General features: G+C 38.7%; 49 protein-coding genes and 1 pseudogene (1 of these 50 running past the window's edge). 40 read left to right on the top strand and 10 right to left on the bottom strand.

Annotation, left to right across the window (positions count from 1 at the left end; all coding sequences use genetic code 11):
* The 5 genes in view from ftsI to IO68_RS29080 are tightly spaced (at most 59 nt apart) and all read left to right on the top strand, a layout consistent with a single transcriptional unit that may run on beyond the window.
* On the top strand, nucleotides 1-310 hold the final stretch of the coding sequence (gene ftsI, locus IO68_RS29100; protein ID WP_004877850.1) for a penicillin-binding protein PBP3. 1,520 nt of this gene lie to the left of the window's left edge; only the last 310 of its 1,830 coding nucleotides appear in the window; its start codon lies off the left edge, out of view; it ends in the stop codon at nucleotides 308-310.
* Nucleotides 311-317: 7 nt separating this feature from the next.
* Nucleotides 318-1,817 (top strand): UDP-N-acetylmuramoyl-L-alanyl-D-glutamate--2,6-diaminopimelate ligase, encoded by a 1,500-nt coding sequence (locus IO68_RS29095; RefSeq protein WP_023013852.1) that lies wholly within the window; start codon nucleotides 318-320, stop codon nucleotides 1,815-1,817.
* 21 nt (nucleotides 1,818-1,838) lie between these two features.
* Entirely contained in the window at nucleotides 1,839-3,236 is a 1,398-nt protein-coding gene (locus tag IO68_RS29090) for a UDP-N-acetylmuramoyl-tripeptide--D-alanyl-D-alanine ligase (RefSeq protein WP_023013851.1), read from the top strand.
* Nucleotides 3,237-4,355, top strand: a complete 1,119-nt coding sequence (gene mraY / locus IO68_RS29085; protein WP_023013850.1) for a phospho-N-acetylmuramoyl-pentapeptide-transferase — start codon at nucleotides 3,237-3,239, stop codon at nucleotides 4,353-4,355.
* 59 nt (nucleotides 4,356-4,414) lie between these two features.
* The gene (locus IO68_RS29080; RefSeq protein WP_023013849.1) at nucleotides 4,415-5,233 is read left to right on the top strand and encodes a putative RNA methyltransferase; all 819 of its coding nucleotides are present in this window, start codon (nucleotides 4,415-4,417) and stop codon (nucleotides 5,231-5,233) included.
* Nucleotides 5,234-5,245: 12 nt separating this feature from the next.
* Here IO68_RS29080 and ponA read toward each other — a convergent pair whose 3' ends face one another.
* The gene (gene ponA / locus IO68_RS29075; RefSeq protein ID WP_031234858.1) at nucleotides 5,246-7,834 is read right to left on the bottom strand and encodes a penicillin-binding protein PBP1a; all 2,589 of its coding nucleotides are present in this window, start codon (nucleotides 7,832-7,834) and stop codon (nucleotides 5,246-5,248) included.
* A gap of 162 nt (nucleotides 7,835-7,996) precedes the next feature.
* Here ponA and IO68_RS29070 point away from each other — a divergent pair, with 162 nt between their 5' ends.
* The 20 genes from IO68_RS29070 to IO68_RS28975 all read left to right on the top strand — a co-directional run bounded on the left by IO68_RS29070 (nucleotide 7,997) and on the right by IO68_RS28975 (nucleotide 34,135).
* A complete protein-coding gene (locus IO68_RS29070; protein WP_004877835.1) occupies nucleotides 7,997-9,055 on the top strand; it encodes a pilus assembly protein PilM in 1,059 nt (352 codons plus the stop codon).
* Nucleotides 9,055-9,699, top strand: coding sequence for a PilN domain-containing protein (locus tag IO68_RS29065; RefSeq protein WP_023013847.1), 645 nt, complete (start codon nucleotides 9,055-9,057; stop codon nucleotides 9,697-9,699). The genes IO68_RS29070 and IO68_RS29065 overlap by 1 nt, the downstream gene beginning before the upstream one ends.
* Nucleotides 9,696-10,430, top strand: a complete 735-nt coding sequence (locus IO68_RS29060) for a type 4a pilus biogenesis protein PilO (protein ID WP_023013846.1) — start codon at nucleotides 9,696-9,698, stop codon at nucleotides 10,428-10,430. Before IO68_RS29065 ends, IO68_RS29060 begins: the two co-directional genes overlap by 4 nt.
* 2 nt (nucleotides 10,431-10,432) lie before the next feature.
* The gene (locus tag IO68_RS29055) at nucleotides 10,433-10,960 is read left to right on the top strand and encodes a pilus assembly protein PilP (protein ID WP_023013845.1); all 528 of its coding nucleotides are present in this window, start codon (nucleotides 10,433-10,435) and stop codon (nucleotides 10,958-10,960) included.
* Between the two features lie 61 nt (nucleotides 10,961-11,021).
* Nucleotides 11,022-13,154 carry a type IV pilus secretin PilQ gene (gene pilQ, locus IO68_RS29050; protein WP_413540718.1) on the top strand — a complete coding sequence of 711 codons (2,133 nt, stop codon included), beginning with the start codon at nucleotides 11,022-11,024 and terminating at the stop codon, nucleotides 13,152-13,154.
* A gap of 19 nt (nucleotides 13,155-13,173) precedes the next feature.
* The gene (aroK, locus tag IO68_RS29045; protein WP_031234857.1) at nucleotides 13,174-13,734 is read left to right on the top strand and encodes a shikimate kinase AroK; all 561 of its coding nucleotides are present in this window, start codon (nucleotides 13,174-13,176) and stop codon (nucleotides 13,732-13,734) included.
* Between the two features lie 21 nt (nucleotides 13,735-13,755).
* Nucleotides 13,756-14,838 carry a 3-dehydroquinate synthase gene (aroB, locus tag IO68_RS29040; RefSeq protein ID WP_023013843.1) on the top strand — a complete coding sequence of 361 codons (1,083 nt, stop codon included), beginning with the start codon at nucleotides 13,756-13,758 and terminating at the stop codon, nucleotides 14,836-14,838.
* A gap of 16 nt (nucleotides 14,839-14,854) precedes the next feature.
* Complete coding sequence (locus tag IO68_RS29035) at nucleotides 14,855-15,733, top strand: hypothetical protein (protein ID WP_023013842.1); 879 nt, start codon at nucleotides 14,855-14,857, stop codon at nucleotides 15,731-15,733.
* 462 nt (nucleotides 15,734-16,195) lie between these two features.
* Nucleotides 16,196-20,674, top strand: a complete 4,479-nt coding sequence (gltB, locus tag IO68_RS29030; protein ID WP_171068579.1) for a glutamate synthase large subunit — start codon at nucleotides 16,196-16,198, stop codon at nucleotides 20,672-20,674.
* A 71-nt stretch (nucleotides 20,675-20,745) separates the two neighbouring features.
* A complete protein-coding gene (locus tag IO68_RS29025) occupies nucleotides 20,746-22,167 on the top strand; it encodes an FAD-dependent oxidoreductase (protein WP_023013840.1) in 1,422 nt (473 codons plus the stop codon).
* Nucleotides 22,168-22,340: 173 nt separating this feature from the next.
* Nucleotides 22,341-23,231 carry a metal-dependent hydrolase gene (locus IO68_RS29020; protein WP_023013839.1) on the top strand — a complete coding sequence of 297 codons (891 nt, stop codon included), beginning with the start codon at nucleotides 22,341-22,343 and terminating at the stop codon, nucleotides 23,229-23,231.
* Nucleotides 23,232-23,407: 176 nt separating this feature from the next.
* Nucleotides 23,408-23,998, top strand: a complete 591-nt coding sequence (locus IO68_RS29015; RefSeq protein ID WP_004877820.1) for a LemA family protein — start codon at nucleotides 23,408-23,410, stop codon at nucleotides 23,996-23,998.
* Nucleotides 23,999-24,035: 37 nt separating this feature from the next.
* Nucleotides 24,036-25,091 (top strand): TPM domain-containing protein, encoded by a 1,056-nt coding sequence (locus IO68_RS29010; protein ID WP_023013838.1) that lies wholly within the window; start codon nucleotides 24,036-24,038, stop codon nucleotides 25,089-25,091.
* Nucleotides 25,085-25,645 carry a TPM domain-containing protein gene (locus tag IO68_RS29005; RefSeq protein WP_023013837.1) on the top strand — a complete coding sequence of 187 codons (561 nt, stop codon included), beginning with the start codon at nucleotides 25,085-25,087 and terminating at the stop codon, nucleotides 25,643-25,645. Before IO68_RS29010 ends, IO68_RS29005 begins: the two co-directional genes overlap by 7 nt.
* 407 nt (nucleotides 25,646-26,052) lie before the next feature.
* Nucleotides 26,053-26,481: a pilin gene (locus tag IO68_RS29000; RefSeq protein ID WP_413540717.1), complete on the top strand. Its 429-nt coding sequence runs from the start codon at nucleotides 26,053-26,055 to the stop codon at nucleotides 26,479-26,481.
* A 67-nt stretch (nucleotides 26,482-26,548) separates the two neighbouring features.
* A complete protein-coding gene (locus IO68_RS28995; RefSeq protein WP_227502895.1) occupies nucleotides 26,549-28,471 on the top strand; it encodes a hypothetical protein in 1,923 nt (640 codons plus the stop codon).
* Entirely contained in the window at nucleotides 28,464-29,330 is an 867-nt protein-coding gene (locus IO68_RS28990) for a glycosyltransferase family 2 protein (protein WP_031234856.1), read from the top strand. Before IO68_RS28995 ends, IO68_RS28990 begins: the two co-directional genes overlap by 8 nt.
* Entirely contained in the window at nucleotides 29,331-31,055 is a 1,725-nt protein-coding gene (locus IO68_RS28985; protein WP_023013833.1) for an ABC transporter ATP-binding protein, read from the top strand. It begins immediately after the preceding gene.
* Nucleotides 31,056-31,296: 241 nt separating this feature from the next.
* The gene (locus IO68_RS28980; RefSeq protein ID WP_023013832.1) at nucleotides 31,297-33,747 is read left to right on the top strand and encodes a glycosyltransferase; all 2,451 of its coding nucleotides are present in this window, start codon (nucleotides 31,297-31,299) and stop codon (nucleotides 33,745-33,747) included.
* On the top strand, nucleotides 33,740-34,135 hold the full coding sequence (locus IO68_RS28975; RefSeq protein WP_023013831.1) for an adenylyltransferase/cytidyltransferase family protein: 396 nt from the start codon (nucleotides 33,740-33,742) through the stop codon (nucleotides 34,133-34,135). The genes IO68_RS28980 and IO68_RS28975 overlap by 8 nt, the downstream gene beginning before the upstream one ends.
* Here the strand turns inward: IO68_RS28975 and IO68_RS28970 are convergent.
* The 3 genes and pseudogenes from IO68_RS28970 to IO68_RS28960 form a co-directional block, all read right to left on the bottom strand.
* A complete protein-coding gene (locus IO68_RS28970; protein WP_023013830.1) occupies nucleotides 34,125-35,288 on the bottom strand; it encodes a CDP-glycerol glycerophosphotransferase family protein in 1,164 nt (387 codons plus the stop codon). The genes IO68_RS28975 and IO68_RS28970 overlap by 11 nt on opposite strands.
* Nucleotides 35,285-36,382: a glycosyltransferase family 4 protein gene (locus tag IO68_RS28965; RefSeq protein WP_227502894.1), complete on the bottom strand. Its 1,098-nt coding sequence runs from the start codon at nucleotides 36,380-36,382 to the stop codon at nucleotides 35,285-35,287. The genes IO68_RS28970 and IO68_RS28965 overlap by 4 nt, the downstream gene beginning before the upstream one ends.
* Before the next feature lie 186 nt (nucleotides 36,383-36,568).
* A pseudogene (locus tag IO68_RS28960) lies at nucleotides 36,569-37,687 on the bottom strand (IS3 family transposase).
* Between the two features lie 216 nt (nucleotides 37,688-37,903).
* Here IO68_RS28960 and IO68_RS28950 point away from each other — a divergent pair.
* On the top strand, nucleotides 37,904-39,541 hold the full coding sequence (locus IO68_RS28950) for a PglL family O-oligosaccharyltransferase (RefSeq protein ID WP_023013827.1): 1,638 nt from the start codon (nucleotides 37,904-37,906) through the stop codon (nucleotides 39,539-39,541).
* A gap of 35 nt (nucleotides 39,542-39,576) precedes the next feature.
* Here IO68_RS28950 and bfr read toward each other — a convergent pair whose 3' ends face one another.
* The 6 genes from bfr to gmk form a co-directional block, all read right to left on the bottom strand.
* A complete protein-coding gene (bfr, locus tag IO68_RS28945) occupies nucleotides 39,577-40,041 on the bottom strand; it encodes a heteropolymeric bacterioferritin subunit Bfr (protein WP_004877797.1) in 465 nt (154 codons plus the stop codon).
* Nucleotides 40,042-40,283: 242 nt separating this feature from the next.
* Nucleotides 40,284-40,478 (bottom strand): bacterioferritin-associated ferredoxin, encoded by a 195-nt coding sequence (locus IO68_RS28940; RefSeq protein ID WP_023013826.1) that lies wholly within the window; start codon nucleotides 40,476-40,478, stop codon nucleotides 40,284-40,286.
* Between the two features lie 220 nt (nucleotides 40,479-40,698).
* On the bottom strand, nucleotides 40,699-41,079 hold the full coding sequence (locus tag IO68_RS28935; RefSeq protein ID WP_004641286.1) for a RidA family protein: 381 nt from the start codon (nucleotides 41,077-41,079) through the stop codon (nucleotides 40,699-40,701).
* Nucleotides 41,080-41,242: 163 nt separating this feature from the next.
* The gene (locus IO68_RS28930; protein WP_023013825.1) at nucleotides 41,243-43,348 is read right to left on the bottom strand and encodes a RelA/SpoT family protein; all 2,106 of its coding nucleotides are present in this window, start codon (nucleotides 43,346-43,348) and stop codon (nucleotides 41,243-41,245) included.
* A gap of 208 nt (nucleotides 43,349-43,556) precedes the next feature.
* Complete coding sequence (gene rpoZ, locus IO68_RS28925) at nucleotides 43,557-43,835, bottom strand: DNA-directed RNA polymerase subunit omega (protein ID WP_004877793.1); 279 nt, start codon at nucleotides 43,833-43,835, stop codon at nucleotides 43,557-43,559.
* 69 nt (nucleotides 43,836-43,904) lie between these two features.
* Nucleotides 43,905-44,528, bottom strand: coding sequence for a guanylate kinase (gmk, locus tag IO68_RS28920; RefSeq protein WP_023013824.1), 624 nt, complete (start codon nucleotides 44,526-44,528; stop codon nucleotides 43,905-43,907).
* 102 nt (nucleotides 44,529-44,630) lie between these two features.
* Between gmk and ispH the strand changes: the two genes are divergently transcribed.
* The 14 genes from ispH to IO68_RS28850 all read left to right on the top strand — a co-directional run bounded on the left by ispH (nucleotide 44,631) and on the right by IO68_RS28850 (nucleotide 57,584).
* Nucleotides 44,631-45,581, top strand: coding sequence for a 4-hydroxy-3-methylbut-2-enyl diphosphate reductase (gene ispH / locus IO68_RS28915; protein WP_023013823.1), 951 nt, complete (start codon nucleotides 44,631-44,633; stop codon nucleotides 45,579-45,581).
* A 141-nt stretch (nucleotides 45,582-45,722) separates the two neighbouring features.
* On the top strand, nucleotides 45,723-46,199 hold the full coding sequence (locus tag IO68_RS28910) for a GspH/FimT family pseudopilin (protein WP_023013822.1): 477 nt from the start codon (nucleotides 45,723-45,725) through the stop codon (nucleotides 46,197-46,199).
* Nucleotides 46,196-46,714: a type IV pilus modification protein PilV gene (gene pilV / locus IO68_RS28905; RefSeq protein ID WP_023013821.1), complete on the top strand. Its 519-nt coding sequence runs from the start codon at nucleotides 46,196-46,198 to the stop codon at nucleotides 46,712-46,714. The genes IO68_RS28910 and pilV overlap by 4 nt, the downstream gene beginning before the upstream one ends.
* Before the next feature lies 1 nt (nucleotide 46,715).
* Complete coding sequence (locus IO68_RS28900; protein ID WP_023013820.1) at nucleotides 46,716-47,822, top strand: PilW family protein; 1,107 nt, start codon at nucleotides 46,716-46,718, stop codon at nucleotides 47,820-47,822.
* Nucleotides 47,822-48,598, top strand: coding sequence for a PilX N-terminal domain-containing pilus assembly protein (locus IO68_RS28895; RefSeq protein WP_023013819.1), 777 nt, complete (start codon nucleotides 47,822-47,824; stop codon nucleotides 48,596-48,598). Before IO68_RS28900 ends, IO68_RS28895 begins: the two co-directional genes overlap by 1 nt.
* An 18-nt stretch (nucleotides 48,599-48,616) precedes the next feature.
* Nucleotides 48,617-52,264: a hypothetical protein gene (locus IO68_RS28890; protein ID WP_023013818.1), complete on the top strand. Its 3,648-nt coding sequence runs from the start codon at nucleotides 48,617-48,619 to the stop codon at nucleotides 52,262-52,264.
* Nucleotides 52,265-52,503: 239 nt separating this feature from the next.
* Nucleotides 52,504-52,908, top strand: a complete 405-nt coding sequence (locus IO68_RS34380; RefSeq protein ID WP_023013817.1) for a type IV pilin protein — start codon at nucleotides 52,504-52,506, stop codon at nucleotides 52,906-52,908.
* A complete protein-coding gene (locus IO68_RS28880; RefSeq protein WP_023013816.1) occupies nucleotides 52,902-53,345 on the top strand; it encodes a type IV pilin protein in 444 nt (147 codons plus the stop codon). The genes IO68_RS34380 and IO68_RS28880 overlap by 7 nt, the downstream gene beginning before the upstream one ends.
* Nucleotides 53,346-53,589: 244 nt before the next feature.
* On the top strand, nucleotides 53,590-53,847 hold the full coding sequence (gene rpsP, locus IO68_RS28875) for a 30S ribosomal protein S16 (protein ID WP_004877778.1): 258 nt from the start codon (nucleotides 53,590-53,592) through the stop codon (nucleotides 53,845-53,847).
* 16 nt (nucleotides 53,848-53,863) lie between these two features.
* Complete coding sequence (rimM, locus tag IO68_RS28870; protein ID WP_007480676.1) at nucleotides 53,864-54,412, top strand: ribosome maturation factor RimM; 549 nt, start codon at nucleotides 53,864-53,866, stop codon at nucleotides 54,410-54,412.
* 52 nt (nucleotides 54,413-54,464) lie between these two features.
* Nucleotides 54,465-55,205, top strand: coding sequence for a tRNA (guanosine(37)-N1)-methyltransferase TrmD (gene trmD / locus IO68_RS28865; RefSeq protein WP_023013815.1), 741 nt, complete (start codon nucleotides 54,465-54,467; stop codon nucleotides 55,203-55,205).
* Nucleotides 55,206-55,401: 196 nt separating this feature from the next.
* Nucleotides 55,402-55,773: a 50S ribosomal protein L19 gene (gene rplS, locus IO68_RS28860; RefSeq protein ID WP_004660214.1), complete on the top strand. Its 372-nt coding sequence runs from the start codon at nucleotides 55,402-55,404 to the stop codon at nucleotides 55,771-55,773.
* 136 nt (nucleotides 55,774-55,909) lie between these two features.
* Nucleotides 55,910-56,803: a tRNA pseudouridine(55) synthase TruB gene (gene truB / locus IO68_RS28855; RefSeq protein WP_023013814.1), complete on the top strand. Its 894-nt coding sequence runs from the start codon at nucleotides 55,910-55,912 to the stop codon at nucleotides 56,801-56,803.
* Nucleotides 56,804-56,813: 10 nt separating this feature from the next.
* Nucleotides 56,814-57,584: a sulfite exporter TauE/SafE family protein gene (locus IO68_RS28850; RefSeq protein ID WP_023013813.1), complete on the top strand. Its 771-nt coding sequence runs from the start codon at nucleotides 56,814-56,816 to the stop codon at nucleotides 57,582-57,584.
* Nucleotides 57,585-57,671 lie beyond the last annotated feature (87 nt).

The following is a 57,671-nucleotide window of genomic DNA, read 5'->3' as shown; positions in this document are numbered from 1 at the left end:
GCCAGGCGGTACGGCGAAGCAAGCGGTGATCCCAGGTTATCGTGTTGGTGGTAAAACAGGTACAGCGCATAAGCTACGCGCAGACCGAAAAGGTTATTCAAATACTGAATATCGTGCACTTTTTGCTGGCGTAGCACCTGTCAGTGACCCACGTTTAGCGATGATTGTTGTCGTTGAAAATCCACAAGGTCGCTACTATGGTGGTCTTGTTGCAGCGCCTGTATTTGCAAGAATTATGCAAGAGTCGTTGCGCCTATTAAATGTGCCTTTAGATAAACCACTAGATACTTCTATTAAACCCAACCCGTAGGTAAATTATGTCGATTAGTTTTCAACAGATACATCCGATCAGCATAGATGCGGCTTGGTATACACAGCCCTTTCAAGGCTTCTGCCTTGACAGTCGTAAGGTTGAGGCAGGGCATATTTTTATCGCCTTAAATAGTTTTAGCCAACCTGAGAAAACGCGTCAATTTGCGCAAAATGCTTTGGATGCTGGTGCGTTAATTGTCATTAGCGAAGCCGCTTTAGGGATAGAGAAAGAATGGGTTTGTCCTGAAGTCCGAAATCTAATGGGGGAGTGGCAGAAGCAATATTTGCAGTCGACTGATCCTACACAGCCCTTGCGTGGTATTGCAGTCACAGGGACGAATGGTAAGACGACAATTTCTCGTTTAATTGCTGAATTAATTACTTCACAACACCACGGTTGTGCGGTGATGGGAACGACTGGTAATGGGATTTTGCCGAATTTAACACCATCAACGCATACGACACTTGATGCATTACAACTGCAAAGTGCACTACATGATTATGCAAAACAAGGCGCGAGTTTTGTTGCGTTAGAAGCCAGTTCACATGGGCTGGAACAAGGTCGCTTAAATGGCTGTGATCTGGAAATTGCGGTGTATAGTAATTTAAGCCGCGATCATTTGGATTATCACGGTACATTAGAGGCTTATGCAGAAGCGAAAGCGCGATTATTTAAATTTAAAACACTCAAAGCTGTTGTGATCAACTTGGATGATGCGCATGCAAATATAATGTTGGATGCCGCTAAAACTAATCCATCTCAACCAAAAATTCTCACCTATTCTTTAACTCAGACGTCTGCGGATTATCATATTGCTGATTTGCAATATCGTTTGAGTGGGGCGAGTTTTAGTTTAATTGCGCCAACAGATTCTTATGCCGTACAAAGTCCATTATTGGGACATTTTAATGTCGAAAACTTATTGGCGAGTTTGATTGCAGCGGAGTGTGCTGGTTTTGCTTTGGATAAGTTGGTTCAATTTGTTCCGCAATTGCAAGGCGCGCCAGGACGTATGCAAGTCATCCAAGATGATGAACGATTGTTTGTTGTTGATTATGCTCATACTCCAGATGCCTTGATTCAAGTATTAACCACATTAAAACGTCATGTAAATGGGCAGCTTTGGGCGGTCTTTGGCTGTGGTGGAGATCGAGATCGCGGTAAACGTCCATTAATGACTCAGGCGGTTTTAGATCATGCTAATCCTGTGATTTTGACCTCGGATAATCCGCGCACGGAAAATCCAGAGCAAATTTTTGCGGATATGAAGCAAGGCATTCATTTTGCGCAACATACCATGCATGAGATTCATGATCGTCGTGAAGCGATTAAGTTTGTTGTTGCTCAAGCACAGTCTGGTGATATTGTGGTGATAGCTGGGAAGGGGCATGAAAACTATCAGGAAATTGATGGGGTTCGTCATTGGTTTGATGATGTGGTTGAGGTGCAATCAGCAATTGCAGCACAGCCACATGCAGTAGATTCAGCTTATCCTGCACAATAGGATTCAAAGGTAATAACAAGTATGCATACATCAACGACGAGTACCGTTCCATTAGAACCATGGACAGCTGAACAATTACAACAAGCAACCCACGGTGAATGGCATAATGCCAAAATCCCACAAGGTGAAGTTAAACGTATTCTGACAGATTCACGTCATGCCGAAGCTGGAGATGTCTTTCTTGCTTTAAAAGGCGAGCGATTTGATGCACACAATTTTGTCGATCAAGTGGTTGTACAGGGTTGTCAAATTGCCATTGTAGAGCGTCCAGTCGATGCAGAAATTGCACAGCTCATCGTTAAAGATACACGATTAGCGCTTGGACATTTGGGCGCATATCGTCGTCAACAGAATCAGCAGTTGAAAGTGATTGCACTCACAGGTAGTAGTGGTAAAACCACGACCAAAGAAATGTTGGGCAGTATTTTATCTCGTTTGGCACCGACACTGATCACGCGTGGCAATCTAAATAATGATTTGGGTGTGCCAATGATGTTACTTGAGTTACGTCAAGACCATCAATTTGCTGTGATGGAGTTAGGTGCTAGTCATCAAGGTGAAATTGATTACACCTCAAATCTAGTTCAACCACATGTGGCTGGTATTTTAAATATTGGTACAGCGCATCTGGGTGAATTTGGTGGTCGAGAAGGGATCTGTCGTGCTAAATCAGAAATCTATGCGCATATTTTGGATCATGGAACTGCGATTGTTCCTGCATATGATGATTTTAGTGCAACCATTCGTCTCAATGCGCAAGGACATCAAATCTTAAGTTTTGGCGAAGGCGGTGATGTATTTGCTACGGATATCGTACTACATCCTCAATCAGCACAATTTAATTTGCATACGCCACAAGGTGTTCGTGCAGTGAACTTACCTTTTGCAGGGATGCATAATGTGCAAAACGCAGCTGCTGCCGCAGCATTTGCACTCGCGATCGGGGTTGAGCTTGATCAGATTGTAGAGGGCTTAGAGCAAGCGCAGGGCGCCAAAGGTCGTTTGAACTTTATCCAACATCAAAATCATCTTTTCATTGATGATACTTATAATGCGAACCCAACATCAATGCGTGCAGCAGCACAGGTTTTGCTACAACAACAAGGCCTAAAAGTCATGGTGATGGGGGATATTGGTGAACTCGGTGAAAGTAGCTGGCAAGAGCATCATGATCTTGGTCGAGATTTAGTGGGTCAACCATTAGATCATTTGGTTGTTGTTGGTGAGTTTGCTACAGCTGCACAACAAGGTGCGACAGATTCTGCAAAACTGCATGCCTTTGCATCTCAAGCAGATGCGTTACCATTCTTAATTAATTTAGTCCAAACACATCAACCCCAGTCCATGAGTTTCCTGTTTAAAGGGTCTCGTTATACCCATATGGAAACGTTGATGGCTGACTTGATGGAGAAAATTTAAATGTTGTTATGGTTATTTGAGCAATTGGCGGACTATAACAGTTCGTTTCAGGTTGTTCGTTATTTAACGTTGCGCTCTTTGTTGAGCTTGCTGACTGCTCTGGCGATCGGACTAGTTTTAGGTCCAGTCATGATTCGTAAATTACAGGCATTAAAATATGGTCAGGCTGTGAGCTCTTTTGCGCCAGAAAACCATGCCAAAAAAATGGGCACCCCAACCATGGGCGGGATTCTCATTTTGCTCTCTATCGGGATCAGCACGCTATTGTGGGCTGATTTATCCAATCCATATGTCTGGATCGTACTTGGTGTGATGGTGGTGTTTGGTGCGGTAGGCTGGGCCGATGACTGGATTAAAGTTCGTTATAAAGATAATGCCGGCTTGCCCGCACGTAAGAAGTTTTTTTGGACTTCGGTGGCATCTCTGGGAGCGGGTATTGCCTTATATGTGATTGCGAAACAGCAAGATAGTGCCGTACATACAGCGAATATGCTGGATTTGCTGATTCCTTTCTTTAAGAATTTGTCGATTCCTCTATCTGTTGTGCCGCTGGGTTTAGCATTTATTGTTTTCACTTATCTTGTGATTAATGGTGCATCAAATGCGGTTAACCTGACGGATGGCCTAGATGGTTTGGCGATTATGCCAATCGTTATGGTTGCAGCAGGCTTGGGCGTTTTTGCTTATTTATCTGGTGACATTCGTTTTGCGAATTATTTGCATATTCCATACGTTAAATACACCTCTGAGCTTGTAGTGATTTGCTCTGCAATGATCGGAGCGGGTCTTGCTTTCCTTTGGTACAATGCGCATCCTGCCCAAGTCTTTATGGGTGATGTCGGAGCTTTAGCGCTTGGCGCGATGCTTGGTACGATTGCAGTGATGGTTCGTCAAGAAATTGTCTTTGCAATTATGGGCGGTGTATTTGTCATGGAAGCTGTTTCTGTATTCTTGCAAATCGGTTCATTACGTATGCGAAATAAACGTGTATTCTTAATGGCGCCGTTACATCATCATTATGAAAAGCAAGGTTGGAAAGAAACACAAGTCGTAATCCGCTTTTGGATTATTACCATTTTCCTCGTTGTGTTAGGGTTGATGACGTTAAAATTACGTTAAGCCAAGATTCGAGAAAAGAGCTGGTGATAACCAGCTTTTTTTATGTCTGGAGAAAATAGATGAGTTTGTTGATGTGTCCTGTTTGTCGCCAATCGTTGAATTTGGCGGAGAATACATGGCGATGTGAACAAGGACATAGCTATGATGTGGCCAAACAAGGTTATGTAAATCTACATGTGGTTCAACACAAACATAGTAAAACACCAGGTGATACTGCTGAATCTGTATTAGCGCGCCGTGAGTTTTTACAAGCAGGTTATTACCAGCCATTACAGCAAGCTGTTGTTGAGATACTTCAGCAGCTTAAACCAAAAGCAATTTTAGATATTGGCTGCGGTGAGGGTTATTATACAGATGCGATGCAAACGGTTACTAACGATTGTATTGGTGTTGATATTGCCAAAACAGCGGTACAGCGTGCAGCAAAACTAAACTCCAAAGTAACGTGGATTGTTGGAACAGGTGCAACATTGCCTGTTCAAGATCATTGTGTAGATGTTTGTACGAGTTTATTTAGTCCAATTCCTCAAGCAGAAATTGCTCGAGTTTTAAATCATGGCGGACATTTAATTGTTGTAACGCCTGCACCTAAGCATTTATATGATTTAAGAGCTGCTTTATTTGAACAGGTAAATTTACATGAACCTCATAAGTTTGTTGAGCAACTTGAAGCTGAGTTTGAGTTAATACAAGAGCAAGTGATTGAAGCGCCGTTAAGTTTGGATCAAGTGGCCTTAAAGAACTTAATCGCAATGACGCCTTATGCTTATAAAGCCAATCCCGAACGACGGATGTTGTTAGAGCAAAATCCAGTATTCACGGTAAGTGCCGCTTTTCAGATTTATCTATTTCAAAAAAGAAAAAAGCCATCAATTTGATGGCTTTTTAGCTTATTGGATTTGGTTGATGAGGTTTTCTATATTATCTCTTTCTTTTTTCGGTGCCGGACTTTGAGGCTCCGCACCTAGAGCTGGTGGTTGTTTTTTTGAGGGAACAATAATTTGTTCATCAGCTGTAGGTGCTGTGCCAGGTAAGTCTGAGAAATCATTATCTATCGAACGTGTTGGGACGACTGGTGCAGGGCGATAGAGAGGACGTGCTAAAGGTGGAGATGCACGATAAACTTTTTGATCCTCGCTTTGTTGAACTTGTAATTCATCACGAGAGATTGGTGCGCTTGCATCTTTATCAAAACGGACCCATGTAGACGGTGTGCCTGCAAGTGACTTCGCCATAAAGTTCGACCAAATAGGTAGTGCAGCAACACCACCATATTCACGACGACCTAATGTGCGAGGTTGATCAAATCCAACCCAAGCAATCGCTACGAGCTTGCCATTAAAGCCTGCGAACCAAGCATCTTTCGCATCATTGGTTGTTCCTGTTTTACCACCTAAATCATCTCGTCCAATTTTGAGTGCAGCACGACCTGTACCACGCTGAATTACGTCATGTAGGATATTTGCCATATCATAAGCTGAACTGGATTTTAAAATTCGTTGAGCTTGTTTGTAATTGCTATTGGTCTTGAGTAATTGATCAGGATTTGCATCTGTCGCTTGAGTTTCTGATGATGCTAGAGCGTTCTCTAAGCTTTCATTGGTGATCTCTTGTGTTTCATTATCTTGGTTGGTGTCTTGTGCTTGGTTATAAGCATTTGAGTCGCTGATGCATGGAATACATGCATATTCAGGTTTAGCTTCATAAATTATATTGCCATTATTGTCCTCAATTCTTTTGATGAAATGAGGCTGAATACGATAGCCGCCATTTGCAAAGGTCGCATAACCTGTTGCCATTTGTACTGGGAGAACTTGAGGTGTACCGAGCGCAATTGTGTAGTTACGTGGTATTTGGTCATCCTGTAAACCAAAATCCATAAATAATTGGCGAGCTCTTTCGATTCCTACATTCTGTAATAAGCGTACAGAGACTGTATTTCGAGATAAATACAATGCACGACGTAGCGGAATCATACCGAGATAGCGACCATCAGAGTTTCGAGGAGACCATTTTCCAATCGTAATGGGACTGTCATTCACCATGCTAAATGGTGTCATACCGCGCTCTAATGCTAATGCGTAGACAAATGGTTTAATGGTTGAACCAGGTTGTCTCCAGCCTTGTAAAGCACGATTAAATTTTGTTTGATAGAAATTATATCCACCTACGATTGCTTCAATTGAACCATCATTTGGATTTAATGCAATCAATTGTCCTTGGACTTTTGGAACTTGAACTAAAGACCAAACGGTTTTATCTTCATTTGGTCGTAAGCGAATAATATCTTTAACCTTAACAATTTGAGAAGCGTTGGATGGCGCGCCGCCAACGCTATTGGCATTACGATAAGGACGCACCCATGACATCCCTGACCAATTCACGGTGACTGTTGAACCATCTTGCATCAAAGCATCAAAAGAGTTGCTCTTTACTTTTACAACTTGTGCGGGGTAGGTGTTGGCATATGCCATGAACTGATTAAGTGGTTTATCATGAGCTTCAGGGCCACGCCAGCCATGACGACGATCATAAGCTTCAAGGCCATCTTGAATTGATTGTTCTGCATAGCGCTGACGTTTGCTATCAATCGTAGTATAAACCTTATAGCCAGAGTCGATTGCTTGAGCGCCAAAATGTTCAACAAGCTCAGCACGAACCATTTCACCTACATAGGGAAATACGTTGCTGACTGAACGATCCATCATGTTTAAACTAATTGGTTCAGCAACTGCTTTTTGATATTGGGTTTGATTGATATAACCAAGCTGCAACATACGACCTAAAATCCAATTACGACGTTCAAGTGCTCGTTCAGGATTTACAACAGGATTATACTTTGATGGTGCTTTAGGCAATCCAGCGATCATTGCCATTTGTGCTGTTGTTAGTTCATTTATATTTTTGTTGTAGTAGATTCGAGCAGCTGCTGCGATACCGTAAGCATTTTTTCCTAAGAAAATTTTATTGACATAAGCTGTTAGAATTTCTTGTTTTGTTAGGTTTTGTTCAATTTTTCGTGCAAGGAAAACCTCTGTTAGTTTGCGTCTTAATGTACGGTCTGGGCTTAAATAATAGTTCTTCGCAACTTGCATGGTGATCGTTGAGCCACCAGTTTGGACATCGGATCCAGTAATTGATTCAGTGACTGCGCGACCAAGACCTTTGAAGCTAATGCCATTATGCTCAAAAAAAGAAGAGTCTTCCGCTGCTAGAAATGCATGGATAAATGTTGGGGGAATTTGCTCATACTTTACTGGTATTGATAGTTTGCCACCATATTCCGCGATTAACTTATTATCAGCTGTATATACCTGCAATGGTTTTAGTAATGGTGCTTTTTTTAGAGAACTCATATCTGGCAAAGATGGTGCAAGATAGAGATACATGCCATAAAATCCCATAGGAAGTGAGACTAAGATAATAATAAGCATCAAAAAAAATGGGCGAACAATGCCAGAACTGGATAGCTTTTTCATAATAAGTAAGTTTTAATAAGAGCGAATGGCAAACTAATTGTGGTCAGTATATCCTTTAGACATGCGGATTGTTAGATGAGTTATTGTATCCGTATAAATTAAAGACCAAAACAAATTAGTATGTTGTATTTTTGGGGATAAAAAAATAAATAGGAAAGTACTGTGCTCAGGTTATATCGTAAACCAAATAAGGGGTTAGTAGGGGTCGATATTAGTTCGACAACTGTTAAGTTATTGGAGCTCTCTGTAAAGAACGGTAGATATTGGGTTGAAAGTTATGCGTTGATGCCGCTGCCAGAAAACAGTGTCGTCGAAAAAAGCATTCTTAATCCTGAAGCAGTTGGTGATGCCCTTGAGCGTGTTGTCAATTTAGCGAACCCTCACACTACCAATGTGGCAATCGCAATTCCAACATCAATGGTGATTAATAAGATCATTGAGATGGATGCTGATATGTCAGATGAAGAGCGTGAAGTGCAAATTCGTATGGATGCTGAACAGTACATTCCGTTTCCATTAGATGAGGTGAGCCTTGATTTTGAGGTTCTGCCTGATAAATTGCCAAATCCCAATCGCGTTAACGTCCTATTAGTTGCTACCCGAACAGAAAATGTTGACACACGTGTCGAAGTTCTTGAACTTGCGAACTTAACAGCAAAAATTGCTGAAGTTGAAAGTTATGCAATGGAACGAGCTTTTAGTGTGTTTTCCGATACGCTTCCAATGGGCGCGAATACTGTCGGCATCCTAGATATTGGTCATACCATGACAACTTTATCTGTGATGCAAAAAGGTAAAATCATTTATACGCGTGAGCAAGTATTTGGTGGTCGCCAGCTTACTCAAGATGTGCAAAACCGCTACGGTTTGTCATTTGAAGAAGCGGGTCGGGCAAAAAAAGAAAGATCGCTCCCAGATGATTATGACACTGAGGTTTTGGAACCTTTCCTTGATGCGGTTGTGCAGCAAGCTGCACGCTCACTGCAATTTTTCTTCTCATCATCGCAATTCAATGAAATTGATCATATTTTATTGGCTGGCGGTAATGCCAATATTCCTGGCTTAGCGAAGCTATTGCAACAAAAACTAGGTTATCGCGTTACGATTGCTAACCCATTCCTACAAATGGGCTTTTCTCCCCAAATTGACATTAAAAAAATAGAAAATGATGCTTCCTCTTTGATGGTGGCATGTGGTCTAGCATTGAGGAGTTTTGATTAATGGCAAAGATTAACTTACTCCCTTGGCGTGATGAGCTAAGAGAACAAAGAAAGAAACAGTTTGTCGCTTTGTGTGTTGGCGTTGCTGCTTTAGGTGTGGCATCAATATTCTCAGGTTGGGTTTATTTTGATCAAAAATTGGATGATCAAGAGCAAGCGAATCAATTAATTGTAAGTACCAATCAGAATCTAGATACCCAGTTAAAGTCATTAGAAGGTTTGCAAGAACGCCGTAACGCAATTATTGAACGTATGAAGCTGATTCAAGGATTGCAAGGTCAGCGTCCTGTAACTGTGCGATTGGTAGATGAACTGGTTCGGGTTACGCCACCTACGATGTATTTAACCAAGTTCACAAGAACGGGTGATAAATTCACGATTGAAGGAAAAGCGGAAAGTCCAAATACAGTTGCTGAATTGCTGCGTAATTTGGAAGCATCCCCTTGGTATCGAAATGCATTTATGAATTCGTTCTTAGCGGCCGAAGAGAAAAAAGATAAAGCTGCTAGTTCTTTAGTTCCTCGAGTCGAGGAAAACTATGGAAGCTTTGTTGTAACAGTTGATTTAGGGGAGATTGGGGCGGTGACTGAAGTTGACCCATCAGCGGAAACAGCTGCTTCTGCAACGGCTGGAGGTGCACAATGAGTCAAGAAGAACTAAATGACCTCAATCAAGATGTTGTAGTCAAGAAAAAGAAAATGACAGTAGAGCAGTTCTTTCAACAATTTAATACGTTGGATATGAACAACTATGGTAGTTGGCCTCTGTCAGTTAAAATTACATGCTGGATTTTTGTTTTCTTGGCGGTGGTGGCGCTTGGTTATTTCGTCGTCATTAAATCTCAGCTTGAATCGATTGCAAATGCGCAAGCTAAAGAGCAAAGCTTATTAAACGAGTTTAGAGAGAAGGACTCGAAGTTAAGAAACTTGCAGCAATACCAAGCACAATTACAAGAAATGGAAGCGAATTTTAATCAACAGCTTGAACAGCTTCCAAAAGAAACAGAAATCCCAAGTTTGGTTGAAGATATTAACTTAACAGGCGTGAATTCTGGTCTGAAATTTAAAAATATCCGTTTAGAGAGTGAAGTTAAGCAAGAATTCTTTATTGAGCAGCCGATTAGTATTGCGGCTACGGGCGATTATCATGCTTTTGGTGCCTTTGTTACAGGTATTGCTGCGTTACCTCGAATCGTAACGCTACATGATTTTGTTGTAGAAGCTAAACCTGATACACAAAAGAAATCAGATATCCCTGTGATTAATTACTCAGTTAAAGCAAAAACATATCGTTATATTGGGGCAGATGATCAAGCTGGTATGGGCACTGTTTCTCCAGCAAATCAACCAACTGCTAATGCTCAAGGAGGGAAGTAATAATGAATAAAACAACATTATTACTCGGCGTATTATCGCTGCTTGCTTTGTCTGGTTGTGATTCTCGTATTGACGCTGTAAATCAACAGATGGCTGCTATTCGTAATGAGGCTCCACTACCGATTGAACCCGCACCTGTTTTTACGCCAGTGCCTTTATTTAATTATTCGGCTCACCAATTAAAAAGTCCATTTATGCCAAGTTCTTTGGCTGCGGAATTAAGAATCATGGCGGGTAAACGTGTTTATCCAAACTTTAATCGTCAACCACAACCTTTAGAGAGCTATGCACTAGAGTCTCTGAATATGAAAGGTAGTATGCGTGGGAAAAGTAATGAGACGATTGCTTTGATTCAAACACCAGATGGGCAGGTAGAGCGTGTGCAAGTTGGAAGTTACTTGGGTGTAAATCAAGGACGAATTGTTAAAATTAGCCCGACACAGATTGATTTGGTGGAAATTGTACCTGATGGGCGAGAAGGGTATGTTGAAAGACCTAGAACTCTCGTTTTAATTGGGCTAGCACCGTAAGATTAAGGGAATAAAAATGAAAAAACAGTTTAAAGATTCTTTATTTGGGGAAGCGAAGACCATGAATCGTGCATTCCGACAATTTTCTATGGCTGCTATGACTATAGCGGTAATGCAGGCTGCTTCAGCTCAGGTAGCGATGACGAATATTGTACCGATGAGTTTGGCTGATCAAGGTACAGAGATTCGAATCATGTTTAATGGTTTACCACCTCAGCCACAAGCATATCAACTTGAGCAGCCAGGTCGATTAATTCTAGATTTCGATAAAGCTCAACAAACATTGAAAAGAACGTCTATTCCAGTGTCTACGAATGAAGCAAATTCGATTGATGTGGCTTCTGATGATCAGCGTTCCCGTGTAATTGTAAATCTGAAAGATGCTGGTGCATTTACGACTCGTGTTGAAGGTAATACTTTTGTTCTGAAAATTAATTCTGTACAACCTCAGACTAGTACTGTAATGAAATCTTCGGTGAATCAGGTACAGCAAGGTGTATCAAATATTGGTTTTCAGCGCGGTAAAGATGGTGAGGGTTTAGTTGTTATTGATCTGCTGGGAAGTAATACGCCAGTTGATGTTCAACAACAAGGGAGTAAGATTGTTGTTCGGACAATGGGAAGTAAAATTCCGACTCATTTGGCGCGTCGCTTAAATACCAATGATTTTGCAACTCCAGTTGCTAGTATTGATGCTTATAATGATAAAGGTAATGGAATTATTAATATCCAGTCTGCAGGTAGCTATGAGTATATGGCATATCAAGCAGAAAATAAGCTGACGATTAGTCTTAAGCGTCCTCAAGATAATACACCGCAAAAAGCCAAAACTCAGGCGTATACAGGTAATAAAATTTCTTTGGATTTCCAAGATATTGAGGTGCGCCGAGTATTACAACTTTTAGCTGACTTCACTGGAATCAATATGGTTGCTGCGGATACGGTGCAAGGCAACATTACTTTGCGTTTAAAGGATGTCCCTTGGGATCAGGCGCTAGATATTGTGCTAAAAACTAAAAATTTAGATAAGCGTCGCAATGGTAATGTAATTTGGATTGCACCAGTAACTGAGTTAATCAAAGCCGAAGAAGATGAGGCTAAGGCGATTGCTCAAAGTATTAAGCTAGCTCCTATCCAGTCTGAATATATTCAATTAAGTTATGCGAAAGCTGCTGATATTTTAAAATTAATTGAAGACTCAAGAGATAGTAAAGGTGCTGCTTCAAACCGTACAGCCAACTCAAATTCACTTGCTTTGGAGAGCTTATTGAGTTCTAGAGGAAGTGCTGTGGCTGATACAAGAACGAATACTTTAATTGTCAATGATACGGCGGTTAATATTGACAAAATTCGTAAAATGATTGATTTGCTTGATGTCTCTGTTAAGCAGGTGATGATTGAAGCACGTATTGTTCGAGCGAGTACTGACTTTACTAAAGAGATGGGGGTCAAGTGGGGGATATTGTCTAAAGGTATTGCATCAAATAATGATTTGTTGGTTGGTGGTAGTGATACAACATTATGGAACCTACGTGAGCCTACAGCGGATAGTGAAACTGGGGGATGGAAATATGATATTGAGCGTCCAGATAACTTAAATGTAAATTTGGGTGCAGTAACGCCTGGTGCGAGTCGTATCGCTTTTGGTTTAATTAGCTTATCTGATTTTATGTTGGATCTTGAGCTTTCTGCTGTGCAAGCTGATGGTTATGGAGAAGTAATTTCAACACCTAAAGTTCTTACTGCGGATAAGCAAGCGGCTAAAATTGAATCAGGAACGCAAATTCCATATTCGTCATCAACTGGTGCTGGAGCCAATGCAGTTCCTAAAACAGAGTTTATTGATGCAACTTTAAGTTTGGATGTAACCCCTAGTATTACACCAGATGGTCGAGTAATGATGAAGCTTAATATTACGAAGGATGCTCCAGGGACACCAACACCAACAGGTCAATTAACCATTAATAAGAATACAATCGATACTAATGTCGTTGTGGATAATGGCGAAACCGTTGTTTTAGGTGGGATTTTTGAGCAAGAAAATATTAATTCACAAACAAAAGTACCTTTCCTTGGAGATATTCCTTATGTTGGTCGCTTATTCCGTCGAGATATCAAGACTGATAATAAACGTGAACTGCTAATTTTTGTGACACCGAGAATTGTTAATGACACTTTGACAAGAAATCATTAATATATTTTCAATAATTGCAATGAATATAGGTGGCGCGTTGCCAAGCAAAGCGTTTGAAACCCTACCAAATATATATTTGGTAGGGCCAATGGGGGCAGGAAAAACAACAGTCGGGCGACATCTAGCGGAATTGTTAGGTCGAGACTTTATTGATAGTGATCATGAAATCGAGCGTAAGACTGGTGCTACGATTCCATGGATTTTTGAAAAAGAGGGAGAAGTTGGCTTTCGTTTACGTGAGACCAATGTATTAAATGATTTAACTAATCGATCCTCCCTTGTCTTAGCCACTGGCGGTGGTGCAGTAACACAATTAGCAAATCGAGAATTCTTAAAACAGCGCGGCATTGTGGTTTATCTTTATACTCCTGTAGAGCTTCAATTACAGCGAACCTATCGCGATAAAAATCGCCCTCTATTACAAGTTGAAAACCCAGAACAAAAGCTACGAGATTTGTTGGCAATAAGAGATCCCTTATATCGGGAGATAGCACACCATGTTATTGAAACAAATCAAGGGGCAGCTAGGGATTTAGCACAGCGCATTCTTCAGTTAATATTATCGAAACAAGTTAAGTAATTCATTTTTGGTTTTAATGTTATGCAAACGTTACATGTTGAGTTAGGTGATCGTCGTTACCCAATTTTTATTGGGAGTCGTTTAAATCCAAAAGAGTTACTTAAGTCCTATCTGCATGGTCGGCAAGTTATGGTGGTTTCAAACACCACTGTGGCGCCGTTATATTTACAACATTATGTGCAAGCTTTAACTGAATTAGATAAGCAAGTTGCGCAATGTATATTGCCTGATGGTGAGCAATTTAAAGATATACAGCATCTGAACTTAATTTTTGATGCACTTTTAGAAGCGGGATTTAACCGCGATTGTACTGTTTTAGCTCTAGGTGGTGGTGTAATTGGGGATATGGCGGGGTTTGCATCGGCATGTTTTCAACGTGGAGTTAATTTCGTACAAGTTCCTACAACATTATTGTCGCAAGTTGATTCGAGTGTAGGTGGAAAGACGGGTATTAATCATCCTTTAGGTAAGAATATGTTGGGTGCTTTTCAGCAACCGCAAGTTGTATTGGCTGATATGGCTCAATTAGATACCTTGCCAGATCGAGAGTTATCAGCAGGTTTGGCAGAAGTGATTAAATACGCTTTACTTGGTGATGTCGATTTTTTGGTCTGGTTGGAACAAAACATAGATGCTTTAGTTGCGCGGGATGCTAATTTGCTCGCAGAAGCAGTATATCGTTCATGTGCACATAAAGCGCGTATTGTGGCAAATGATGAGAAAGAGCAGGGCGAGCGAGCATTGTTGAATCTTGGTCATACCTTTGGTCATGCAATTGAATCTTATTTAGGATATGGTGTTTGGTTACACGGTGAGGCGGTTGCAACAGGCATGGTCATGGCTGCTGATTTATCTCATCGTTTAGGGTGGATTTCTGAGGATGATGTACAGCGTACAAAAAAAATCATTCAACGTGCAAATTTACCGATATCATGTCCAAAAATTCCTTTAGATGAATTTTTAGCTTATATGTCACATGATAAAAAAGTATTAAATGGTCAACTGCGCTTGGTGCTATTGAAAAAATTAGGCCAGGCTGTAATTACCAAAGACTTTGATATTGAGCTTATGAAGCAATCTATTCTTGCAAATCAATCTGTGTAGTTAATTCTAGGAAAACATGACTGTGTCCCGATCAATTTGGCAAAACATACAACAATATAGTTGGCTTGTGCTCGCATTGGCTTGTTTAATTGCTGCATTGGTTTTTTGGGGAATCACGGGTGATAAGCAAGAAGTTGTTGCTGTTGAACATCAAGCAAAAGATGAAGTCCAAGTTCAGATTCAACCGGAAAAAGTCGCAGCCACATCTCATTTAGGGGCATTGTCCGATGAGGTGAGGCCACTGGATTTAACGACTCGCGTGGTTGTATCTAATGAGCATGCACCTGAATTTAGAGGGACTAAGTACATTAAAGAAAATCAACGTCAATGGGTGATGGAGATTTTCCGTAGTTCAGATGAAACGATTGTTAAAAACTTTTTATTAAATCGACCAGATAGAAAAAACTTCGTTTATTTTCGTTTGAATAGTGATGATCAAGTTGAACAATACGTTTTGGCTTATGGGTTATTTGCAAATGCTGAAGAAGCTAAACAGCAATTTGCGCAACTAAATTTGACTTTACCTCAATCTATTCAGCCTCAACCTCAGCCTATATCAAGCTATGCGGCATATGTAAATGATTTAGGTTCTGATGAGCTTAAGTCATCAACGAGTCAGTTGTATGCAATTAATTTAAGGCCAGCTGCACTGCCACGTGTTGATGAAACATTATTAATGAATGGTAGTTCATCACAAAGTGGGATGGGCTCTGATGTTAAAAAGTCTGTGGAGACATCGACGACGGTGAAGACTGTCGTGACTCAACGTGATGCGGATGGGAATGTGGTTAATGTTAAGCAAACTCAATCGGCACCTAAGCAAGCAATAAATACAGAAAAATTAAAGGAAAATTCAGATTCTTCTCGGAAAGAAGTAAGTGATCCATTTAATTAAAATGCACCATAATGATGCTTTTGTGGGCTATTATGTAGCGCTTGGATATATTTTGGTGCAATTTTAATCGTAAATTATAATTCTTCTATAATTATAACTACACGTTATTTTAACTTTTTTAATGATTTAGTAAATTTATAACTATATGGCATATTTTTTGCTTTCTTGTGGTGCTAATTTATCTGCTCATTGCTCTTTTTAGTGCTAAATGATTCATTATTTTGGTGAAATGGAAAGTTTTTGTGCTTTACAAAGGCTAGTTAAGGTGTAATAACTAAAAACACTTTATATGGTGAAATGCGCTGTTTCTGAAACAAGAAAGGCGTATATTTGCAAATTCGCCAGTAAAAATGTTTTCGCGAAGCATTGAACTTTATATGAGTTGATCGGCAATATCGCAGAAAATAAATTGATTGTTTGTTGCTCGAAAGAGCCATGTTGAAAGAAGGGTACGCTATGCACATGCCATCGCCAAATACTGTAGCTCCCGCTCAAGGTTTATATCAGCCTGATGAGTTTAAGGATAACTGTGGTTTCGGTTTGATTGCCCATATGAAGGGTGAATCAAGTCATCATCTGGTCGAAACAGCGATTCACAGTCTAAGTTGCATGACGCACCGTGGTGGTATTGCCGCAGATGGTAAAACTGGAGATGGATGCGGATTGTTATTGGCTATGCCTAAGCAATTTTTCCGTGACGAAGCTCAAAAACTTGGTGCGAATTTAACTGAAATCTTCGCTGCCGGTACTGTATTTTTAAATACAGATCCTGCTTTAGCGCATAATGCAAAAAATATTCTGAATAAAGAAATTGAAGCTGAAGGTTTAACGGTTGCAGCATGGCGTGTTGTACCAACAAATAATGATGCATTGGGTGAAATTGCACTACAATCTCTACCAGTGTTTGAACAAATTCTTGTGAACTGTCCGATGGGCTTAACTGAAGTTGAGTTTAATCGTAAGTTATTCTTAGCGCGTCGTCGTGCTGAACAATCGTTACACAATGATTCATTATTTTATGTAACGACATTAGCAACGACTGTGATTAGTTATAAAGGTTTGATGATGCCAGCAGCAATTGCTGACTTCTATACGGACTTAGCTGATGAGCGTTTAAAATCTCACATCGTTGTATTCCATCAGCGTTTTTCTACAAATACTTTACCGCGTTGGCCATTGGCTCAGCCGTTCCGTTATCTTGCACATAATGGTGAAATTAATACCATTACTGCGAACCGCAACTGGGCATTGGCACGTACACCAAAATTTGCAAACCCATTACTACCAGGATTAACTGAGTTAAATCCAATCGTAAACCGTACTGGTTCGGACTCTTCAAGCTTAGATAATATGCTCGAGATTCTTGTGGGTGGTGGTATGGATTTATTCCGTGCCTTGCGTATGCTTGTTCCGCCAGCATGGCAAAACGTTGAAACTCTAGATGCCGACTTACGTGCGTTCTACGAATTTAACTCTAAACATATGGAAGCTTGGGATGGCCCAGCGGGTCTTGTAATTCAAGATGGTCGTCATGCGATTTGTATGCTTGATCGTAATGGCTTGCGTCCAGCGCGTTGGGTAATTACTAAAAATGATTACATCACACTTGCTTCTGAAATTGGGGTGTGGGGTTATGAACCTGAAGACGTTGTGTCTAAAGGCCGTGTTGGTCCAGGTCAAATCTTAGTTGTAGACACTTTGACTGGTAAGGTATTAGATACCAAAGATGTCAGTAACCATCTTAAAAACATGCGTCCATACCGTGAGTGGTTACGTGACCATGCGATCCGTTTAAAAGCAAATCCGCAACTTGAAGAGCAGCTTGTTGATCAAGGTCTCACAGGTGATGCACTTAAATCAGCTCAAAAAATGTTTATGGTGACATTTGAAGAGCGTGATCAGATTCTTCGTCCTATTGCAGAAAGTGGTCAAGAAGCGGTTGGCTCGATGGGTGATGATACGCCAATGGCTGTATTGTCTCGTCAAGTACGTCACATCTCAGATTATTTCCGCCAACAGTTTGCGCAGGTGACAAACCCACCAATTGATCCATTACGTGAATCAATCGTGATGTCACTTGAAACTTGTATCGGACGTGAGCAAAACGTATTTGAGCAAGGCCCAGAACATGCGGATCGTATCATTATTGCAAGCCCTGTATTGTCGAATTCGAAAATGCAGCAGCTTCGTGATGTTGAAAAAGATCGCCAAGGCTATGGCGTAGCTGATATTGAATTGAACTACGCTGAAACAGAAGGTTTACAGGCTGCAATTACACGTATCTGTGAAGAAGCTGCTCAAGCGGTTCGTGATGGAAAAACGTTGATCGTACTCACGGATAAAAACTTCCGTGAAGGCTTCTTACCTGCAAATGCTGTTTTGGCAACAGGTGCTGTACATCATCACTTGATTAAAACGGGTTTACGTACCGATGCAAACATTCTAGTGGAAACGGGTTTTGCACGTGATCCACATCAATTTGCAGTGTTACTTGGTTTCGGTGCAACAGCGATTTATCCATACTTGGCTTATGATGTGATCAATGATTTGGTTGCTAAAGGCGAGTTATTGGGTGATCCAATTCATGCTCAAGCAAACTTCCGCAAAGGGATTGAGAAAGGTCTATTAAAAGTTCTTTCTAAAATGGGTATCTCTACCGTTGCATCATATCGTGGCGGTCAGTTGTTTGAAGCAGTTGGTTTATCTTCTGAGGTCGTTGATCAATGTTTCCTTGGTGTACCGAGTCGTATCCAAGGTGCAACGTTTGCTGATTTGGAAAATGATCAGAAAAAATTGGCAACAACTGCTTGGCAAAATCGTAAGCCGATTGATCAAGGTGGTTTGCTTAAATTCGTATTTGGCAAAGAGTACCATGCGTTCAATCCTGATGTGATCAATGCTTTACATAAGTCAGTACGCTCTGGTCAATATCAAGATTTTAAAGAGTATGCTGAGCTTGTAAATAACCGTCCAATCGCAACAATCCGTGATTTATTTAAGTTAAAAACAACGGATTCAATTGCCATTGATCAAGTTGAAAGTATTGAAGAGATTCTACCACGCTTTGACTCTGCGGGTATGTCTCTAGGTGCATTATCGCCAGAAGCACATGAAGCGATTGCAATTGCGATGAATACGATTGGTGGTCGTTCGAACTCAGGTGAGGGCGGCGAAGATCCAGCGCGTTATGGCACGATTCGTAACTCGAAAATCAAGCAAATTGCATCAGGTCGTTTCGGTGTTACGCCAGCATATTTAACATCTGCTGAAGTATTACAGATTAAAGTAGCACAAGGTGCGAAACCGGGTGAGGGTGGTCAGTTACCAGGTGGTAAAGTGAATGGCTTAATTGCGCGTTTACGTTATTCAGTACCGGGTGTCACACTCATTTCTCCGCCACCGCATCACGATATTTATTCGATTGAAGATTTATCGCAGTTGATTTTTGACTTGAAACAAGTCAACCCACAAGCGATGGTTTCAGTAAAATTGGTATCTGAGCCGGGTGTGGGGACGATCGCGGCAGGTGTTGCGAAGGCATATGCTGACTTTATTACGATTTCTGGTTATGACGGTGGTACGGCAGCATCTCCACTTTCTTCAATTCACCACGCGGGTTCTCCATGGGAACTCGGTTTGAGTGAAGCGCATCAAGCATTACGTGTAAATGACTTACGTGGCAAAGTGCGTGTTCAAACAGATGGTGGTTTGAAAACTGGTTTAGATGTGATTAAAGCAGCAATCTTAGGTGCGGAAAGTTTTGGCTTCGGTTCTACACCAATGATCGCGTTAGGTTGTAAATATCTCCGTATTTGCCATTTAAATAACTGTGCAACAGGTGTTGCAACTCAACAAGATCATTTGCGCCAAGAGCATTATATTGGTGAGCCACAAATGCTCATCAATTTCTTCAAGTTTATTGCTGAAGAAACTCGTGAATGGTTGGCTGCACTTGGTGTTGCGTCATTGAAAGATTTGATTGGTCGCGTTGATTTACTTGAAGTTTTACCAGGTGAAACTGAAAAACATGCTCATCTAGATCTTAGTGCTTTATTGACTTCACATCCATCAGCTGAAGGTAAAGCTCAGTATTGCCAAGTTCAAGGTAATGCGCCATTTGATAAAGGTGTATTGGCTGAGAAAATGGTTGCTGAAATGCTACCAGCAATTGAATCAGGTACAGGCGGTTCATTCAACTTCACAGTAGGTAACTGTGACCGTTCGATTGGTGCTCGTATCTCAGGTGAAATCGCGCGTCGCTATGGTAACTTGGGTATGGAAAGCAGCCCAGTTGTTATGAATCTTGAGGGTACTGCTGGTCAATCGCTTGGTGTTTGGAATGCAGGTGGTTTGCATATCAAACTGGAAGGTGATGCCAACGACTATGTCGGTAAAGGTATGGCGGGTGGTCGCGTATCGATTTTCCCACCAAAAGGTTCACCATTCCAGACACAAAATACCGCGATTATTGGTAACACTTGTTTATATGGTGCAACAGGCGGTAAGTTGTTTGCTGCAGGTACTGCGGGCGAGCGTTTTGCGGTTCGTAACTCAGGCGCATTTGCGGTTATTGAAGGTGCTGGCGATCATTGCTGTGAATACATGACGGGTGGTGTAGTAACCGTATTAGGTAAAGTTGGTCATAACTTCGGTGCAGGTATGACGGGTGGCTTTGCTTATGTACTTGACCTTGATAATGACTTTGTTGATTACTACAACCATGAACTGATTGATCTTAACCGTATCTCAACTGAGTCTATGGAAGATCACAAAGAATACTTACTACAAATTTTAGATGAGCACATCCAAGAGACAGGAAGTGCTTGGGCATACAAAATCCGTAATGAGTTCGACTTCTATAGTCGTAAGTTCTGGCTTGTAAAACCAAAAGCTGCTAATTTGCAAACGCTTTTGAAAACAACTCAAGCTGACCCACAATAATTCCACGACTGCAAAGACATAGGCAGGTGCAAAGATGAAAGACATCCTTGCGCCTACCCACGGAGAGAGACATGGCAGAACGCCTTAATAATGACTTTCAATTTCTGGATGTAGCACGCCAAGATCCAGAGAAAAAAGATATTACTGTCCGCAAGGCAGAGTTTGTGGAAATTTATAAACCTTTTACTGCGGATGTGGCTGCAAACCAGACCCATCGTTGTTTAGGGTGTGGTAACCCTTATTGTGAATGGAAATGTCCAGTACATAACTACATTCCAAACTGGTTAAAGTTGATTGCTGAAGGTCAAATTTTCCAAGCAGCGGAACTTTGTCATCAAACCAATACTTTGCCAGAAGTATGTGGTCGTGTATGTCCGCAAGACCGCTTGTGTGAAGGTGCATGTACACTCAATGATGGCTTTGGTGCTGTAACTATTGGTAATGCTGAGAAATATATCAACGATACGGCCTTTGCTTTAGGTTGGCGTCCAGATATGTCTGGTGTTAAGTGGACCAACAAAAAAGTTGCGATTATTGGTGCTGGTCCGGCAGGTTTAGGCTGTGCAGATATTCTAGCGCGTGGTGGTGTAAAACCAGTTGTATTCGATAAACGTCCTGAAATTGGCGGTCTACTCACCTTCGGTATTCCAGAATTTAAGATGGAAAAAGATGTGATGAAACGCCGCCGTGAAATCTTCACAGGCATGGGCATTGAATTCCGTTTAAATACCGAAATTGGTGTCGATGTTACCATTGAGCAACTACTTGCTGAATATGATGCTGTGTTTATGGGAATGGGAACTTACACCTACATGAAAGGTGGTTTCCCTGGCGAAGACCTAAATGGTGTTTATGATGCTTTAGATTTCCTCATTGCCAACGTCAATCGTTGCCAAGGTTGGGAAAAAGATCCTAGCGAATACATCAGTGTAGACGGCAAGAAAGTGATTGTTCTAGGTGGTGGCGACACTGCAATGGACTGTAACCGTACTTCATTGCGTCAAGGCGCGCACGAAGTAACTTGTGCTTATCGTCGTGACGAAAGCAACATGCCGGGTTCTGCGCGTGAAGTGAAGAATGCGTATGAAGAGGGTGTAAAATTCCTATTCAACCGTCAGCCAATTGAAATCGTGGGTGAGAATGGCAAAGTCACAGGTGTTAAAGTTGTGACAACGCAAATGGGTGAGCCAGATAGTCGTGGTCGTCGTAGCCCTGAGCCAATTCCGGGTTCTGAAGAAATCTTAGCAGCTGATGCAGTGTTGCTAGCTTTTGGTTTCCGTCCAAGCCCTGCTGATTGGTTTGCCAATGCTAAAGTAGGTTTAGATGGTTCAGGTCGAGTGATTGCTGCTGAACAACAAGAATTTAAATTCCAAACCTCGAATCCAAAAATCTTCGCTGGCGGAGATATGGTCCGTGGTTCTGATCTAGTTGTGACTGCGATTTGGGAAGGTCGTCAAGCTGCTGAAGGTATTTTAGATTACCTTGGGGTTTAATCTTCCAATCCTGTAAATCACATTGAAATAAAGCCTGCATCATGCAGGCTTTATGATTTTCATCTTGTCAGTTTGGTAGTTTTAGCAAACTTTATAAGCTTTTTTGCCCTGTCTTTGCTTATTTGCTAGCGCAATACTCGAAGACCAGTTGGGAAATTGTAAAGGCAATCAAGATGGCGCTTGTACATACGAATGCAGAAAAAAACTATTTAAATCGCCCTAAAGCACTTGGTATTACCGTACGACGTTTGCAGTTCAATCCTGAAAAAATTAAACGGCATTATTTTGCTAATTCCCCATTAATGTCGCATTTACTGACCGCACTCTCCTCAACCTTTCCGATAGGTGAGCAATATTTTGTAAATAGTGTTCGTAATGTCCGTGAAAAAGTGCAAGACCCGCAATTACAAGCCCAGATTGCAGCTTTTATCGGTCAAGAGGCGATGCATTCTAAAGCACATACAGAGTTTAATGATGCTTGGCGTAGCGATGATTATAATCTTGACCGCTTTCAAGCTTGGTTAGCAAAGCGAGATGATGTCCTTCGCAAAATTCATCCTAAATTACAACTCGCATTGACCTGTGCTTTTGAGCATTTTACTGCGATGTTAGGTGGTTATATTTTGAAGCATCCAGAAATTTTAAGCACATTAGACGATGATGCGATGAAACTTTGGGTTTGGCATGCGATTGAGGAAATCGAGCATCGATCGGTCGCTTTTGATGTATATCAAGAGGTTTATGGTGATGATCGAATTCGTCGTTTATTGATGCGAAGTGTGACTACAGGCTTTGCAAGCCTCACGTTCTATGCAACAACGCGTTTAATTTGGCAAGACAAATGGAAAAGCTTACCCAAAGTAGGTGGTAACGTATTTGGAATGTATTTACTTGGAAAAATGCTAATTCAACTCATTCCAGAATATCTTTCTTATTACCATGCAGACTTTCATCCAGCTAAACATGATTACAGCAAATTGGTTGAGTATTGGAAAGCAAGAATGGCCGATGAATATGGCATGATTAGCTTTCAAGAAGAAACAGCATCAAAAATTTATAGTTAACAATTATTAAAACATTAAATATTTGCTTAGCGTGGCATTACTTTGAGATTTCGAGTAATGCCATTTTTATTTAAACAGACATAAATCAACTTTAATAAATGTTACACAGCAAGCAAAAAATCACATTACAATGAATTATCGCAAAAATATAAAGAAAAACCTGAGGATAAATTTTGATGAAAGTAATTAAACAAACCGCAATTGCTACAGTATTGGCGAGTACACTGTTATTTACAGGGTGTGGCTATAATACTTTGCAAGTGAAAGATGAAGCAGTAAATGCATCATGGTCAGAAGTACAAAACCAATACCAGCGTCGAGCAGACCTCGTTCCGAATTTAGTCAATGTCGTAAAAGGTTATGCAAAACATGAGGAGCAGGTACTTACGGAGGTGACACAAGCACGCTCAAATGTAGCTGGCTTGAAAGTGGATAAAGAAGTATTAGAAGATCCAGCACTATTCGAAAAATACCAGCAAGCGCAAAGTCAGCTCACAGGAGCATTATCGCGCTTAATTGCCGTCTCTGAAAACTATCCAGATTTAAAAGCCAATGAACAATTCCGTGATCTTCAAGCACAGCTCGAAGGCACAGAAAATAGAATTGCTGTTGCACGTAATCGTTATATTACGACAGTGCAAGACTACAATTCTTATGTACGTCAATTCCCGCAAGCAATGACCGCAAAAGTGATTGGCATGAAAACTAAGGAAAACTTTAAGGCTGAACAATCTGCTCAGCAAGCTCCAACTGTGTCATTTAACTAATTACTGATTGTTGAGTTAAATGCGGAGGAGAAAGTTGATGTTGAATGTGTTAAAGCAAAAATGGAAATCTATTTTAATTATCATTTTTATGATGCTTTGCTTTCAACATACAGTTTTGGCTGAGGTTGCCACAGCAACTGATCAAAGTGATTTGGTGGTTGCGGGCAAAATTATTCAGGAACAACATAAAAATAAAGCAGCATCATCGAGTACATCCGATACTGAAACACCCATATTACCGAAAGTCGCCGATGATATGGCAGACGGTGAATCCATACGTGGATTACCGACATTGAACCAACCTGTCATTGATCAAGCTAAAGTATTAAGTGATGCTGAAATTCAGCAATTAGATCAGAAAATACTTGAACTATATCAACAAGGTAAAGCTCAGATTGGGGTGATTATTGTCCCAACCACAGGACAAGAAGCCATTTTTGATTTTGCTTTGCGTACAGGCGAAAAATGGCAGTTAGGTTCAGCGAAGCGAGATAATGGCTTATTGATGGCAGTTGCGATCAATGATCGGAAAATTCAAATACTCACTGGCTATGGCTTAGAGGGTGTACTGCCTGATGTGGTTTTAAGTCGTATTATCAGAAATCAAATTACGCCGTATTTCAAACAAGGACAATATGCACAGGGTATTTCAGCAGGTCTCGATGAGATTACCCGCATTGTGAATTTAGATCCTGAGATTGCTCAGCAGGCAGCTCAAGAACTCAAAGAACGTCACGATCAAGCATTACAAGCACAGCAAGCAAAAGATAATACTTTAACGATGGTATTGTTTATCTTAATTGCAGGCGTTGTTGGATCGTTTATTGTGGGTAAGCGGCTGAGTGCTTCTACTGCTGCAGTCGCCGCAACCGTTGCTGGGCTGGTCAATGGTGCAGGCTTAGTGATGAGTCTGCTGCTTGGTGTCGGTATTTTCTTTTTATTAATTACTTCTATTGCACAATTGATTTTTCAAGCATTTCTATCTGGTGGTGGGCGTGGCGGCAGTGGAGGTGGTTTTGGTGGAGGCAGCGGCGGTGGTTATAGTGGCGGCGGAGGCAGTTTTGGTGGTGGAGGAGCATCAGGCTCATGGTAACAAAGACAGATACAACTCAAATCATTACTCAACCTAAGTTGGATGATCAGGTAAAACATAGTTTCAAACGTTGGTTTAAGCATTTTCTCTATGTCTCTTCAGCACATCGATATTTCAATAAACAAGACCAAATAGAAATTGCAAATGCTGTACAGCACGCTGAAAAAGGCCATGTGGGTGAAATTCAGGTGGTGATTGAAGGACATATTCCTTGCTCGCAAGCGTACTATCAAAATACACGGCTACGTGCACAACAGCTCTTTGCTGAGCTTGGTGTATGGGATACTGAGCTGAATAGTGGTGTTTTACTCTACTTAAATCTGTGCGAGCGAAAGGTTGAAATTGTGATTGATCGGGGTCTCAAAAATGCAACTCAACCAGAGATGTGGTGCGAAATCTGTCAAAGTATTGTGGGCCAGTTAGCTCAAAAGCAGTACTTGTTCGCAGTAAGAAGTGGGATCGAAGAAATCGGAAAAGTTCTAGACCAATATTACGTCAATAATGATTCTGCTGATCAAAATGAGTTGCCAAATGCACCTATTATTCTGAATTGAGCATTTGTAGATTTGCTTAATTGCGATAGTTATGTTAAATATTGATTTTTATACATACTTGTATGTATATTTACCATTTATCTTCCGATAAATGGTATGTGAAAAACTTAAATGCAAATAAAGAAGAAATCTGTGATTCATTGCACTCTCCTGATCTAAAATTAGACGAAAAATGGATTTAAATATAAAAATGCAGAATGAAAAATGAGTTTTAGTGACATTATTTGTCATTATTTATTTTTTTTTGTCAAAAAAAGCTTGTGAACGAAACTCCTTATTATTCTTTTAAGTCTCTGTTTTTTTGAGTTAAAATTAGCTAAGCTAAGGACTGGCATGAAACATGCTGAATACAAGTAGCTAATAAAAGCTTATAAAAATTTATACATTGGAGAAATGTTATGAAATCAATGCAAAAGGGTTTTACTCTTATTGAATTAATGATCGTAGTTGCAATCATCGGTATTTTGGCTGCGATTGCGATTCCTGCTTATCAAGATTATATTGCACGTTCACAAGCATCTGAAGGGGTATCTTTGGCAGGTGGCTTGAAGTCTGAAGTGGCTGATAATATGCAGGATGGTGTATGTGGTACTAGTAGTTTGAGTGGGAAATACGCTGCATCTGTAGTTGTAAGTGGCGGTAATGTGACAAGTACAGCAACTGATACAACTCCAACAGGTTGTATTATTACAGCAACTTATCAATCAACTGGTGTATCTAAACAAATTCAAAGCAAGATTTTACAGCTAGATGTGCTTGGTAATGGTTCTTTAAAAGTTAGAGCTGGTGGTACTACTAATTTAGATACTAAATACATTCCTAAAGCAGTTCAATAATACTGTTTAATATAAAAAAGAGGCTAAGCAGCCTCTTTTTTATTCATAATTAAACCTTGTTGATTTTATGATGAATGAGCATAAAAATAATTTAGCGTATTGGTCTTTTTTCGCCATTATATTCCTAACATTTTTAGTCTACTTACCTGGTATGTTTGGAGGTTTTTTGTTTGATGACTATCCAAACTTGGGGGCTATGACAAAATATGGTGATTTACATGATTGGGAAAATGCGAAACGTTTTATTTTAAGTGGATTTTCTGGGCCTACAGGTAGACCGATTGCATTAGCAAGCTTTTGGTTAACAGCTGATAGTTGGCCGTCAAATCCTATGATATTTAAATGTATTAACATCATTTTACACTTAATTTGTGGAACCTTACTTTTTATCGTAATGAGGATGATATTAGTTGCATATGGGTATAGAAGAAATCAAGCAGTTTGGGTTAGTCTTTTAGCGGCAAGTTTTTGGTTGTTGCACCCATTCTTTGTCTCAACTACATTGTACGTTGTACAGCGTATGACGCAGTTGGCAATGTTGTTTAGCTTATTAGGAATGATCGGATACTTTTACAGTAGAGAGTATATTAACTCTAAACCCTTGAAAGCCTATATATTTATGACACTGTCTTTGGGGATTTCAACACTTTTAGCAACTTTTAGTAAAGAAAATGGAGCATTATTGCCATTGTTGATTTTGGTGGTAGAGTTTTGTAATCCTAATAATAAAAATAAACCGATATGGCAGTGGAGAGCACTATGCTTAGGTGTTCCATCGATTATTCTTGTAGGAATTATACTCAAGCACATTGATTTTTCCGGTCAAATTTTAGATAGAAGAAATTTTACCCAGTTGGAGCGATTATTAAGTGAAAGTCGAATTCTGTGTGATTATTTGATTCAGATATTTATACCTCGGATAGAGGGATATGGGTTGTATCAAGATGGTTTTTTAATATCAAAGGATTTATTTAGTCCAGTTGCGACTTTTATTTCATTTTTTATTATTACTTTATTAATTGTATTGGCAATTGTTATTAGAAGAAAACAACCGTTAGTGTCATTAGCTATTTTATTTTTCTTTGCTGGTCATTTAATAGAGTCAACGATTATTAATCTAGAATTATATTTTGAGCATAGAAACTACTTTCCAGCTTCATTTTTATTTCTGCCGTGTGCATTAGGTATATATAACCTTAAATCATTTATCAAAGTTAAGATCGTCATTTTTCTTTCAATCTCAATTTTGACTGTCTTAGCTGTGATGACCTTACAGCGTAGTAACCTTTGGGCTGATTCAGAAAAATTAAAATATTATTGGGCAGAAAAAAGCCCAAATTCGCCTAGAGCACAGAGTTTTATGGCGCAGCAGTACATGGCACAAAAGTCTTATGGGCAGGCTAATCAGGTACTAATAAATGCAATTAACCTTCGACCAGATAGCGGTTTGTTAGCCTTTCAGTTATTGTTGCAAAAAATAGCAATTGGTAGTGTTTCTCATCAAGACTTTACAAATTTAAAAAATGCAATTCCTGGTCATCATGCTGATATACAAGCGATGGCAATGATGCAGCATGTAGTATTAAGTGTCTTGGATCAACCAACATTGCTTAATTTGTATGGAAATGATGTAGTTTCAATTTTGGATTCTTTAATAGAGCCAGATTCATCATATTTAAAAGTTCGTAATTTAAAAGGGTTGGTATATTTTTCTAAAGCTCAAATTTTTGCAGCGCAACAAAAGCCCAAAGAAGCATATGAAAATTATGAAAAAGCATTTCATATAGCCAATGATGTAGCTGACGGAATTGTTATGGTAACTTTGTTAGCGAATGCTGGCTATCAACGTTTAGCTTTAGAATTGTTGGATCAAGTAGAAGTAGCGTATCGCAAGCAATCTGATAAAGATTTGAAAAGAGAGCGAAGCTATTACGACAAAGAAATTTTTGCACTGAGAAATACAATTAGGGCAGATGTTCCAAATGAATAAGTTGATGATAAGTATTGTATTACCTGCTAAAAATGAATCTGTTGCAATTGGAAAAACCATTGAGAAAATAAAGCAGTTAAATCTAGCTTTTGAGATTATTGTTATCAATGATGGTTCATTAGATGATACAAAAACTGTTGCTGAACAGGCTGGTGCAAAAGTTATTTCTCATCCTTATTCAAAAGGAAATGGTGCGGCAATTAAAACAGGTGCTAGAACGGCTATTGGTGATGTGATTGTTTTTATGGATGCTGATGGTCAACATGATCCACAAGATATTCCTCGTTTAATAGAAAAAATTGAACAGGGTTATGACCTTGTTGTGGGAGCAAGACAAAAAGGTTCACAAGCCAGTGTTGGGCGCGGTGTTGCCAATGCTTTATATAATAACCTTGCAACTTATATGACAGAACACCAAGTTGAAGATTTAACTTCGGGGTTTCGAGCAGTAAGAGCAGCAAAGTTTAGAGAGTTTTTATATCTATTGCCGAATGGCTTTTCTTATCCAACCACCAGTACCATGGCTTTTTTTCGTGCAGGTTATTCTGTTACCTATATTCCCATTCATGCGGCTAAACGGATTGGAAAAAGTCATATCCATCCAATAAAAGATGGGATACGTTTTTTCTTAATAATCTTTAAAATAGCAACTCTATTTTCCCCTTTAAAGATGTTCTTGCCAATAGCAGTAATTCTATTCCTGATGGCAACAGGTTGGTATAGTTATACACTTTATGAATTTCATAGATTTACTAACATGAGTGCTTTACTATATACAGGAAGTATAATGATTTTCTTAATGGGATTAATCTCAGAGCAGGTCACAGCACTAATGTATAAAGATGATCAATCGAGATAGATGGTGTTTAATAACTTTAATCAGCTTTGGCAAATTTTATCTTCATTAGATAAGCGTAAATTTCTTATTGTGCTTGTTTTTACGATTGTTATGGCTTGCATTGAAAGTGCAGGCGTACTTTCAATTATGCCTTTTCTTGCTGTCTTAGCAAATCCTGATATTGTAAATACCAATAAGGCTATTCATAGCATATATGTTTTATTTTCTGTTAGTGATTATAAAGACTTTATCATCCGGTTAGGCCTAGTTTCTATGGGAATAGTCCTATTCTCTGCAGGATTTAAGATAGTTAATCAGTATGTATTAAGCCGATTTTCTAGCTTGCAAAGACATTATCTTGCGACAAGACTATTAGCAATTTATCTGAAACAAGATTATGAATTTTTTATACAGAAAAATAGTTCAGAGCTCTCAAAAAATATTTTATCTGAAGTTGACCAATTAATTAATAGTATTATTCAGCCAGTCTTACAGATTATTTCTTATGGTCTTGTCTTATTAGCAATGGTTATTATTGTCTTTATATATCATCCTATTATGGCAGTAGTCGTAATTTGTGCTCTTGGGGGAGTGTATTTTTTAATTTTTTCAATAGTAAAAAAACTTTTAGAAAAAATTGGTCAGGAATTCCAATTGGCAAATAAAGAGCGATATAAAGCATGCCAAGAAGTTTTTAGTGGTATTAAGGATGTAAAAATTAATAATGCAGGTTCACATTATTTAGAATCCTTTAGTTGTCAATCACGTTTATATGCACGACATTTAGCAACAAATAATACAGTGAGTCAGGTTCCTCTACATATAGTTGAAGCTGTGGGCTATTGTAGTCTAATTATTCTTTCTATGAGTTTGGTTGTATTGTCGAATAGTATTGAAACGATCTTACCTATTTTAGGTTTGTATGGTTTTGCTGCCTATAGAATGTTGCCTGCGGCACAAAATATCTATCGAGCTGTTGCAAAGATGAAATTTGCTTCAAAAACTTTTGAGAAAATTCGTTTAGATTTACAATTAGATGATTACTCTAACAGAAATTTAGTGAGTGAAAAAATAATAACATTTGAGCATAGTATCGAGCTTAAAAATGTGAGTTATGCTTATCCATCATGTTTGGATCAACCTGTATTGCATGAATTTAACTTAAATATTCAAAAGAATACGAGTTTAGGAATCATTGGTCGTAGTGGTTCAGGTAAAAGTACCTTAATGGATATTTTATTAGGATTATTACATCCTCAACAGGGACAATTGTTAGTAGATGGTATTGCAATCACAGCAGCTAATGCCAATCAGTGGCAGCGATACATTGGTTATGTACCTCAGTTTATTTATCTAGCTGATTCAACAGTAACAGAGAATATTGCTTTTGGTATTGAAAAAAGCAAGATAGATATGAATGCTGTTTTTGCTGCTGCAAAGGCGGCACAAATACATGATTTTATTATTGATGTTTTAAAGAATGGATACGAGACAAAAATTGGGGAAAGAGGTATTATGCTTTCTGGGGGGCAGCGACAACGGATCGGAATTGCACGCGCATTGTATAAAAATCCTGAAATTATTTTTATGGATGAAGCAACAAGTGCACTGGATAATGAGACAGAGCAAGCTGTGACTGAAGCAATCCAAAGTTTAGATGGAAAAAAAACAATGGTGATTATTGCTCATAGGGAAAGTGTAGTTGCAAGATGTGATCTTTTATTAAATTTAGAGAATATAAATTGATGAGCTTATTAAAAAATATTGAAAGTTTTCATATTTTTGAGATGGCATACATAGATAATACAATGATCTAAATATATTGTTTATTTTGTACTAGTAAAAATTTTGAACAGTAGGCTGATACTTTTGAACTAGGGGGTATTCAATTCATGGAAAATTAAACAAGGATATAAAATTAATAACTGGTTTTCTATAGAAATTCCAATTTTTTATCCAAACTCTATGAATATAGTTTGAAAAGAGAATGAATATGTTCAAGTTTTTTAGTCGTATCTATAGGATTTTTAAATCTATATTAACTCGCCGTTTTATTTATGGTTATTTCTATAATCTGATGTGCGATATTTTTTCTGTAAAAGATAAGTATATATTTTTGGAGTCACACCATGGAAAAGACTTTGGTGGAAACCCTTTTTATATTGCTAAATATTTAGCCAATAATCCAAATTTTAAAGATTTTCACTTGGTCATGGTGGGGCCATTTCATCGAAAAAAATGGTTATTAAAGCAATTAAATACAAAAAAAATTACGATTATTAAGCCATATAGTTTTTCTTATGCATTCCATTTAGCTACATGTAAGTGGTTAATTAATGATACAAGTTTTCCATTATATTTTAATCGTCGATCTGAACAAAAATATTTAAATACTTGGCATGGTACACCACTAAAAGCATTAGGACGTGATGTAGCTAATGAGACTTTTTCGCATATTTCAAATATTCAGAGAAATTTTTTTCATAGTAATCATTTGCTTGCCCCAAATTCATATACAGAAAAGATTATCTTGGATTCTTATATGCTTCGTAATATTTGGGAAGGAGAGGTTATTCGAAGTGGGTATCCGAGAAATGATATACTGTTTGCATCACGTCATCAAACACTAAGTCAAAATCAAATTAATATTGCATTTATGCCAACATGGCGTGGGAATTTCGCAGATCAAAAAGAAGCATCACTTAAACTCATTGAAGAGCTAAAATTACTATTCACGTATCTTGATGCTCAACTCCCAGAACATATTACATTTTGGGTGCGTCTTCATCCTATGGTACAAGGATACATAGAATTATCTAGTTATAGTCGTATAAAGTGTTTTCCTGATACATGTGAAGCATATTCGCATTTAGCCGTTTGTCACGCATTAGTAACAGATTATTCTTCAGTGATGTTTGATTTTGCAACGACGTTGCGCCCTATTTACTTGTATACACCTGATGAAGAAGCTTACCGTTCTGATCGCAATATGTATATGAAGTTAGACGAGCTACCTTTTCAACGAGCAGAAAATCAACAGTCATTATTAAAGCTTTTAATAAATATTAATAGTATAGTTAATTTTTCATTAACTAAAAAATATTCAGATTTTGTTGATAAATTTTGTGCTTGGGATAAAGGGGATAATACACGTAGCTTATGTAATGTATTTTTTAATAAGGAGCATGAGGTAGATGTATACCAATGTAAAGGAGAAAAAAATAAAAAGAGAGTGTTTATCTATACTGGGGCACTTCAGAATAATGGGATTACTCGTTCATTTAAAACACTACTCTCAATGATTAATCTCGAAAGATATGACGTTACTATATTAGCTGATATTGGATATAATTTAGATCAATCGGATATTTATTTTAGATCTTTACCTAAAGATATTAAATATATTCCCTATAAGTCAAGTGTTTATATTGGTCCTATTCAAGCAGTAAAAGCAGCACTAGTGTATTTATTTAAAAAAGATTGGGGAAATGATTGTAAAATATTGAGTAAAGTTTGGAAAAATGAATACCGGAGGGTTGTGGGGGATGCTAAATTTGATGTTTTTATAAATTTTAATGGTTATTCATGGAAAGTTGCTCTTCTTTCGCTTGGGATAGATTATAAAAAAGTTATTTATGTTCATAGTGATATGTTGGGAGAAATAGCTTCGAATAAAATTGCAGATACAAGATTGTTAAAGTTATCCTATCAGTCAGCAGACACAGTTGCTGTAGTTAGAGAAGGGTTGGAGACCACATTTTGTGGGGCAATTTATGATTATAGTAGTAAAGTAGTTTATGTCCCTAATCCTCTTCTTCTTGATGTGAAGGAAAAAAGTTTGGCACTTATTGAAACTGCATTCCTTGAAGGTAACACTGCGCCGGATTATGCTAATGTTGAAAATGCTTTAGTAAGTAAGAAAAGTTTTAGATTTGTTAATGTTGGTCGATTTGCTCCAGAAAAAGGTCAGATAAGACTAATCAAAGCTTTTGAAAAAGTTTGGATAGATAATCAGGATATGCAACTGTTTTTAATAGGTGGTTATGGTCCTATTCTTAATCAAATTCGAGATGTTATAAAAAAATCTAGGGCACAAAATTCAATCTTTATTATTGTTGGGTCAGAGAACCCTTTTCCATTAATTCAACAAATGGATACTTTTGTGTTTTCTTCTTTTTATGAAGCTATTGGATTGGTACTATATGAAGCTATGCAATTAGAATTACCAATTATATCTACAGATATTCCAGGACCAAGTGAGTTGCTTCAAGAAGGATATGGGCTTGTTGTTGAAAATAGTACGGATGGTTTGGTTCACGGTATGCTGGCGGCTCTTGCGAACAAAATACCTCAAAAGCGATATGATTTTGTACAGCATAATATGTATGCATTAAATCAATTTTATAAGTGTATAGAGACAAGTAATATAAATGAATAACTTACGAGTAATAACCTTTGGTACTTTTGATGTTTTTCATGTGGGGCATTTACGTATTTTGCAGAGAGCAAAAGAACTAGGTAGCCATTTAATTGTAGGAGTATCAAGTGATCAGCTTAATTTTTCAAAAAAAGCTAGATTTCCTGTATATAGTCAAGATGAGCGCATTGAAATTATTAAGAATTTGCGCTGTGTAGATGAAATTTTTCTGGAAGAATCTTTGGAATTAAAAGCAGAATACATTCAGCAATACCATGCAGATATTTTGGTGATGGGAGATGATTGGGAGGGGAAATTTGATCATTTACAGCAGTTGTGTCGAATTATGTATCTACCCAGAACGCCAGCTATATCTACGACTGCAATTATTGAAAAAATTAGAGATTAAGTAGTTTTTGGATTTGTATATTTGCTCTTTCAACAACCTGACCATCTGCTAGGTCATCATAAAGAGCTTCTTTAATTTTTAGAGATGTTTCCGTATATTTTTCTATATATAGCTCTGGATTTAATAAGTATTTTTCTAAGCTAAGAAATAAATCATCTACAGAAGATACAATATGTCCAAATCTATAATTTTTATCTAGAGAAAATCCTTTTGAAAAGGGTGCTGGAACATCTAAAAAAATAGTAGGTCGATCTAACAATAAATAATCAAATGCAATAGAAGACCAGTCACAGACAAGAATATCACTGATTAGTAGAATAGATTCTGCATCTGGGAATTTGGCATATGAGCAATCAAATATAAACTCAGGATATTTTTGTTGTGCTATAGGTGTGTTTAGATGTTTCCTTAGTAGACAGATACTATTCGTATGCAGACAAAGTTGGTTTAGGCGTTGTAAAAAAATAGTTTCATCTTGTTGAAATGGGAAAATATTACGATGTTTGTCATCTTGTACCCATGTTGGTGCAAATAAAATAATTTTTCTATCTAAAAGATGAACCGGAATGCCTATTGACTTCTTTATTTCTAATGTATTTATATTTTTATGGACTAAAATGTCAGTTCTCGTATAACCTATTAGTTTAACTTTATTTATACTAAATCCAAATTTTTTCACATATATTTCTTTGAGCAATTTAGATGTAACCCAAACTTCATCATATTGATGTTGTACCTTGAAATCATTCTTATCAAACCCTTTAAATGGAATGCCATGCCAAACATCTATAAATTTAATATCAGTAAATTTTAGGAAGAAGATGAGGCTATGTAATCCATGATCACTGATGATGAGAGGAGATTGTGCTACAGTAAATATATCTTTAAGTTTCATTCCACTTAATACATTTATATTTTGTTTTTTTAACTCTTTATAATAGGTAGGGTCTATTGTTAAAAAATAGAAATTACAAACATCTTTGTTTTTGTTATCATATAAAGCTTTTAAATTTCCATTTAATTTATGCCCATATAAAACAATTGTATTGTTGTTTTTTTTAGAGATAAATTTATATATAATGCATAGTACAATGTTTATGCTAAATATAAATAATATAAACCAATGAATAGGGTCTTTTTTGTTAATTTTCATGTGTGATTATCTATGAAACTTGTAAGACTATTAAATTTCTCTGACAAATGATACCATGCAAATTGTTCAGCGGCATTGCTACATAGCATTTTATCTATTAATAACTCATCTTGTAAAAAGTCTAGAGTTGTTTGTGTTAAAGCTTGATAGTCCTGATTTTCAATTAAAAAGCCAGTTTTTCCATGTTGTACAGCATCAACAATACCTCCCGTTGCAAAAGTGATTGTAGGAGTGCCATGTGCTGCTGCTTCAATTGCAACCATACCAAAACCTTCAGGATCTTCATGAATATGCTTAACAGGGAAAATGTGTAGATCAGCTAAATAATAGAAACTAGACAAAAGCTCATCATTACTAATATTCCCAGTAAAGATGATATTATTTTCTATACCATGTTTTCTTGCTGTCGATAAAATTAATTCTTTGGATTGTAGATTTTTATTCAGGGAATGAAGGGGTGTATCTCCGATAATGACGAGTATTGTTTGAGGTAACTCTTTTACAACTTGTGAGAAGCTTAAATCAATAAATTCATTTAATCCTTTACGTTGTGTTAAACGACCTACAGAAATAAGAACTTTTTTATTGTGTAGCTGATATTTTTGTGTAAGTTGATTTATCAATGCTAAATTTATGGGCTTTGCAGGATAGCTCACTCCAGGATGAATGATATTAATTTTTTCTTTTTGAATCCCTTTTCTTAAACAAAGTTCATACGTAGGGGAGCTATTTGCAATGATTTTATTTGCATGTCGGATAAAAGGAACCCATATACTATTATAAATTTTATTATTTGTGCCTATATCTAAACCATGAAGATAAACCATACTTTTCTTTTTAAAGATTTTTGCCCAGAAAACAGTGATTGGTGCAGTTAAACCACTTCCTGCAAAAAGAATATCTGGACGTTGTATTATACAAACCCAAAAAGTTTTAATAAAGGCGAGTATAAGAAAAATAGGTAATGGATTTAGTTGAACACCATAGAAAACTACTTTAGATGGAGCACTAGATTGAGCTTGCTTATGGCTAATCAAAACGACTTTATGATCATTAGATAGCTCATCTGCAATATGCCAGTTTAAACGTTCCATGCCACCAACTAGTGGAGGGAGATTGCGGGTAACAATCAGTATTTTTTTAGACATAGTTTTAAGAGGTTATAAGCTCATTTAAATTGTATCTGATTTGTGTGTTTTTAAGTTAATTTTTTATTTAACTGGGGTATCTAGTGAGGTCATGGTATGGATTGCTCCCAATATCCTAGACACGAGACAACTTCATTTTGAAGCTGGCTCAAATGCTTCTGGGCTCATTCCGTCGAGATACGAATGGCGCCTAATCCGATTGTAAAACATCTCGATGTAATCAAATACATCTGCTCGTGCCATTTTTCGTGTTTTATAGATCCTATTTTTAATTCTTTCCTTCTGTAAGCTGCTAAAAATGATTCTGCAACAGCATTATCCCAACAGTTTCCTCGATGACTCATACTCGGAACCAAATTATGCTTCTGACAGAATTCCTGCCAGTCTTCACTGCTATATTGTGAGCCTTGATCTGAATGTATGATCACAGGGTCATTTGGCCTGCGTCGCCATACTGCCATAAGAAGAGCATCCAAAACGATATCCTTCGCAACAGTCGGTTTCATTGACTAACCGATTACTTTTCTTGAATATAAATCAAGAACTACAGCCAGATACAACCAACCTTGCCAGGTGCGGATGTAGGTAATATCAGTCACCCAAGAGGTATCAGGCATGTTTACAACAAACTCTCGATTTAAGTGATTTGGTGGAACAATTTGAGGACGACCACAGCCATAACTCTTATGCTTTTTATATCCTCGAACAGCGGCAATGCTATTGTTCTTCATGATCTTCAACACACGATTAGACCCATAGCTTTCCCCCAGCTCTTTAATATCCAGAGTAATGCGGCGCTAGCATCGTAAGAAGTACGGATGAGCTGTAATAACCGCTTATCTTCAATAGTCCTGCCTGATTCCAGTTCATGCAACTAGGCGTAATAGCCAGCACGAGCGATCTTAAAAACCTGACACATCGTTTTAATTTTAAATTGATGGCTGTATTCAAGGATAAACTGATACTTTACTCGGGCAGGCTTGCAAAGTACCTTGCGGCCTTTTTTAGAATATCCCGTTCCTCTTCAGTTTGTTTGAGCTGACTTTTAAGGCGAAGGATTTCTTTCTTTGCCTCTAGCAGTTCATGTTCATCGGGATTATTGCGTAAAGGCTGTACGGCCTTTAGCCATTTATAAATGCTGTGTTGTGATACCCCTAAACGCTCTGCTACATCACTGACAGAATATCCACGTTCGGTAATCAATTTAACAGCTTCATCTTTAAATTCTGTGGTATATCGTTTCCCACTCATAATGAAATCTCCTAAGCAAAAAGAATAGACCAAATTTGTCTAGGAGAGTGGTGGCAGTCCAAGAATAGACGAAATTTATCACGTATCTTGTGATGTAAATTGAAATGAAAGAAGGCTTCTATTTTTAGAGGTTCAATGTTATTTATTTGACTTACTCTAAGTTACAGAAAGCACTTTACTGTATGATGGTGCTAAGTGCTTTTTATATGATTTCCTATGCAAATCCTCTGTCTTATTGTCGCCAGTATCTTATTTGCTTTCGCTTGGCTCTCGCCATTTCATACTTATCCTTGGGTGATGTTCTCGAGTGAGTTGGCAAGTTTTGGTGCTGGTTTGGCACTGATTGCTATTTTTTTTAATAAAAATATAAAAATTGCTCGTCCTCAAATTTTGATGCTGTTTTTTACTTTAATTCCTCTAATTCAATATGGTTTTGGGTTAATCACTGATTTTAGTGTTGCATTCTTAAGCTTTTCATATCTCATTATGTTTTGGCTGATGATTGTTATTGGATATAACTTATCTTTGCAATCAGAACAGCGTGAAAGAATCATGCTAGGCATAAGTGGCTTATTGCTGATAGTAGGTTTACTTAGTAGTTGTTCTGCTATCTTACAATGGTTGAACTTTGAGTCAACCCTCTATGGTGTCATGCAGTTAAGAGGCAATAGACCCTATGCCAATTTTGGACAACCTAATAATTTAGCGACCTTTTTAATTATGGGGGTAATGGGGGCATTATATCTTTATGAAAAGAATAAAGCTTCATTATTATTGTTGATTCCTTCTAGTTTATTGATGCTATTAGCTATTTGTTTAACTCAGTCACGTACTTCGTGGCTTGTATTGATTTTTGTCTTTTTTTATTGGATTTTTAAACAATATAAAAATAATCCAAGATTGAATTTTCCTAAGCTTGTATTGTGGTGTGCAGCTTTTGTACTGATCTCGAGCTATTTACTGCCATTATTGACGCAATGGATGATGTTCGAGCAGGTCAATACTGGTATTAAGCACACTGCTTCAGTCATTGAGCGTGCTAGTCGAGGACATGAGCGTATAGGAATGTGGGAGCAAATTCTACATGCAATCAGCTTGCAGCCATGGGGAGGGTATGGTTGGAACCAAACAAGTATAGCGGTAGTCGAAAGTATTCAATTTAATACAGTGTCTATGTGGTTTAACAGTGCACATAATATTTTTTTGGATCTGCTGGTTTGGAATGGGGTGCCGCTTGGTCTTTTGATTATTACATATATGGCATTGTGGTTGTTTTGGTTGAGTAAAAATGCGAAAGATATGACGTCTATCATTGTATTACTCATGGTAAGTGCAATCTTAATTCATGCCCTACTCGAATTTCCTCAGCGTTATGCTTATTTTTTATTACCTTTAGGTTTTTTATTAGGTTTGGTGCAAGCCCAAACACCAAACCTAAAAAGTATCATGCTCAATAAAAATGTGACCCGTTGTATTGCGGTGATAGCACTGGTTGTTTTTCTTTTGATTTGGAGAGACTACAAGCTTTTCCAAGACAACAGTCGACTGGTCTTTAAAGGTAAGCAGCCAACAGAAGAAATTTTGGGTAGTTCAAAAATCTTGATTCTGACGCAGTTTCAAAAGCGATTAGATTGGATTGCTTTAAATCCTAAAACTAAAATGTCGGAACATGACTTGAGTCTACTGGGTGAAATGGTAAAAAATAAAGCGACTCCATACAACCTGAAGAAGTATGCTCAACTCCTTGCATATAATCAGAAAGCTGAAGAGGCTGAGCGATATTTATTGGTCTTACAGCGGTTATATAAGCAGAAAATTAGTTTAGCGGAAATTGTTGAATTAAATAGTCGCTAGAAATAAAAAAGCCCTTTCAAAAAAGGGCTTTTTTATTAAATTTGGCTTTGGATGTAGTTTTCAATACCAACATTCTCAATAAGATCTAATTGAGTGTCTAACCAGTCCCAGTATTCTTCTTCTTTCTCTAGAATTTCTTGAACTAAATCACGAGTTACATAGTCTTGTTGTGTTTCTGATAGTTCAACAGCTTGCTTTAATGCCTCGATATTCTCTTTTACTTTGCGAATATCACAATTTAAAACTTCTTCAGTGTGTTGTCCGATATAGAGCTTACCTAAATGCTGTAGGTTTGGTAGTCCTTCTAAAAAGAGAATACGTTCAATAATTTTATCCGCGTGTTTCATTTGGCGAATAGACTCTTTGTATTCCGCAGAACCTAATTGTTCAATTCCCCAGTCATTAAACATGCGTGAGTGTAAGAAGTATTGGTTAATTGCAGTTAAATGGTGATAAAGCACCTGATTCAGTTGATTAATAACTTCACGATTGCCTTTCATTACACTTACTCCATATCCACCAAATGATGCCTTATTGACTAAGACAATTTATATTATCTTAATCAACATATTATAATCTTGCGAGTAATTTATAGAACGGCAAATGAAAATCACAATCAGAAAGATGAAGACTGGACACTAATTGATGGAATAGTTTCAATGATCATAAAAAAACCGCTTCACTGTAGAACCTAAGATCTATTGAAAGCGGTGGAGTCGCAACAGTGTAGAGAAATATTCGGTTAAGCTGCGATTGATATGCGAGCAGCAATTTCAGCTAATTCATCGCTAATAATTGCGCGTGCTTCTGGAGCACAACGACCACAGCATGTTCCTAAGTCGAGTAAGTCGCGAATTTCACGATAGCTCTCAGCGCCATTTGCAATAGCGTCTTTGATATCTTGATCTGTAATTCCACGGCATAAACACACGTACATGGGAGTGATCTACAAATATAAATGCGATAATTGATATTATTGATAATTATTATCGTTTGTCAATGAATTTCATTCCAATAGCTGACTTATTCTTATTGAGAATTTGGATAAAAAAATACCTCTTGAGTGGAAATCCGAGTTATCGTTGGATTTTTGTTCAGGAGGTACTGGTATTTTATAAATGGGTTTTGAATTTATATATTTGGTTTTAAATGATAAATTATGGAATGATAACGATACCATCCATTTCTACCAAAGCGCCTTTAGGCAAGCTTGCAACACCAAGAGCAGCTCGAGCAGGGTAAGGTTGCGCAAAGTATTCGCCCATAATTTGGTTAACAAGCTGGAAATGAGATAAGTCTGTAAGAAAAATATTGAGCTTAGCAATGTCCGCTAGACTGCCACCTGCGGCAGTACATACAGCTTTGAGGTTATCAAATACACGACGAATCTGTGCTTCAATCCCATCAACAAGTTCCATACTATAAGGATCTAAGCCGATTTGGCCAGAAAGGTAGAGCGTGTTGCCAACTAAAATTGCTTGTGAATAAGTTCCAATAGCAGCAGGGGCGTGTTCAGTATGAATGACTTGACGTGACATTAAGCTCTCCTATGTCCTTTTTATCTCGAAACAAAGAGACTTTAACACAAAAGTGTTATCACGGAACTGTTGAATACTGTTTAGTCGCTCTTGATTTAAGTTAATTTTAAAAATTATACATTTGATATAAAAGTGATAAATCTCTAAACAATAGGCAGTGTTATCAGGCTTTGGCGACATCTGCTTGCACAATTGGCATATTGAGACGTTCGATTCGCGGAAAACCAAAATGCATACGTAAATCACGAATTATTTGAGCGATTTGATTTCGATTGCTCACAACAATATTGACATAGGTTTTTTGATCTTGGGATTCGACCATTTCGACACCAGTCTTTGCTTTACGGCACTGGTAAATTAAATCTGATATTTGTTCATCATTCATTGCCATATGAATGCATAGATATGCACTGAAACGTACATCATCGACTTCTTCTGCTTGCCAGTGCAGTGGCATTATATTTTCAGGATGAAGATGTTGTTCATGCAATAAGTTGCGGCAACGTGAGCGATGTACAATTAATCCACGACGAGAAAGATGCCCTTGGATTGGATCACCTAAGACTGGATTGCAACAATGTGCATATTTTACATCAACACCATCTGTACCTAAAATTAAACGCTCAGATGTCTCGTGATGATTTGAATGATAATCTTGTGCAAACAGATGGTTAGCAACGAGTTGAGGTAATAAATCACCTACTGCAATTTGCTCGAATAAGGTATCTTTACTACTTAAATGACGCCATTCGAGGACATTGATCCAGTCTGCTGGAGAGAGATCATTAATGGAACGATTAAATAATTTTAATGCTCGATTCAATGCCTGTTGTCCAACCAAACGCTGCTCTTCAATATCCTGATCTCGCAACATATTTTGTAACGCGCGTCGTGCTTTTTGCGTATTGATAAAGCTCAGCCAATCTGGGTTTGGTGTGGCGAGAACATCAGTAATAATCTCAACCACTTGTCCGCTATGTAGTGGTGTTGAAAGTGGACGAATCTCACCATCAATTTTTGCACCGACAGCATGATTACCTAGAAATAGGCTTGCTGAATATGCGAAATCGACAACGGTTGCACCTTGAGGTAGCTCATGAAGTTGCCCATGTGGTGTATAAACCCAAATCTTCTCTTGATGTAAATAATCTAATAGATCGCTAAAGGTGGTTTTTGCACAATCACTATCAATTAAAGTGTTTAAATTCTGCATTGAGGCTTGAATCGCTGATCGACAAGCTTGAGGCGCATTTTCACCAAGTACCACGCCAAAACGGGCCGCTTTACGCATCAGCTCTGTTTGAATGGTGAGGGAAAGCGTGGTTTTCTCACCTTTTAATTTGATCATTAATGATTGATTGCCACCTGGTAGGGGGCGACGAATATAATCTTTATATTGTAATACTTGAAAATTAGCTTTAAGTGCTTCAACTAAACGGTCACAGTCAGCAATGCTTTGCAGAATAATTTCGAAAGCATGGCTATGGCTGAGTTCGTTTAAATCAATTTCATTTTTTACAAAGTGGCGTAGTAATTCAATATTGTTATTTTTCTTTTTAATGCGGCCTTTAATGTCGTAAGTATCGAGTAAGCCTGAGAGTTTCTGCTCCCAAACAGCTTGGTACTCACAGCGTTTAGGTTTAGTTTCTAACAATGCTGACTGAACATCATTAAACATATCTAAATCAAGATTCTGATAGCAAAGATGTTCTAAATTGTCGGCCATCTCATTCATACCAACGAGACGAGCCATTGGCACAAAAATATCAAAGGTTTCTTGGGCGATACGTGCACGCTTATCTGGACGCAATGCATCAAGCGTCGTCATATTGTGATAGCGGTCTGCTAATTTAATAATAATGACACGCGGATCTTGTAGGGTCGCTTGCAGAATTTTTCGAAAAGATGCCGCTTTGTTATATTCCTTATCACTTGAATGGCTAAGTTTAGTTACACCATCAACAAGTTCGGCAACAACAATTCCAAATTTTTCACCGATTTCATCTTTGGTAAATTCGGTATCTTCGATCACATCATGTAATAAAGCAGCCATAAGTGTGTCAGCATCGAGACGCATATGGGCCAAGATACAACTGACGGCAATAGGATGTAATACATAGGGTTCACCGCTCTTACGGGTAATGCCACTATGTGCCAGATCAGCGAAATCGCAGGCAGCAAGCACTTGTTGAACGTCACTATCTTTTAGATAGGCATCAACGATAACTTTAAGTTGTTGCTTGGCTTGGCTGACCTCTTCGCCTGGCATAAAAACACCTTTTATAACATGAATTCAGTAATGGGTAGCTTAACTTCTAATGAAAAGCATATTGATAAACTTGTCAATTTGTTCGTTATGAAAAATCGTAAATTTTTTCAATGAAGTATATTGTTTTTACCAATATAAGCCCGAATTTTTCAATAAACAAAAAAGCCCAGTGTCTTCACAATGGGCTTCTAAGTAAAGGTTGTTTTACTTAAAAAGTAAAGCCTTCTAAATTTAGAGAGTTTGTAGACAATACCATATCAAGATTTGAAGTTTGGTAGTCTTGATCACGTTGTTTCAAAATATCTTTAGTAACATGACCTACTGCGATTTCACGTAATGCAACTACGGTTGGCTTGTCATTATCCCACTCAACAGTTGGTTCCATACCTTGACGTGCTAGTTGACGTGCACGTTTACTCGCTACCAGTACTAACTCGAAGCGGTTATCTACATGGTCTAAACAATCTTCAACGGTTACACGTGCCATAAGTTGTCTCGTTTGAACATCACATTTGAAAGACTAAATAGTATAAAAGGCTTTTATCCAAGACTCAAGTTATTCGCGATTGAGGGTAATTAAGTTTTCGATCAGCTGTTGATGACGAGTGCTTTGTTGCAAGGTAACTAGACGGCTTGCAGTGATGATTGCTTCTAGATCATGTACCGCTTTGTTGAAATCATCATTGATGATGACATAATCAAAATTGGAAAAATGACGCATATCTTCCACTGCACAACTAAGGCGATGTTCAATCACATCCACTGAATCTGTGCCACGATTAGACAAACGTTGTCTTAAGTCATATTGTGTTGGTGGAAGGATAAAAATTTGTTTTGATTCAGGAAAAAGTCTGCGAACCTGTTCTGCACCTTGCCAATCAATCTCTAATAAAACGTCATGACCTTGTTGCAGCTGTTCTTTAACTTTAGCTTGTGATGTACCGTAGTAATTTCCAAATACTTCTGCGTATTCGATAAAACCACCTTGTTCAACTTGAGCTAAAAATGTTTCTTTGTTGGTAAAATGATAATGAACACCATCGAGTTCACCAGGACGTTGATCGCGTGTTGTATGTGAGACAGAAACGTGTAAATTGCTGACTCGATCGAGTAGGGCTTTAACCAAAGATGTTTTGCCTGTTCCTGAGGCAGCAGAAACGACAAACAATAGACCCGACATGATATTTTTCCTGATATGATAAAATATCTTGGCTATTGTAGTGTAGCGCACCATTAAACGAAATAGTTTGGTGTAAATATTCAGATCATGAGAGAGAATGTTATGGAAATCGTGTTGGCCAATCCAAGAGGTTTTTGTGCTGGTGTTGACCGTGCTATAGCGATCGTCAATCGGGCATTGGAATGTTTTAATCCACCGATTTATGTTCGGCATGAGGTGGTTCATAATAAGTTTGTAGTTGATGACTTACGTCAGCGTGGCGCAGTTTTCGTTGATGAATTAGATCAAGTACCAGATGACTCTATTGTGATTTTTAGCGCACATGGTGTTTCTAAAGCGGTACAGCAAGAAGCAGAGCATCGTGGTTTAAAGGTTTTTGATGCAACATGCCCACTTGTGACGAAAGTACATATTGAGGTGACTAAATATGCACGTGAAGGGACTGAAGCGATTTTGATTGGGCATGAAGGTCATCCAGAAGTAGAAGGTACGATGGGGCAGTATGATAAGTCTCAAGGTGGTCAGATTTATTTGGTTGAAGATGAGCAAGATGTTGATAATCTAATGATTAAGCATCCTGAAAAGGTGGCTTTTGTTACCCAAACAACGCTTTCAATCGATGATACTGCAAAAGTTATTGATGCGTTAAGAGCTAAATTTCCCAAGATTCAAGGGCCACGCAAAGATGATATTTGCTATGCGACTCAAAATCGTCAAGATGCCGTGCGTGATTTGGCTGAACAATGTGATGTAGTGCTTGTCGTTGGCTCACCAAACTCATCTAATTCAAATCGTTTACGCGAACTGGCTGAGCGTATGGGGAAGTCTGCATATTTAGTAGATAATGCTGATCAGCTTGAAAAAGTGTGGTTTCAGCAGGATAGTAAGATTGGTGTGACCGCTGGGGCATCAGCGCCTGAAATACTAATTAAACAAGTAATTCAGCGGTTACAAGACTGGGGGGCAACTCCACCAAAAGAGTTACAAGGTACAGAAGAAAATATTACTTTTAGTCTACCAAAAGAGTTGCGTATACAGGTGATACAAGCCTAATTTTTAAAGAAAAATGTGAACTTAAAACGGATGGATTGCACTCCATCCGTTTTTTTATGTTACTTATCTACTTTGTATTGGTTATGTAGTAGATAAGTTTAATATTTAGAGTAAGGACTTCTAAATAAATGGTGCAAAGCAATGCGAGTAGGTCAAGGATTTACGTTAATTGAGTTGATTGTGACCATTGCTGTTTTTGCAATTATTGCAGTAATAGCTGCGCCATCGATGGGTAAAATTTTACTAAAACAAAATCTTAATAAAAGTACTCGAGAGTTAGTTACTGTATTGAATCAAGGCCGTGCAAAGGCAGCTTTAGAGCGTAAGAAAATTACGATTAAGTTAAACACAACAAATATAGCAGATACAGATGTCAGTATTAATGATACGACGAGCACCAATTTTACGACATTAAATTGGATGCCAAGTGGAAAGACTGTACTTAAAGCAGGATCGCCGACAAGTATTACTTTTCTTCCAACGGGCTTAGTTGACGGTTGGGCATCAACAAATAGTTCATTCACCGTGTGTGAACAAAATTCTGGCTCATTATCTAAAACTGTAAGTATTTCTAAAATGGGGACAATTCAACACGTTGTTGAAGGTACATGCTCATGAATAATAGATCAAATCAAAAAGGTGTGGGCTTAATTGAAGTATTAGTTGCTTTGGTTATTTTAGCTATTGGAGTCCTCGGATTCGTTGCTTTGCAATATAGAGCAGTTGAAGCAACTTCGGAAGCAATTAATCGGGTACAGGCGATGAATATTGCACGTGATTTGGCTGAGCGAATCCGTGTTAATCGGGATGGTCTTACTACTTATAAAAGCGAAATTAATACTGCCGCAAATCAAGAAACTTATGCAACGAATTGTATAACAGCTACATGTGGTGCCACTGCACTTGCTGATTTTGATGTTTCACAAGTCTCCAATAAAGCATCAAGTTTAGGGATGACAATTAATATGCTCCCTTGTTCCGGTAATAGTGACGGTCGTAATTGTATTTATGTGGCTTGGGGGGATACCAGTGCGACAAATAGTGCTGCAAGTGACCCTGCTGGTTCGGGAGATTGTACCTATGGAACAGCCTATAACCCAGCTTCGACCTGTGTGATTATGGAGACCTACTAAAATGAATAATAAACAATCAGGTTTCACGTTAATTGAGTTAATGATTTCTCTTACATTAGGGTTAATAATCACTGCTGCTGCAATCTTATTGTTTATAACTGGGCAGCGTAGTGCAGCCATGCAACAGGGTGTTGCTGAGTTACAAGACAATGCAAATTTTGGATTGAATTACATCACCAAAGACATTCGGATGAGTAATCTAAATACAAAAAAAGCGGAAATTAATGATGAAACACTGTATGGAGGTATTGTACTCACTTCAGGTGATTCGGCTGATGTGGTAACTGATAGTACAACTTCACCAGTGACCAAAAAACCAAATATTCCAGTAGAGATTTCACTTGCACCAGAATTATTGTCACAAAGTGATGATCGTTTAATCGCCGTCGGAACAGGGAATCAATGGACTGGCATTTCAAATGTTGAAGATACTTCTGGAACGGAACTACGTAGTGATCAGCTTGTGGTTCAATATTTACCACAATATACAATTAATGGTACCAATTATGATGGCGGGTTTGATTGTGAAGGTAATTCCATTCTTTTTCCTAAAACAGAAAATCTTCGTATTTATGTTCAACGTTATTATTTAAAAACAGATACTAATGCAGGTACGAACGAAGAGTCTCCGTTAGCTTTAGCATGTGATGCGGGTTATTATGCGATCGGTGATTTTCATTCAGCTGATACTTCCGTAACTCCTCCAATAGCGGCAACGATTCCAGCGACAGCTCCAACAGCAATTACAAATTTTGGTGATGCTGGTGAAATTATTGTTAAACGAGTTGATCAATTTAGAGTGCTGTTAGGTGTGCAGAGTGATGTAGCAGCGGCAGCGAGTACGCCTGCTAGTACGACATATCAATATCTCTCTATTAAAGACTACATGGCGCTAACTGCACCACGCCCTCGGATTTTATCTATTCAATTAGGGATGTTAGTACGTTCTACTCAGTCTGTTGGAAATGAGTCGGCTGTTAAGGCAGATCAGGAATTTACGGTTTTAGATCAAATTGTAAAAGTGAAGGCATCAACAGACCCTAAATATATTCGTCAGGTTGTTTCTCAGACTGTCGCTTTGAGAAATGCACTTGGGGAGCGTGAATAATGAAAAGAACACAACGTGGTGCGACATTAATAGTTGTATTAATCCTTTTGCTTATCATGACCGTTGTGGGGACTTTAGCAATACGGGGCAGCCTAACGACATTAAATATTGCGACAAATAGTCAAGCACAACAATTGATGTTGCAAAACTCCGACTCAGCGATTTTCCACAGTGAAGACCCGAATAGAATTATTTGGAATACATCGTTGAGTGGTTTATTTGGCTGGATTAATCTTGATGTAAATAAAGGCAAGGAACTGGTGTTTTGCTATCGAGGAACAGAAGCTTCATTTTTTGATTCCTCTAAAGCCAGTGCGATACAGTGGGTGTCAGGCAATGCACCTGATAATACAGAGAAAGGTTTAGATGGTTTTTGTCAGCTTGACGATACCGAGAATTTTTTTACTAGTGCTCGTAAAGCTGTAATGACGCAGGTAATGGTCAAAACCGATATTAGTGCTGATACTTTAGCTGGCATCGAAAATCCATTTGAGCATATGCAAAAAGGCACGGATGTCGACAAAGCTAAAGTAATGCAGTCAAGTAAAATCATAGTGATGACTACATCTATCGTACCTGCCATGAGTTCAGCATCTGATGCGGATATCAATGCGTGTTTTAAAACGCACATGAATATCGTAGTTATTCCAAATGGTGTAACTCCAGATACGGGCAAAGATAAAAGTGTAGCGCAGTGTTTACAAACATTGGGTGTACCTGTCACCACACAAGTGACGGAATATACTTTGATTCAACCACCTGTGCGTACAACTTAATATTGAGGGGAATGGAAAATGAAAACAACAACACAAGTCGTGGCATTTAAACTCTCAGTATTAACCACGTTAATGCTGTGCATCTCTGCCAATAATAATGCTAGTGATATTGAGATTTATAAGGCGCCAGCGGCGGCTGATGGTAAAGCACGAATTATGCTCAATCTAGATAATTCTACATTTATGGCAAACTATTCTAGTGGTGCACAGTCTCCAGGTTCAATTTATGAGGACTTTGGTGCAGATATGGGTTGTCCAAGTAATGAGAAATTCTTAACTGAAACAGAGGTTTATACATCTCCAGTTTATTCGTCTGTTTCAGGGCTAGGTTCAGCACGTAGTTATACTTTTACAGCAAATTATTGTCCTGTGACTGTAGATGCTATGAATAGAAATGGAGCTAAGCTCAATCGGGATGCCATACGAAGATCATGTATACCTGATAACTCTTTGCTACCAACACAATATAAATGTTATGACCGTTTTACCATGTTAAAGCGTGCTGTATTCAATGTAGTCAATAGCCCAGAACTTGGTTCAGGCATTACATTGGGGTTAAGCTATTTTCCCAAACATACTGATGATGGAAGTGCCAATGTAAAACGTCCAATTCCGTTAGCATGGTATAAAACGGATGCAAGTGGTGCAATCGTGATTTGTGATACTTCTGACCTGACAGATTGTACCAATGGTCGAGATGAATTGAGTAATATTGTACGAACTTTACGTATTTCATTGACTAATGAAGGTGAAAAAATCGTTCCTATTTCACAAGGGTTTGGTGAAGCTGCTGTGGGGCTATTAAAGGATGCCGCTGGGAATGATTTAGTTGGTGCAGTGAGTTGTTCTGGTTATGGTATCTTTAATCTTACCGCAGGCTCACCTGTTGCTGACAATATGGATGTGGCTAGGGCATCGTTTAATAGTGTATTGCGGAATGAGCGTGATGCACAAATTTTAGGTGTTACTGGGCAGTGTGTAGGAAATGGTTCTGGGAACTCTGCAGGTAGTGGTGTTGCTTGGCAATGTGCTGCAGTGGCAGCAGAGCGGTTAGCGGCAGGCAAGACAAGAATTAATCAAAAAGTAAAATCTGTTGTGGTCAGCTTTGGTACAGGATTTAAATTAGGACTGCCCGATCTTAGGAACTATATTGCTGATCCGCAGACAACAGAACAGGAGATTCGATCTGATCTTATCGCAGCGGCGGGTGGTACAAATAAGTTTACAGGGATTTATAAAGATAAAGATCGTGCTGCGTTTTCAGGTTTAGTGGGAGGGGCGGGGTATTATTCAGCTGATGACACGCAAGCAGTGACTAATCGTATTGTTGAGTTTGGAAAATCGATACCTGAAGTGGATATTCCTTATATCATCACTGGTGCACCCACCATTCCACAGGATCCCCTAGACCCTGTAATTGTACAAAGTGACGCATATTATTCTCAATTCAAGCCAACCCCAATGATAGATGATACCGCTGGTAGTCGTTTATGGGTGGGGAATATGAAAAAGTATCATGTGACCAATTTAGGTCGTTTAGTGGGTAAAGATGATGCTGATGTCATTAATAGTGTCGGTGAGTTGATTGGAGGCACAAAAGATTTTTGGTCTCCCCTTGTTAGTGATACTGATAGCATTAAAAATGCAGATGAAACGGTATGGGGCAGTGAACTCTATGCACGCATGGGGGGGGTGAAATCGCAATTACCGTTAACAGAAATCGTTGCTGATGCACAGATTGCTGTACGAAAGCTATTAACCAACCGTACAGTGGATACGGATGGTGTTGCAAGTGAGTCTACATCAGATACACTAACACGTATTGATTTAAATTATGCTGATAATGACCCTAAACGCTCAGATATTATGAAGCTACTTGAGTTGCGTCAAATTGGAGCTGTGATGCATTCATCACCTTTGTTATTGTCCAATAAAGGAACGCTAAGTTATGATGATGAAATTGAGAGAATAGTTTCTAGTAATCGTGAGGACTATGTGTTGTTTGGTACAACACAAGGTGTATTACATGTAGTGAAGGTGCCAGACTATTCGGAAACAATTGTTGATGGTGAAACAACTAATAATGGTGGTGGTAAAGAAGTTTTTGCGTTTGTTCCTCATGAAATGATTGAAAATCAATCACCCGCTTTTCAGCTTCCTGATGCTTCAACAGGCGGTAAAGCGAATTTGTACTATGGTATCGATGCACCATGGACAGCCTATACAGAATATGTACCGACCTCAACTAAAGATGAAATGACGGTGGGTACAGGTAAGACCGTGCAAGTTAATGGTTCAGATGTAAGTTTGCAAGGCAAACAATTCGTTTATGGTGGTTTGCGCATGGGTGGGCGTAGCTATTATGCGCTTGACCTGAAAAATATGAATGACCCTAAGCTTAAATTTCATATCAATCCAACAGGTACAGGCTCTTCATCAGACCCAGTGGGATATATGGGCGAGAGTTGGTCCAAACCTCGTATTTCATGGGTCAAATGGGGCGGTACACGTAAGCTAGTGATGTTTGTTGGTGGTGGCTACGATCGCACAGGGGGGGTAGATGGCAAAGGATACGAGAATAAAGACTATAACCAAACCAATAAAAAAGGTGCGGGTGTCTATATGTTTGATGCGCTGACGGGGGATTTACTGTGGTGGGCAAGTGATAATGCCTCAGCAACTACTGCTGCAACGACAACGAGTGGTGTGATTGCACTGAAAGATGCCAACATGAAATATAGTGTGGTCAATGAAATCAAAACTGTGGATCGTAATAACGATGGTTTGGTTGATCATTTATATTTTGGAGACTTGGCAGGTCAAGTGTTTCGTATAGATATCAATAATAATGCGACAACGATAGGAGCTTTTGCACAGCGTTCAACACGGTTGCTCAATATGCATACCGATGATGGGTCTAGCCCTCGCTTTTATGCAGCACCATCATTTGCGATTTATAAAGATGAGGGATCTAGTGATTTATTTGCTGGTATTTCAATCGGTAGTGGTGATCTGAGTAGTCCACTCGTTGAATATTCAGTAGGTTCAAGCCGTAATTTTGATGCTTTATATACGATTTATGATAAGGATGTAGCTCGTCCAGATTTATATGTAACAGCTGGAGCGATGAATACACAAAATACGACAGTGAATACGACTACAATCAATGATGTATCTAAATTAAATGAAATTACCAGCGCAAATCGCTTTAATCAAACAGCAGCATCGGATACGTCAAGCGATCCGCTTACACCAATTGCTCCATATGCAAGTACAGCTGGTTGGTATTTTAAATTTAAGGGCAGTAACAATAAGCCACAGCAAGAGAAGGTGTTTTATTCACCAACTGCCATTGGTTATGACTTATATATCAGTAGCTATGACTCTAGTCGTTTAGGTTTAACTGGTCAGTGTGGTGGTGGGGTACAAGGTGTGAGTAAAGTACGCCTGTTCTGTATGCCATTTGGTCAATGTTCAAGTAATCGACAATATTCAAATGAAACTAATGCAAGTGATGAACACGGACCAGGAATTCAAAATCATGCGATTGCAGGGACAGGGAATGGTACGAGTCGTTTAATTGGTGGTTCATTATTGAGTAATAATTTATCTGATCAATATGGTTCACCAGTGAAATTAATTCCTCGTCGTTGGTATGAAAGATAAGTGGGAATGTTATGAAGAAAATATCAAACATAGCCTTTCATCTTGTGACTAGATCAAGAGAGAGAAGTACTGCTTCGCAACGGGGGGGGCGAGTTCACTTCGAGCATAGCTCGCTGTCTTACGCCCGTACAAAGTTTCACTTTGTAAATTTTGCCAATCGAAGCATTGCCTCTCGTCTTGCGGCAGGGGCGAGTATTACTCGTCTTAATCCTGCTTCAGGTTTTACTTTGATTGAGTTAATGGTAGTGCTTATAATTATTGCAATTATTGCAGCAATTGCTATCCCAAGCTATCAGGCTTATGCACGACGTGCCAAAGCCTCTCAAGCTCAGCAAAGTATTCAACAAGTGTCTGTTTTATTGGAGCGACACAAGGCTCGAAACTTTAGTTTTAAAGGATTTGATTTAAGTACACAAGGCGTTACGGTACCCTTAACTTATAGCTTTGATTTAAAAGATGGTGCAGATACAACAAAGGCTTTAACGGCTGCGTCAGCTTCGGGGCGTTCTTGGGCGATCAAAGCAACAACTACGGATGCTCAAAACTATAATTTTCTGATGACAAGTACAGGCATACGCTGTAAGAATAAAACAGTCGCAAATGTCTCTTATACTGGTTGTGGTACAGGGAGTGAGCCATGGTAAAATTCAATAAAGGATTTACTTTGATTGAGTTTATGATTGTCGTGGCAATTATTGGTATTTTAGCCACCATTGCTTATCCTTCTTATCAGAATCATGTTCGTAAAACGAAACGTGTGGAAATGCAAAGTACTTTGATAGATATTGCCGCAAAAATACAGCGTTATAAGATTGCGAATTTCAAGGTGACAGGAGCAACTAAAGCTGAATTGGGTATCGATACAAGTTACCCTTTACAAGGGCAGCAGCTTTATGATGTGGCATTAACACCTTTAACAAGTAGTGCTCTATCCGCTGAATCGTGGACATTGACAGCCACACCGAAAGCAGGATCAATGCAGGCTGGAAATGGTGCGATTACCATGAACTATAAAAATGAAAAGTGTTGGTATAAGAATGTAGATGCGCCAACGACCAGTGATACTTGTACAAAATGGTAAATTTTTTGGGAAGATTTAGAGCATTCTAAATCTTCCGATATCTTTTAATCACTTCATAATCAAATCAGTAGAAACCTTCACCTAGCTTAAAAGCTAAATCACGAATTCAAAACTGTGGGTAAAACTAAATTATTCTTCCTTTCAGAATAAAATTAACGTAAAATATCGCCCTCTATTAAAGGGGTTTGAAGTGCTGTCGGTGGTCGACGCAGGGATAATCCGTAAAAACTATAAGGTTGTTCTCATGGTTGTTATTCGTTTAGCGCGCGGTGGTGCAAAAAAACGTCCATTCTATCAAATCGTTGTAACTGATAGCCGTAACGCACGTGACGGTCGTTTCATCGAACGTATTGGTTTCTTTAACCCAACTGCACAAGGTAAAGCTGAAAAAATCCGTTTAGACGCTGACCGCTTTGCACACTGGGTTTCTCAAGGTGCTCAACCTTCAGAACGTGTTGCTTCTTTAGCTGCTCAAGCTAAAAAAGCTGCAGCTACTGCATAATTGTAGTAGATAGCCCATGACACCAGCACAGAATGTTCCCGAAGATCGTATTCAGATTGGACAGTTACGTTCAGCTTATGGATTGAATGGGTGGCTCTGGGTTTACTCAAACACTGAACCTATGAGTAATATGTTTGACTACCTTCCTTGGTACATCGAGACCAAGGCTGGTTGGCAAACCATTGATGTAAAACGTTGGAAACCACATGGCAAAGGCTTAGTTGTTGCATTAAAAGGTGTGAGTGATCGCACTGGTGCAGAAAGCTTAGTCGGTGCAAATATCTGGATTGCTAAATCGCAGCTTCCAAAAGCAGATGTAGATGAGTATTACTGGTCTGATCTTAAAGGTCTAACTGTGTTAGGTTTGAGTGAAGATGAGCAAGAAGTCAATCTTGGTCAAATCTACGAGCTTTTTGAAACAGGTGCCAATGATGTCATGGTTGTTAAAGCAACTGCAGATAGCATTGATGCCGAAGAGCGAATGATTCCTTGGCATAAAGATGTGGTGCAACGCGTTGATCTTGAAGCTGGTCGTATTTACGTCAATTGGGGCGTAGACTACTAATCCTTAGAATAAGGAACAGTGGCGCAGCAGGAAAATAAAGAAGGAGTCTGCGGTGTTTTTTGCAGTCATCACATTGTTTCCTGAAATGTTTGAAGCGATTACAGCGTACGGGATTAGCGGACGCGCAACAAAAAGGGATATTGTGCAAGTCACTTGCATTAACCCACGAGATTTTGCTGAGGGCAACTACAAACGAGTGGATGAGCGTCCATTTGGTGGTGGTCCTGGTATGGTAATGATGGCTGAGCCGTTAGCAAAAGCAATTACACATGCCAAACAACTTGCAGTACAAGCAGGATGTGCCAATGTTCCTGTGGTGTATATGTCACCGCAAGGACAGACCTTAAATGAACAGGCAGTACAGCAATTCGTTGAATATGATGGTTTGATTGTATTGTGTGGTCGCTATGAAGGGGTCGATGAGCGTTTAATCCAGCATTATGTTGATCAAGAATGGTCAATTGGGGATTATGTGCTTTCAGGTGGTGAACTGCCAGCAATGGTATTGCTCGATAGTGTCATTCGTCGTTTGCCGAATGTCATGTCTGATGAGCAATCAGCAATACAAGATTCTTTTGTGGATGGTCTGTTGGACTGCCCACAGTATACCAAGCCTGATCATTTTGAAGGGCTAGATGTGCCTGAGGTACTCAAATCAGGACATCATGCCAACATTGAGAAATGGCGTTTTTTGCAGCGTTATCAACGAACTTTAGATCGTCGACCAGAATTGGTAGAAAAAGTAGAGTTGACCAAGCAGCAAATTAAATGGTTAAAAAATTCCAAAGGTTAAACTGGTATCAGTTTGTCTTTGCACCCAACGAGAAGCATTGCTTCGAGTTATGACTTAAACCTAGTTTAAGTTAAATAATAGGCTCTTTAAGACATTCTGTTTTAAAGGGAAAGTTAAACGAGCGATATGCGCTTTAGCCTCTATCCTCAGCGGTGTAAGAGACCTCTTCTCTCCCGCACATATTGGAGATTCCACAATGAGTGGTAAACATCCTTTAGTTCAAGCTGTTGAAAATGCACAGTTAAAAACTGATATCCCTGCTTTTGCTCCTGGTGACACAGTAATTGTCCAAGTTAAAGTAAAAGAGGGTGACCGTGAGCGTCTTCAAGCATTTGAAGGTGTTGTAATCGCGAAGAAAAACCGTGGTTTAAACTCTGCTTTCACAGTTCGTAAAATCTCTAGCGGTGTTGGTGTTGAGCGTGTTTTCCAAACTCACTCTCCAATCGTTGCTAAAATCGAAGTGAAACGTCGTGGTGACGTTCGTCGTGCTAAACTTTACTACCTACGCGAGTTGTCTGGTAAAGCTGCACGTATTCGTGAAAAGTTACCAGCTCGTAAACAAGGTTAATTTTAACTTTGTTGTAAAGCAAAAAAATGCGCCAATTGGCGCATTTTTTTATGCTAGTGAGATTTTTAAAAGCTATCTTTTTATAATCTCAGTCCTGATTTTGATAAAATGCATGTTTATGCTTTGACTTTTTATTATGAAAAAAAGTTCGTATCGCCATTTAAGTGGTGTTTTCTTATTAAATAAACCTTTGGGTTTAAGTTCTAATTCTGCATTACAAAAAGTACGCCGTCTATTTAATGCACAGAAAGCAGGTCATACAGGTGCGCTTGATCCATTGGCAACAGGACTATTGCCAATTTGTTTAGGCGAGGCGACAAAATTTTCTCATTATCTATTGGATTCAACTAAGCGTTATCAAACTACGGTCAAGCTTGGACAAACCACTTCAACAGGCGATGTTGAGGGCGATGTATTACAAGAACGTGTTGTGCCTGCTTTAAATCAAGAGAAGATAGAAGCCGTGCTTGAGCAATTCCGTGGAGATATTCAGCAAGTTCCACCGATGTATTCAGCTTTAAAGCGTGATGGGCGTCCTTTATACGAGCTGGCGCGTAAAGGGATTGAAATTGAGCGTGAGGCTCGTCCAGTCACGATCTATGAATTGAAGCTAATTGAGTTTAGTGAGGATAGTCTAACCTTAGATGTCACTTGTTCAAAAGGAACTTATATTCGAGTTTTGGGCGAGGATATTGGCGAAGCTTTAGGATGTGGAGGGCATTTAACAAAGTTACATCGTACCCAAACAGGTCATTTTGAGATTGATCCGAGCTATACGATTGAATACTTAGAAAGTCTGTCTCAAGAACAACGCGATGCATTATTATTACCTGTCTTTTCTCCTGTTGCACATTTTCCTAGAGTTCAACTTCCTGAAGGGCGTGAGAAATATTTCGGTAATGGTCAAGAAAGTAACATCGATCATGAGGCCGTCGCTGAAGTTTTAGTTTTTGATGGTGAACGTTGCCTTGGTTTAGCTGAGATTACAGATAAAAAGCGCTTAGTGCCAAAACGTTTATTGAATTTATAAGGTTGTTTTTATGGAGTGGGAGCTGATACTGAGTCTCGTGTTCTTTGCCTTTTGTGCAGGAACAATTGATGCTGCTGTCGGTGGTGGTGGACTTATTCAGATCCCTGCGCTGATGAGTGCGTTACCTCAAACTGCACCCGCTACCATTTTTGGAACCAATAAGATCGCATCGATTTGTGGCACAGGCTCAGCTGCATTTTCTTTCGTCCGACGAGTCAAATTAAAGTGGTCACTGCTCGCAGTGATTGCGGTTTTTGCTTTTATTAGCTCGTTTGTCGGCGCAGCTTGTGTATCGATGGTACCAACAGAAGTGTTGCGTCCAGTAGTCTTAATCATGCTGATCGTGATTGCGATTTATACTTTTATGAAGAAGCAATTTGGACAAGTCCATGTTGATCAACAGATCACACCTCGGTTACTGATCTTTGCTGCTCTTGGGAGTCTTGCAATTGGATTCTATGATGGCATCTTTGGACCTGGCACGGGCAGTTTCTTTATTTTCTTTTTTATTCGCTTTCTTCAAGTTGATTTTTTGCATGCGTCGGCGTTATCGAAGATTGGTAATTTCATGACTAATCTTGCTGCGCTTAGTTTCTTTATCCCGACGGGACATGTATTGATAGCATTGGGATTGATGATGGCAGTTGCAAATATTGCAGGTTCATTATTGGGCGTGCGTTTAGCTTTAAAATACGGTAGCGGATTCATCCGTATTTTATTCCTGATTCTAGTCAGTATCTTGATTTGCCGATTGGGCTATCAAATTTTGGTTACTATCTGATTCAAAAGATAAAGGTTTACAACAAAAACACACCTAAACGATGCTGTCTAAAAAACAAACACTTTCTAAGATAAGTCTTTAGCCACA

The organism is Acinetobacter sp. COS3 (genome assembly GCF_000475335.1).
GTDB lineage: Bacteria > Pseudomonadota > Gammaproteobacteria > Pseudomonadales > Moraxellaceae > Acinetobacter > Acinetobacter venetianus.
Note: the sequence above shows the minus strand (reverse complement) of the source record. Positions and strands in the feature narration are given on the sequence as shown.

Excerpts from the sequence above, each read along its gene's own strand:
- IO68_RS29095 (WP_023013852.1), top strand. The coding sequence starts at position 318 with ATGTCGATTAGTTTTCAACAGATACATCCGATCAGCATAGATGCGGCT.
- IO68_RS29090 (WP_023013851.1), top strand. The coding sequence starts at position 1,839 with ATGCATACATCAACGACGAGTACCGTTCCATTAGAACCATGGACAGCT.
- mraY (WP_023013850.1), top strand. The coding sequence starts at position 3,237 with ATGTTGTTATGGTTATTTGAGCAATTGGCGGACTATAACAGTTCGTTT.
- IO68_RS29080 (WP_023013849.1), top strand. The coding sequence starts at position 4,415 with ATGAGTTTGTTGATGTGTCCTGTTTGTCGCCAATCGTTGAATTTGGCG.
- ponA (WP_031234858.1), bottom strand. The coding sequence starts at position 7,834 with ATGAAAAAGCTATCCAGTTCTGGCATTGTTCGCCCATTTTTTTTGATG.
- IO68_RS29065 (WP_023013847.1), top strand. The coding sequence starts at position 9,055 with ATGGCAAAGATTAACTTACTCCCTTGGCGTGATGAGCTAAGAGAACAA.
- IO68_RS29060 (WP_023013846.1), top strand. The coding sequence starts at position 9,696 with ATGAGTCAAGAAGAACTAAATGACCTCAATCAAGATGTTGTAGTCAAG.
- IO68_RS29055 (WP_023013845.1), top strand. The coding sequence starts at position 10,433 with ATGAATAAAACAACATTATTACTCGGCGTATTATCGCTGCTTGCTTTG.
- pilQ (WP_413540718.1), top strand. The coding sequence starts at position 11,022 with ATGAATCGTGCATTCCGACAATTTTCTATGGCTGCTATGACTATAGCG.
- aroK (WP_031234857.1), top strand. The coding sequence starts at position 13,174 with ATGAATATAGGTGGCGCGTTGCCAAGCAAAGCGTTTGAAACCCTACCA.
- aroB (WP_023013843.1), top strand. The coding sequence starts at position 13,756 with ATGCAAACGTTACATGTTGAGTTAGGTGATCGTCGTTACCCAATTTTT.
- IO68_RS29035 (WP_023013842.1), top strand. The coding sequence starts at position 14,855 with ATGACTGTGTCCCGATCAATTTGGCAAAACATACAACAATATAGTTGG.
- gltB (WP_171068579.1), top strand. The coding sequence starts at position 16,196 with ATGCCATCGCCAAATACTGTAGCTCCCGCTCAAGGTTTATATCAGCCT.
- IO68_RS29025 (WP_023013840.1), top strand. The coding sequence starts at position 20,746 with ATGGCAGAACGCCTTAATAATGACTTTCAATTTCTGGATGTAGCACGC.
- IO68_RS29020 (WP_023013839.1), top strand. The coding sequence starts at position 22,341 with ATGGCGCTTGTACATACGAATGCAGAAAAAAACTATTTAAATCGCCCT.
- IO68_RS29015 (WP_004877820.1), top strand. The coding sequence starts at position 23,408 with ATGAAAGTAATTAAACAAACCGCAATTGCTACAGTATTGGCGAGTACA.
- IO68_RS29010 (WP_023013838.1), top strand. The coding sequence starts at position 24,036 with ATGTTGAATGTGTTAAAGCAAAAATGGAAATCTATTTTAATTATCATT.
- IO68_RS29005 (WP_023013837.1), top strand. The coding sequence starts at position 25,085 with ATGGTAACAAAGACAGATACAACTCAAATCATTACTCAACCTAAGTTG.
- IO68_RS29000 (WP_413540717.1), top strand. The coding sequence starts at position 26,053 with ATGCAAAAGGGTTTTACTCTTATTGAATTAATGATCGTAGTTGCAATC.
- IO68_RS28995 (WP_227502895.1), top strand. The coding sequence starts at position 26,549 with ATGATGAATGAGCATAAAAATAATTTAGCGTATTGGTCTTTTTTCGCC.
- IO68_RS28990 (WP_031234856.1), top strand. The coding sequence starts at position 28,464 with ATGAATAAGTTGATGATAAGTATTGTATTACCTGCTAAAAATGAATCT.
- IO68_RS28985 (WP_023013833.1), top strand. The coding sequence starts at position 29,331 with ATGGTGTTTAATAACTTTAATCAGCTTTGGCAAATTTTATCTTCATTA.
- IO68_RS28980 (WP_023013832.1), top strand. The coding sequence starts at position 31,297 with ATGAATATGTTCAAGTTTTTTAGTCGTATCTATAGGATTTTTAAATCT.
- IO68_RS28975 (WP_023013831.1), top strand. The coding sequence starts at position 33,740 with ATGAATAACTTACGAGTAATAACCTTTGGTACTTTTGATGTTTTTCAT.
- IO68_RS28970 (WP_023013830.1), bottom strand. The coding sequence starts at position 35,288 with ATGAAAATTAACAAAAAAGACCCTATTCATTGGTTTATATTATTTATA.
- IO68_RS28965 (WP_227502894.1), bottom strand. The coding sequence starts at position 36,382 with ATGGAACGTTTAAACTGGCATATTGCAGATGAGCTATCTAATGATCAT.
- IO68_RS28950 (WP_023013827.1), top strand. The coding sequence starts at position 37,904 with ATGCAAATCCTCTGTCTTATTGTCGCCAGTATCTTATTTGCTTTCGCT.
- bfr (WP_004877797.1), bottom strand. The coding sequence starts at position 40,041 with ATGAAAGGCAATCGTGAAGTTATTAATCAACTGAATCAGGTGCTTTAT.
- IO68_RS28940 (WP_023013826.1), bottom strand. The coding sequence starts at position 40,478 with ATGTACGTGTGTTTATGCCGTGGAATTACAGATCAAGATATCAAAGAC.
- IO68_RS28935 (WP_004641286.1), bottom strand. The coding sequence starts at position 41,079 with ATGTCACGTCAAGTCATTCATACTGAACACGCCCCTGCTGCTATTGGA.
- IO68_RS28930 (WP_023013825.1), bottom strand. The coding sequence starts at position 43,348 with ATGCCAGGCGAAGAGGTCAGCCAAGCCAAGCAACAACTTAAAGTTATC.
- rpoZ (WP_004877793.1), bottom strand. The coding sequence starts at position 43,835 with ATGGCACGTGTAACCGTTGAAGATTGTTTAGACCATGTAGATAACCGC.
- gmk (WP_023013824.1), bottom strand. The coding sequence starts at position 44,528 with ATGTCGGGTCTATTGTTTGTCGTTTCTGCTGCCTCAGGAACAGGCAAA.
- ispH (WP_023013823.1), top strand. The coding sequence starts at position 44,631 with ATGGAAATCGTGTTGGCCAATCCAAGAGGTTTTTGTGCTGGTGTTGAC.
- IO68_RS28910 (WP_023013822.1), top strand. The coding sequence starts at position 45,723 with ATGCGAGTAGGTCAAGGATTTACGTTAATTGAGTTGATTGTGACCATT.
- pilV (WP_023013821.1), top strand. The coding sequence starts at position 46,196 with ATGAATAATAGATCAAATCAAAAAGGTGTGGGCTTAATTGAAGTATTA.
- IO68_RS28900 (WP_023013820.1), top strand. The coding sequence starts at position 46,716 with ATGAATAATAAACAATCAGGTTTCACGTTAATTGAGTTAATGATTTCT.
- IO68_RS28895 (WP_023013819.1), top strand. The coding sequence starts at position 47,822 with ATGAAAAGAACACAACGTGGTGCGACATTAATAGTTGTATTAATCCTT.
- IO68_RS28890 (WP_023013818.1), top strand. The coding sequence starts at position 48,617 with ATGAAAACAACAACACAAGTCGTGGCATTTAAACTCTCAGTATTAACC.
- IO68_RS34380 (WP_023013817.1), top strand. The coding sequence starts at position 52,504 with ATGGTAGTGCTTATAATTATTGCAATTATTGCAGCAATTGCTATCCCA.
- IO68_RS28880 (WP_023013816.1), top strand. The coding sequence starts at position 52,902 with ATGGTAAAATTCAATAAAGGATTTACTTTGATTGAGTTTATGATTGTC.
- rpsP (WP_004877778.1), top strand. The coding sequence starts at position 53,590 with ATGGTTGTTATTCGTTTAGCGCGCGGTGGTGCAAAAAAACGTCCATTC.
- rimM (WP_007480676.1), top strand. The coding sequence starts at position 53,864 with ATGACACCAGCACAGAATGTTCCCGAAGATCGTATTCAGATTGGACAG.
- rplS (WP_004660214.1), top strand. The coding sequence starts at position 55,402 with ATGAGTGGTAAACATCCTTTAGTTCAAGCTGTTGAAAATGCACAGTTA.
- truB (WP_023013814.1), top strand. The coding sequence starts at position 55,910 with ATGAAAAAAAGTTCGTATCGCCATTTAAGTGGTGTTTTCTTATTAAAT.
- IO68_RS28850 (WP_023013813.1), top strand. The coding sequence starts at position 56,814 with ATGGAGTGGGAGCTGATACTGAGTCTCGTGTTCTTTGCCTTTTGTGCA.